The sequence below is a fragment of the Salinisphaera sp. Q1T1-3 genome (genome assembly GCF_003602005.1).
Lineage (GTDB): Bacteria > Pseudomonadota > Gammaproteobacteria > Nevskiales > Salinisphaeraceae > Salinisphaera.
Genome location: NZ_QZWD01000009.1, coordinates 114,149 through 156,440, shown reverse-complemented (window position 1 = coordinate 156,440; position 42,292 = coordinate 114,149). Strand labels below are relative to the sequence as shown.

Annotated in this window: 34 protein-coding genes (1 of these 34 only partly in view); 8 read left to right on the top strand and 26 right to left on the bottom strand. The window is 63.4% G+C overall.

The annotated features are described in order from the left end of the window. The 6 genes from D3260_RS10405 to D3260_RS10375 all read right to left on the bottom strand — a co-directional run. Window positions 1-89 (bottom strand): leucine zipper domain-containing protein (locus D3260_RS10405; RefSeq protein WP_147418170.1); only part of this gene is annotated, 89 nt, incomplete at its 3' end. 88 nt (window positions 90-177) lie between these two features. Beyond that, window positions 178-381, bottom strand: coding sequence for a DUF1656 domain-containing protein (locus D3260_RS17665; RefSeq protein WP_199671455.1), 204 nt, complete (start codon window positions 379-381; stop codon window positions 178-180). After that, window positions 371-2,596 carry an FUSC family protein gene (locus D3260_RS10395; protein ID WP_120098527.1) on the bottom strand — a complete coding sequence of 742 codons (2,226 nt, stop codon included), beginning with the start codon at window positions 2,594-2,596 and terminating at the stop codon, window positions 371-373. The genes D3260_RS17665 and D3260_RS10395 overlap by 11 nt, the downstream gene beginning before the upstream one ends. Before the next feature lie 706 nt (window positions 2,597-3,302). Further along, window positions 3,303-4,493, bottom strand: coding sequence for an acetyl-CoA C-acetyltransferase (locus D3260_RS10385; RefSeq protein WP_120098525.1), 1,191 nt, complete (start codon window positions 4,491-4,493; stop codon window positions 3,303-3,305). Window positions 4,494-4,761: 268 nt separating this feature from the next. Further along, on the bottom strand, window positions 4,762-6,720 hold the full coding sequence (gene acs, locus D3260_RS10380; protein ID WP_120098524.1) for an acetate--CoA ligase: 1,959 nt from the start codon (window positions 6,718-6,720) through the stop codon (window positions 4,762-4,764). Between the two features lie 98 nt (window positions 6,721-6,818). Next, entirely contained in the window at window positions 6,819-7,325 is a 507-nt protein-coding gene (locus D3260_RS10375; protein ID WP_120098523.1) for a hypothetical protein, read from the bottom strand. Between the two features lie 174 nt (window positions 7,326-7,499). Between D3260_RS10375 and D3260_RS10370 the strand changes: the two genes are divergently transcribed. Then, complete coding sequence (locus D3260_RS10370) at window positions 7,500-7,928, top strand: organic hydroperoxide resistance protein (RefSeq protein ID WP_120098522.1); 429 nt, start codon at window positions 7,500-7,502, stop codon at window positions 7,926-7,928. Between the two features lie 48 nt (window positions 7,929-7,976). On the opposite strand, the gene D3260_RS10365 is transcribed toward D3260_RS10370, so the two are convergent. The 3 genes from D3260_RS10365 to D3260_RS10355 form a co-directional block, all read right to left on the bottom strand. Beyond that, the gene (locus D3260_RS10365; RefSeq protein ID WP_147418169.1) at window positions 7,977-8,354 is read right to left on the bottom strand and encodes a hypothetical protein; all 378 of its coding nucleotides are present in this window, start codon (window positions 8,352-8,354) and stop codon (window positions 7,977-7,979) included. Between the two features lie 3 nt (window positions 8,355-8,357). Beyond that, window positions 8,358-9,002: a rhomboid family intramembrane serine protease gene (locus tag D3260_RS10360; RefSeq protein WP_120098520.1), complete on the bottom strand. Its 645-nt coding sequence runs from the start codon at window positions 9,000-9,002 to the stop codon at window positions 8,358-8,360. Window positions 9,003-9,162: 160 nt separating this feature from the next. Next, window positions 9,163-11,190 carry a choline BCCT transporter BetT gene (locus tag D3260_RS10355; RefSeq protein ID WP_120098519.1) on the bottom strand — a complete coding sequence of 676 codons (2,028 nt, stop codon included), beginning with the start codon at window positions 11,188-11,190 and terminating at the stop codon, window positions 9,163-9,165. Window positions 11,191-11,470: 280 nt separating this feature from the next. On the opposite strand from D3260_RS10355, the gene D3260_RS10350 reads away from it, so the two are divergent. Both D3260_RS10350 and D3260_RS10345 read left to right on the top strand, forming a co-directional pair. Further along, complete coding sequence (locus D3260_RS10350) at window positions 11,471-13,048, top strand: BCCT family transporter (protein WP_120098518.1); 1,578 nt, start codon at window positions 11,471-11,473, stop codon at window positions 13,046-13,048. 78 nt (window positions 13,049-13,126) lie between these two features. Further along, window positions 13,127-13,621 (top strand): Hsp20/alpha crystallin family protein, encoded by a 495-nt coding sequence (locus D3260_RS10345; RefSeq protein ID WP_120098517.1) that lies wholly within the window; start codon window positions 13,127-13,129, stop codon window positions 13,619-13,621. 680 nt (window positions 13,622-14,301) lie between these two features. On the opposite strand, the gene D3260_RS10340 is transcribed toward D3260_RS10345, so the two are convergent. Further along, window positions 14,302-14,898, bottom strand: coding sequence for a nitroreductase family protein (locus tag D3260_RS10340; protein ID WP_120098516.1), 597 nt, complete (start codon window positions 14,896-14,898; stop codon window positions 14,302-14,304). A 51-nt stretch (window positions 14,899-14,949) separates the two neighbouring features. Beyond that, a complete protein-coding gene (gene wrbA, locus D3260_RS10335) occupies window positions 14,950-15,552 on the bottom strand; it encodes an NAD(P)H:quinone oxidoreductase (protein WP_120098515.1) in 603 nt (200 codons plus the stop codon). A gap of 155 nt (window positions 15,553-15,707) precedes the next feature. On the opposite strand from wrbA, the gene D3260_RS10330 reads away from it, so the two are divergent. Then, complete coding sequence (locus D3260_RS10330; RefSeq protein ID WP_120098514.1) at window positions 15,708-16,607, top strand: LysR substrate-binding domain-containing protein; 900 nt, start codon at window positions 15,708-15,710, stop codon at window positions 16,605-16,607. Window positions 16,608-16,895: 288 nt separating this feature from the next. Here D3260_RS10330 and djlA read toward each other — a convergent pair whose 3' ends face one another. The 5 genes from djlA to D3260_RS10305 all read right to left on the bottom strand — a co-directional run bounded on the left by djlA (window position 16,896) and on the right by D3260_RS10305 (window position 23,329). Next, the gene (djlA, locus tag D3260_RS10325; RefSeq protein WP_120098513.1) at window positions 16,896-17,705 is read right to left on the bottom strand and encodes a co-chaperone DjlA; all 810 of its coding nucleotides are present in this window, start codon (window positions 17,703-17,705) and stop codon (window positions 16,896-16,898) included. Window positions 17,706-17,759: 54 nt separating this feature from the next. After that, complete coding sequence (pdeM, locus tag D3260_RS10320) at window positions 17,760-18,443, bottom strand: ligase-associated DNA damage response endonuclease PdeM (RefSeq protein WP_120098512.1); 684 nt, start codon at window positions 18,441-18,443, stop codon at window positions 17,760-17,762. Between the two features lie 345 nt (window positions 18,444-18,788). After that, window positions 18,789-21,284, bottom strand: a complete 2,496-nt coding sequence (locus D3260_RS10315) for a ligase-associated DNA damage response DEXH box helicase (RefSeq protein ID WP_120098511.1) — start codon at window positions 21,282-21,284, stop codon at window positions 18,789-18,791. Next, window positions 21,277-21,570 (bottom strand): hypothetical protein, encoded by a 294-nt coding sequence (locus tag D3260_RS10310; protein ID WP_120098510.1) that lies wholly within the window; start codon window positions 21,568-21,570, stop codon window positions 21,277-21,279. The genes D3260_RS10315 and D3260_RS10310 overlap by 8 nt, the downstream gene beginning before the upstream one ends. Before the next feature lie 127 nt (window positions 21,571-21,697). After that, on the bottom strand, window positions 21,698-23,329 hold the full coding sequence (locus D3260_RS10305; RefSeq protein ID WP_120098543.1) for an ATP-dependent DNA ligase: 1,632 nt from the start codon (window positions 23,327-23,329) through the stop codon (window positions 21,698-21,700). A gap of 249 nt (window positions 23,330-23,578) precedes the next feature. On the opposite strand from D3260_RS10305, the gene D3260_RS17835 reads away from it, so the two are divergent. Beyond that, entirely contained in the window at window positions 23,579-25,285 is a 1,707-nt protein-coding gene (locus tag D3260_RS17835) for a class I SAM-dependent methyltransferase (RefSeq protein ID WP_120098509.1), read from the top strand. Window positions 25,286-25,912: 627 nt separating this feature from the next. Here the strand turns inward: D3260_RS17835 and D3260_RS10295 are convergent. After that, window positions 25,913-26,659 carry an SDR family NAD(P)-dependent oxidoreductase gene (locus D3260_RS10295; protein WP_120098508.1) on the bottom strand — a complete coding sequence of 249 codons (747 nt, stop codon included), beginning with the start codon at window positions 26,657-26,659 and terminating at the stop codon, window positions 25,913-25,915. Window positions 26,660-26,730: 71 nt separating this feature from the next. Continuing rightward, on the bottom strand, window positions 26,731-27,198 hold the full coding sequence (locus D3260_RS10290) for a cupin domain-containing protein (protein WP_120098507.1): 468 nt from the start codon (window positions 27,196-27,198) through the stop codon (window positions 26,731-26,733). Between the two features lie 296 nt (window positions 27,199-27,494). Here D3260_RS10290 and D3260_RS10285 point away from each other — a divergent pair, with 296 nt between their 5' ends. Further along, complete coding sequence (locus D3260_RS10285; protein WP_120098506.1) at window positions 27,495-29,084, top strand: acyl-CoA carboxylase subunit beta; 1,590 nt, start codon at window positions 27,495-27,497, stop codon at window positions 29,082-29,084. 116 nt (window positions 29,085-29,200) lie between these two features. Further along, the gene (locus D3260_RS10280) at window positions 29,201-29,698 is read left to right on the top strand and encodes a MaoC/PaaZ C-terminal domain-containing protein (RefSeq protein ID WP_120098505.1); all 498 of its coding nucleotides are present in this window, start codon (window positions 29,201-29,203) and stop codon (window positions 29,696-29,698) included. 895 nt (window positions 29,699-30,593) lie between these two features. Here D3260_RS10280 and D3260_RS10275 read toward each other — a convergent pair. The 4 genes from D3260_RS10275 to D3260_RS10260 form a co-directional block, all read right to left on the bottom strand. Further along, complete coding sequence (locus D3260_RS10275; protein WP_120098504.1) at window positions 30,594-31,592, bottom strand: ABC transporter permease; 999 nt, start codon at window positions 31,590-31,592, stop codon at window positions 30,594-30,596. Then, the gene (locus tag D3260_RS10270) at window positions 31,589-34,066 is read right to left on the bottom strand and encodes an ATP-binding cassette domain-containing protein (protein WP_199671454.1); all 2,478 of its coding nucleotides are present in this window, start codon (window positions 34,064-34,066) and stop codon (window positions 31,589-31,591) included. The genes D3260_RS10275 and D3260_RS10270 overlap by 4 nt, the downstream gene beginning before the upstream one ends. A 352-nt stretch (window positions 34,067-34,418) precedes the next feature. Next, window positions 34,419-35,927, bottom strand: coding sequence for an aldehyde dehydrogenase (locus tag D3260_RS10265; protein ID WP_120098503.1), 1,509 nt, complete (start codon window positions 35,925-35,927; stop codon window positions 34,419-34,421). A gap of 33 nt (window positions 35,928-35,960) precedes the next feature. Next, window positions 35,961-37,058, bottom strand: coding sequence for a substrate-binding domain-containing protein (locus D3260_RS10260; protein ID WP_120098541.1), 1,098 nt, complete (start codon window positions 37,056-37,058; stop codon window positions 35,961-35,963). A gap of 1,434 nt (window positions 37,059-38,492) precedes the next feature. Here D3260_RS10260 and D3260_RS10255 point away from each other — a divergent pair. Then, window positions 38,493-39,089, top strand: a complete 597-nt coding sequence (locus D3260_RS10255) for a TetR/AcrR family transcriptional regulator (RefSeq protein WP_120098502.1) — start codon at window positions 38,493-38,495, stop codon at window positions 39,087-39,089. Between the two features lie 366 nt (window positions 39,090-39,455). On the opposite strand, the gene D3260_RS10250 is transcribed toward D3260_RS10255, so the two are convergent. The 4 genes from D3260_RS10250 to D3260_RS10235 form a co-directional block, all read right to left on the bottom strand. Beyond that, complete coding sequence (locus tag D3260_RS10250) at window positions 39,456-40,508, bottom strand: zinc-binding dehydrogenase (protein WP_120098501.1); 1,053 nt, start codon at window positions 40,506-40,508, stop codon at window positions 39,456-39,458. Between the two features lie 138 nt (window positions 40,509-40,646). Next, entirely contained in the window at window positions 40,647-41,096 is a 450-nt protein-coding gene (locus D3260_RS10245; RefSeq protein ID WP_120098500.1) for a MaoC family dehydratase, read from the bottom strand. Continuing rightward, window positions 41,093-41,989, bottom strand: coding sequence for a CoA ester lyase (locus D3260_RS10240; RefSeq protein ID WP_120098499.1), 897 nt, complete (start codon window positions 41,987-41,989; stop codon window positions 41,093-41,095). Before D3260_RS10240 ends, D3260_RS10245 begins: the two co-directional genes overlap by 4 nt. Next, on the bottom strand, window positions 41,986-42,292 hold the final stretch of the coding sequence (locus D3260_RS10235; protein WP_120098498.1) for an acetyl-CoA carboxylase biotin carboxylase subunit. The gene runs 1,448 nt beyond the window's last position; only the last 307 of its 1,755 coding nucleotides appear in the window; its start codon lies off the right edge, out of view — the gene reads right to left on this strand; its stop codon occupies window positions 41,986-41,988. The genes D3260_RS10240 and D3260_RS10235 overlap by 4 nt, the downstream gene beginning before the upstream one ends.

Here is a 42,292-nt window from a genome sequence, read left to right as displayed (position 1 = left end):
TCGACCGGTCTCAGGCCCTGTTCGATCACTCGACGCACCAGCACCTGTCGACTGTGAACGGTGAGTCGCGCATTCTTATGCGTGTTCATCCGGGTCGCTCCTTAGGTCTGACGGATTTCTGCACCCATCAGCTTCAAGGACTGCGGCTCGGATGAACAATCTACTGAGAGGTCACACCTAAGGACCGAATAACAGCAGCAGGCCCGATAACAGAATGGTGAACAGCGCCGCGCCGGCCAGCGCCGGATGCCAGAACGCCCGATAGGCATGCACCCGCAGCAGCACCCAGCGCAGCGCCAGATAAAGCAGACCGGTCGCTACGAGGAACCCCAGGAATATCGGTAGATAGATACCACCGATGGCAATCGTCTCAGGTAGCACAATCGGCCTCCCCCAGCGTGATTTTGTTCTCGTCGCTATTTTCGCGTGCCAGCGCGTAATCGGCCAGTGCGGCCGCGACGAGTTCGCCCGACACCGCGGCGCGGATCGCGTAACGACGTCGCTTGCTGGCCTTGAATGCCACGGCCTCGCCGAGCAGGTCGCCTGCCAACCGGTTGATTCGGCTCTGGGCGCGGAGCACGTCGGAGATCGCCGGATAACCATGCTCGAACAACGATTCGATGCCAAGCAGGTTCTCCCGGATCGCAGCGCGCCGATCGCGGCTGAAACCGGCCCGGTCAGCGAGCACGATCAGGGAGCGGGCCTCGACGCCCATGTTGACGGCCGCGAACGCCGCCTGGCGCGCCGACACGTGAAACTCGCCCTTGTCGGCAGCCACCGGCAGTTTGAGCAGGCGGCTGTAGATGCGGGTTTCGAAACGCTCTCGTGGCTCGGCAAACCCGCGCGACAACTCGCCGAAGATTGCGGCCAGGCGATCCTTGAGCAGCCGCCGGTTGTCCACCGGCAGTACCAGCGCAAATGCCAGCAGCGCCAAGATGACGGCCAGTTCGGCCCCGAGGAAACTCTGCAGGAAGGCGACGAAATCCTGGCGTGAACCGTTGGCCGGGTGCACGAATAACGCGAACTGGACGAGCCCCACCCGGCCCATGAGAGCAGTCGACGGATTGATCATGGCCAGTCCGGCCACGAACACGCACGGCGAAAGCACCAGCATCAGCATCGCGAAGCTGTCGGCGTGCGGCAGGAACACGAAATTGACGAAGAATGCCGCCACACCAGCCAGCAGACCGCCGATGCCGAAGCCGACCGCGCCCTGCGTGGGGTTGTCCATCAAGGCGAACAGCGTGGTCAGCACCGACAGCAACACCATCGTGCCCGATAGCGCCTGCTGATCGTGTGTCGCCCATAGAATCGCACCGGCGCTCATCGCGGCCGTGGCTCGTATGGTCACCTTGAACGATTCGCCCAGCGTTCGCGCGGTAGAGAATTCGCTGCGACGCGAAGGCCGCGGGCCACCGCCCTGCTCGGCGAGCAGCAGACCGTGCTTGGTCACCGCTGCGCGCAATCGGTTGGCCAGATCCAGAGCCCGGCTGATGACGACCCATTCGGTGATGGAGCGCTTGCGGTCGGCCTCTTCAGCGCCGGCGCCGATCTCGGCGAGCACGTCATCGTAGGCCGTATCGAACGCGGCCGTGATTTCCTCGGTGCGCGAGGGATCGCTTTCCAACAGTGCCGCGGCCTTGTCCAGACGCTTGAGCGGCGCGCGATCGGCCCGGGTTCCCAGGCGCGCCAGATAAACCTGCAACGAAGCCATTGCCGAGACGATCGAGAGCAGCTCGTAGTCCAGTCGCCGAGCCAGCCGATCATAGGCCCCGAATTCCGGCGCATCGAACCGCGCGTATTGACGCGTCTGCTCCAGCGACAACGTCTTCTCGACGAGCGCATGAAGCTGAGGATGCGGTGTATTCGGGTTGCCGTCTTCGTCCTTGAGCTCCTCGGCGGAGCGATCGAGTACCCGATACTGCCCGCCGATCGCCTTCAGCGCGGCGATACGGGCCTGCAGGTACTTCCTGGCCGTCACGCTCGGGGCCAGCAGGACCGAGACAAAGGCCGCGACCACGGCGGCGAGCCCGGTTTCCAGCGCCCGGGCCACGGCGACGGAGAACACCTCGCCGGGATCGCCCGACATCACGCGCACCCCGATGATCACGGTGACATAGCCGGCCAGTACGAACCCGTAGGACAGGTTGTTCTGGAACAGGCTGGCACAGAACACCATCGCCGCCACCCAGGCGATCATGGCGATCGAGAACAGCGTAAACGTCTGCGCGAATAGAGCGACCAGCAGAATCGCGACACAGGCCGCCACGAACGTACCGAGCAATCGAGCGAAACCGCGCACGACGAGAAAACCCGGCAACGGCTGGATGAGAATCGCGACGTTGATGAAGGCCCAATAGGCGTTGTCCAGCTCCAGCCAGAAAGCCAGCCAGAGCGACAGCCCCACCGATATGACACAACGAATCGCGAAAGAGATCGCCTCTCCGTTGGGTGCGAATAGCCAGGCCAGGCGCGACATGCCCGTATTATCGCCAAAGCGCCTGGCGTGAGCCAGCCAGGCACCGTGCCACACGCCGAGATAACCACCGATGTCGCGCATGGACAGGGGCAGCAACGCATCCGGGCCGAGCGGCATTCAATAACGGCGCGAACCGCGCGACGACGGGCATTGCGAGGGACAAGCACATCTCAAAAACATGCATCATGAAGACATGTCCGGCGCGGCGCGACTCGCCGCGTCCGGGGCCAACAAAAATCCGGCGATCCCGGCCGCACAGCGGCCTGGCGCGCAAATGCGCCGGCCGGCCCCGATCGATCCGCCGATCGCCACCCGCGATTCCCATGGATTTGCAACGCCCACACCGGCGCGGCCGCCCGGCCGATCTACTGGCGGCCGAGCCCTATCTGGGGCGTGTCGTCACGAGATAGGTCGCCGCATTGCCCCTGCCGGTCGCATCGAGCAAGGCGCGGGCCGCCGAGCGTGGCCGGCGCCGCAATCAAGGTGCGGCGTGGCACGGCCGGCAGGGGCAACAGCCGTCCGGGCCGGCTGCCGGCAACACACGGATTGACCGATTTCGAGGGCGGGGAATCACCCCCGACGCGCGGCCCTGTCGACAAAACGAGTCTGACGGCATCGGCCCAAAAAAATCCGGCCGGCAGGAACTGCCGGCCGGAAGCCGCGATTGCACGATGATCGGTGGGAAGAACTAGCGCTGGACGTATCGGAGGAGAACAATACCGCGCAAATCATCGTGCGCTATTTCATGAAGCAATAAGAGTGCCAAGACTGGCCGTCGCAGCCGGACTGGCCTCGCTCATGCCATGCGAAGCACTTGTAGGCCCTAGGCCGAAATTCGCTCGACGGCCAGCGCTAGCCCCTGGCCGCCGCCGACACACAGCGTCGCCAGTCCGCGCTCGGCCTCGCGACGGTGCATTTCATGGATCAGACTGACCAGAATGCGCGCACCCGACGCACCGATCGGGTGCCCGAGCGCAATCGCGCCGCCGTTGACGTTGACGCCGGTCTCGTCCCAGCCCATCTGGCGATTGACCGCCACCGCCTGTGCCGCAAAGGCCTCGTTGAGTTCCACGAGGTCGAGATCCCGGACCGACCAGTCCGCGTGTGCCAGACAACGCGCCGATGCCGCGACCGGACCGATCCCCATCAGTGACGGTTTGACGCCGACCGTGGCGTGGGCAGCCACCCGGACCAGCGGCAAGAGCCCCAGCGATTCGGCCTTGTCACGCGTGGTCACCACGGTCATCGCGGCGCCGTCGTTGAGGCCGGCGGCATTGCCGGCCGTCACGGTGCCATCCGGCTTGAACGCTGGGGCGAGCTCGGCCAACCGCTCCGGCGTCACGCCGGGGCGAGGATACTCGTCGCGCGCAAAAGCGATCGCATCACCGCTTTTCTGCGGCACCGACAGCGGCACAATCTCGGACTCGAACCGCCCGTGCTTGCCGGCTTCCTCGGCCCGTTGCTGCGAACCGGCCGCGAAACGGTCCTGTTCTTCGCGCGAGACCCGGAACTTGGTCGCGACATTCTCGGCGGTGATGCCCATGTGGTAATCGTTGAAGGCATCCCACAGTCCGTCGTGAATCATCGAATCGACCAGCGTCCAGTCGCCGCTACGTTGACCGACGCGCGAATGCGGCAGGACGTGCGGCGCGCGACTCATCGACTCCTGACCACCGGCAATCACCAGGGCGGACTCACCGAGTGCGACGGCCCGCACGGCCTGTATCACGGCGGCCATCCCGCTGCCGCAGACCTGATTGACCGTCAGCGCCGGCACGTGATCGGGCACGGCGGCCCGGATCGCGCTCTGACGTGCCGGGTTCTGCCCGGCCCCCGCCGTCAGCGCCTGGCCTAGGATCACATCGTCGATGGCCTCGGGCGCCAGCTGCAATCGCTCGCACATGCCGCGCATCAGCGCTGCCCCGAGCCCGGTTGCGGGAAATTGCGACAACGTCCCGGAAAGACGCCCTATCGCGGTGCGTGCCGCGCCGGCGATGACCACCTCGTTCGACATGTCGGCCCTCGTGAATCGCGCCGCGCCGGCGCTCTGACAAAACGAACCGGCAAGGCTAGCAAACCGGCTGCCTTCGGCGCGCCACGAAACACGACGTCACCGGCCACAATGAAACGTCGAATTCGACGACGCGCTGCCAGGGCCCGAGCCGCGCCGGGATCACGCCGCCGGGCAATCTCGAGCGCGGATCGCGCCCATAAAAAAGACCGGCACCGATGGGCGCATTGCGCCTCGACCGGGCCGGCCACCCCCTAACCTGGCTGTCCTATCAGGATCCGCGCGCCTGGAGCTGCTCCAGAATCTGCGGGTTCTCCAACGTCGAGACATCCTGTGTGATCTCGTCGCCCCGGGCGACCGTGCGCAACAGACGGCGCATGATCTTGCCCGATCGGGTCTTCGGCAGGCCATCGGCGAATCGCACCTCTTCCGGCTTGGCAATCGCACCGAGCTGCTCTGCCACCCAATCACGCAAGTCCGATGCCAACCTGTCGTCGCCCTCGCCGTCCTTGAGGATGACAAAGGCGATGATGGCCTCCCCCTTGACCTCGTGCGGCCGGCTGACGACCGCCGCCTCGGCCACGGCCTCGTGAGCCACGAGCGCGGATTCGACCTCCATCGTGCCCAGACGATGGCCGGAGATGTTCACGACATCGTCAATGCGGCCGAGGATACGGAAATCGCCGTCTTCGTCACGCTGGGCCGAATCGCCGGCGACATAAGTGTGGGCATCGTACATGCCGAAATACGTCCCCCGGTAACGATCGGGATCGCCCCAGATGGTGCGCAGCATGTAGGGCCAGGGCTTCTTGATGACCAGCACGCCACCGGCGCCGGCGTTCGTCACACGCTCGCCGGATTCGTCGAGGATATCGGCATCGATGCCCGGCAGTGCCTGCGTGACGCTGCCGGGCTTCGTCGGCGTGTACGAGGCGATCGGCGTGATCATGTGGCCGCCCGTTTCGGTCTGCCACCACGTATCGACGATCGGGCAACGGCTCTTGCCGATCAACTCGCGGTACCACATCCACGCCTCGGGATTGATCGGCTCGCCGACCGTACCGAGCACGCGCAGACTGTCGAGCGCATGACGCTGCGGGTATTCGTCCCCGTGCTTCATGAGTGCCCGGATCGCGGTCGGCGCCGTATAGAAGATCGTGACCTGGTGCGTATCCACCATCTTCCAGAAACGATCGGGCTCCGGATAAGTCGGCACCCCCTCGAACATGACCTGGGTCGCCCCGCAGGCAGTCGGCCCGTAGGCAATGTAGGTATGCCCGGTGATCCAGCCGACATCGGCCGTGCACCAGAACACGTCTTCATCACCGAGGTCGAAGACCCAGCGGCACGTGCAGATGGCGCCGAGCAGATAACCGGCCGAAGCATGCTGAATACCCTTGGGCTTGCCGGTGGAACCGGAGGTATAAAGGATGAACAGCGGATGTTCGGCCTCCACCCAGGTCGGCTCGCATTCACTCGGCTGATCCGCCACGAAGTCGTGCCACCACACGTCGCGCCCATCAGCCATGGCGATGTCGGCGCCGGCGCGTTTGAGCACCACGACGGTCTCGATCGTCGCCCCGCCCTCGGCCAGCGCCTTGTCGGCCGTCTCCTTGAGCGGGATCAGCTTGCCGCCGCGATAATTGCCGTCGGCAGTGATCAGCATCTTCGCTTCGGCGTCATCAATCCGATCGCGCAGAGAAGGCGCAGAGAAACCACCGAAGACCACGGAATGAATCGCTCCGATGCGGGCACAGGCCAGCATGGCGACGGCGGCTTCCGGCACGTTGGGCAGATAGATCACGGCCCGATCGCCCTTGGCCAACCCCGCCGCCTTCAAGGCATTGGCGAAACGACAGACGCGGGTGTACAGATCGCGATAGCTGATGTGTTCGACTTCGCCGTCATCGCCTTCGAAAATGATCGCGGTCTTGTCACCACGATCGGCCAGATGACGGTCCAGACAGTTATACGAGACGTTGATCTGACCGTCGGCAAACCATTCGAAGAACGGCGCCTTGCTCGCATCCAGCGTCTGCGTGAACGGCTTGTGCCAGTCGAGATACTGGCGGGCCTGATCCGCCCAGAAGGCTTCGTGATCGGCCTCGGCGGCGGCGTACAGCGCCTTGATGTCGGCCGGCTTGAGGACAGCATCTTCGACGAACTGACGCGGCGGCTCGAATACCCGGTCTTCCTTGAGAACGGATTCGATCTGGTTATCAGCGGCCATCAATCACAGCGGTTGGTAGGCTTTGAATCAAGGATACGCAACGCACTCAACGACCTGCATCCGACCATAGGCGCACGGCACGACCGCGTCAGACCGCCTCAACGTCGCTGATCGGCGGCGACAATCGGCGCGAGGTTGTGCTTGATCTGGCTGGCGTCGTAGACGTTGGGCCCGTCGTCCGGCACATCCGGGCCGATCTGGATCATCAACACCGTTTCATAGCGCGTCTCGCTGCGCCCACCCGTGCTGTAGCCGATCCCCGTGCCCCAGTAAGGTGCACCGAAGCCGTAGCCGTAGCCCACGTTGGCCGAGGGGCCGAAGTCATTGTAGGCCGTGATCGGTGACGTATCGCGCGACACCACACGGAAACGCTCCGCTCCCTGGGACAGGGCAACATCGGCCGCGCGGAACAGGGCGAAGTTCTCGACCGTCTCTCGCGCTGTGCCATCCGAACCGGAAAAGCTGACCCGGAATTGCTCGGAGGTGAGCATCGTGTCGCGATAACCATAATCACCCGGTTGCGGCGCCGGCCGATAAGCCGGACCACTGGCACAGGCCGACAACAGAAGACCGAGCAGAGAAACTGCGACGAGACGAATTTTCATGACGAGCCGTGGATCCTCGCGATATACCCTGTTCCAGGCTATCGCGCCGATATCGTGTGAGACGCTTTCAAGCAGGAGAGCATAAAAGCATGGACGTTCGCTTAACGTATCAAATTGCGCGCAACCGGAGTCCGTGACAATGTCCGGATTCCATTTCATGCAACAGGTGATCCGATGTCGCTAGACAAGGTTCTGTATACCGCCGAAGCCACGGCCACCGGTGGCCGCGACGGTCGCGCCACGACCGAGGACAATACGCTGGATCTGAAGCTGTCCACGCCGAAGGCCCTTGGCGGCGCCGGCGGCGACGGCACGAATCCGGAACAGCTGTTCGCGGCCGGTTACTCGGCGTGTTTCATCGGCGCCATGAAAGTCGTTGCCGCTCGCGAGAAGATCGACCTACCGGCCGATCATCAGGTGACCGGCCAGGTCGGCATCGGGCCGCAGGGCGAGGCTTTCGGTATTCAGGTCGCCCTCAACGTGCACCTGCCCGGGCTGGACAAGGCAGAAGCCGAATCGCTGGTGGAAAAGGCCCACCAGGTCTGCCCCTATTCCAACGCCACGCGCGGCAATATCGACGTCTCGCTCAACGTCAGCGTCTGATTTTGCCTGGACTGCGCCCGGCGCCGCACGGTCGCCGGGCGTTGCGGCTCAGTCGGCCGACGGCGCCGACCGGCCGAGTTCCCACATCACCGCGATCAGAAGTACCAGCGGCATGACGGCGGTCAGCACGATCACGCTCGCGCCCCAGTTCCCCGCCAGCAGCGCCCTGCCCACGCCAGCGGCGGCGGCCAGCATGCCCAGCCCTGCCATCCCGATCATGATGTAACGCGCGACCGATAGCCGCGCCGCCACGCCCAGACCGGCGAGCAGGGTCACGACACCACCGATCATCAGCGCCAGCAGCCCCCAGGCAGGCAATGCCTGGTCGGGCGGATCGAACCAGAACATGGCACCGGTAATGGCTACCACCAACCCCGTGGAGCCACCGATAAAACCAAACAGGCGATGGAGAAGGACGGGGCTCATCGATCAGTTCCGCAGTCGGCCCTGCTGACGCCAGATCATCAATACGATGAAACCGAACAACATACCGCCGAGATGGGCGAAATGCGCGATGCCGGCTTCCGTACCGGTCACGCCGAAGAAAAGCTCCAGAACCCCGTAACCGAGCACGAAATACTTCGCTTTCATCGGAATCGGCGGGATGATCAGCATCACTCGCGCATCGGGGAACATCAGACCGAAGGCGAGCAGAATCCCGAACACGCCGCCCGAAGCACCGATCGTCGGCACGACGGGGCCGCCGGTCACGAAGGACACGACGATGAATTGCGTCACGCCGGCGCCCACGATGCATATCGCGTAGTACAGCAGAAACCGCGCGTCGCCCCAGACCTGTTCCAGCACTCGGCCGAACATCCACAGCGCGAACATGTTGAAGAACAGATGAGCGATGTCGGCGTGCAGGAAGGCATAGGAAACCAGCTGCCAGGGCGCAAAGCCCACGCTGGCATCGGTGCCGGGCACGGAATAACTGCCCAGCGGCCAGAGCGCGAAGTTGAAGATCACCAGCGCCGGTGCATAGATTTTGGCCAGAAAACCGATGCCGTTGGCGATCAACAGCCATTTGATCATCGGCGGCACGGCGGACAGAGCCAGCGGATTGCGTTGCATCGGCCTCGGGCAACAGCGAACGTCAGTGGGCAGGATAACCGATCCCGCCTTCGCGCCGGGCGATGAAAACCACGCAGTAGCCAGCGTCGCGACCATCGGCAATAAAAAAAAGCCCGACACCGTCACCGGTGCCGGGCTCGTCCTGGCGATCCGAGCGCGATCAGCGCATCAGATGCAGGAAGTGCAGATGCTTCTCGTACTGGTCGAGAATATCGCCAATGAGCTGTGCCTTGGTGTAACCCACGACGTTGTACTGCTGTCCGCCTTCGCGCAGATAAACCTCGGCGCGATAGTGCGAACGATCCCGCTTCGTCTTGCCGCTTTCCTCGATGTTGCCACCGCGCGGTTTGCGCTCACGCAGCGCGCCCATGGCAAACGACGGCGCCGCGAAGCGACGCGCACGCACCCCGTAGACGAAGTCGATCTCGGCCCCGTGATTGACGTCGATATAGCATCGATCGTCCTGCAGCTCGACCGAGACTTCCAGGTTCGATTCCTCCTGGAACTTGGCCGCGACCTCGTCCATGGCCGGCTTGACGGTATCGCGCAGGAAGCGCTCGACCTGGCCGCGCCGCGGCGAGGACATGAGCGTTTCGAGTCGACGTTCCCAGTTGCCTCCGCCGCTGGCCGCGACGTTCGACGGCGTATTCATCATGTGGCGCATCGAGTCCTGCTTGATCGCCTCGACAGACAGCGATTTGTACAGGCCGGCCGCCATCAGAAGAATGATGATCGTGAAGGGCAGCGCCGAGGCCAGCGAGGCGGCCTGAAGCGCACCGATACCGCCGGCGAGCAACAGCACAATCGCGACCGCACCTTCCGAGACAGCCCAGAAGATACGCTGCCAGACCGGGGCTTCCTCGCCGTCCTTCGCGGTCAGAATATCGATGACCATGGAGCCCGAATCCGAGGAGGTCACGAAGAACGTCACCACCAGAATCGTGCCGAGGACCGATGTGACCCAGGTCAGCGGGAACTGTTCGAGGAACACGAACAGCGCCGTCGAAACGTTGGCATCGACAGCGTCGAGCATGTCGGTTGCCCCGTTGACCAGCACCATGTGCAGAGCGCTGTCGCCGAATGCCGTCATCCACAGGAAGGTGGCACCGACCGGCACCAGCAGCACGCCGCCGACGAATTCGCGAATCGTGCGACCGCGCGAGACACGCGCGACGAACATACCGACGAACGGCGACCAGGAAATCCACCAGGACCAGTAGAACAGTGTCCAGGAGCTCATGAAGCTCTGGGTGTCCTCGTTGCCGGTGTAGACGTAGGAATTGAACGTCATGCTGACGAGCGACGACACATAGTTGCCGATGTTCTGGGTCAGCGACTGGAAGATATAGAGCGTCGGCCCCAGCACGATCACGAAGGCCAGCAGAGCCGCGGCGAGCCAGAGGTTGAATTCGGAGACACGACGGATACCGCCGTCCAGGCCGAACACGACCGAGGTCGTGGCCATGCCGGTGATGATGCAGATCAGCACGATCTGGGTGCCGATGTTATCGGGCACGCTGAACAGGAAGTTCAGGCCCGATGCCACCTGCTGGGCCCCGAGACCGAGCGAGGTCGCCACACCGAACAGGGTGCCGAACACGGCCATCACATCGACGAGGTTGCCGATCGGGCCGGAAATGCGCTTGCCGATGAACGGATACAGCGCCGAGCTGATGCGCAGCGGCAGATCACGACGAAAATGGAAGTAGGCCAGCGCCAGGCCGACCACGGCGTAGATCGCCCAGGCGTGCACGCCCCAATGGAAGAACGTGATACGCATCGCGTCCTTGGCGGCCATCGGCGTGTTGGCGTCGCCGGTGGGCGGGTTCGCGTAATGCATGACGGGCTCGGCGACCCCGTAGAACATCAGCCCGATGCCCATGCCGGCCGAGAACAGCATCGCGAACCAGGAGATATAGGAAAAATCCGGTTCACTGTGGTCGGGACCCAGCTTGAACGAGCCGTAGCGCGATAGCGCCAGCACGATGCAGAAGATCAGATACACACCGACGGCGGCCAGATAGAGCCAGCCGAATGTATCGATAAGCCAGGATTGAACCGCGGAAAAGACCTTGTTGGCGAAATCCGGCATCGAGGCCGCGAAAATCACCAGCAATCCAACCACGATTACCGAAGGAAAGAACACAGGCGGATTGATGCCCGCCCGACTATTTTCAGTATCGCTCATACACCCGTCAGGAATAAAAGTCCGACCGCTTTTATATCACGCGTGTCTAACTTTGCCTGCTGTGACACAGGCATCCTTTTTGCGTACGGTAATCTGAAATAGACGACGAGGAAGGGGCGGACTCGACGGCGAAGGGAGCGCGGTCGGTGTCCATTCAATGTTACCGGGGGACTGCTCCGTCGCGCATGGTTGCTGCCTTGCGGCGGATATAAAACGGCATTTTCGTGCCGACCGATCGATCCGTTCCATGCCGGTAGCCACCACATAGGAAGGATCGCTCATGTCTACGATCAAGAATTATCTGAAGACACATACCAACCCACCGGTTTTTCTGGTATCCGGCGGCATGCTGATCGCAATGGTCGTGCTGGCCAGTGTGTTTCCCAAGGGCTTCTCGACAGTCGCCAGCGCCGTGCAGAGCTTCATCGGCACGTACTTCGGCTGGTTCTACATCATCAGCACCACCGTATTTCTGGTCTTCGTTCTGTTCATCGCGGTATCCAAATTCGGGAGTCTGCGACTGGGTAGCGACGACGCCAAGCCAGAGTTCGATGTCTGGTCCTGGATCTCGATGATGTTCACCGCCGGCATGGGCATCGGGCTCGTGTACTACGGGGTGTCCGAACCGTTGCTGCATTTCAAGAATCCACCGTTGGCCGATCCGCAGACCCAGGCGGCTGCCGAATCGGCGATGAACTACACGTTCTTTCACTGGGGTCTGCACCCTTGGGCGATCTATATCGTGCTCGGCCTGTCCCTGGGTTACTTCGCTTATCGGCGCAACCTGCCCTTGAAACCGGCCTCGGCCTTCTATCCTTTCATCGGTGATCGGATCTACGGCCCGATCGGTCATCTGATCGATATCCTGGCCGTGTTCGGTACCCTGTTCGGGCTTGCCACCTCGATCGGCCTCGGTGCCAGCCAGATCGCTGCCGGTCTCGGCCAACTGTTCGATTTCTCGGACGGGCTCACCACACAGCTGCTGGTCATTCTGGCGGTGGAGATCGTCGCGATCACGAGTGTGATGCTGGGCGTCGACGCCGGTATCCGGCGACTGTCGGTCATCAACATGTGGCTGGCCATCGGGCTCGCGATCTTTGTCTTCGTCGTCGGGCCGACGCTTTATATGCTGAGCTATCTGGCCACGGACACCGGCTACTATCTGCAGAACCTGGTCAAGACCAGTCTGACGATCTTCACCAGTGACGACGGCGAGAAGTTCCAGAAGGCGTGGACGCTTTTCTACTGGGGCTGGTGGATCTCATGGTCGCCGTTCGTGGGCATGTTCATCGCCCGCATTTCCTACGGCTACACCATCCGCCAGTTCATTCTGGGCACCCTGCTCGTGCCCACCGGCGCCTCGATCGTGTGGTTCGTGATCTTCGGGCGCACCGCCCTGGACTACGTGATGAACGGTATCGGTGCACAGCAGCTGCTCGATGCGAACTCGGCCAACGCCATCTTCGTGTTGCTGAATCAGCTGCCGGTCTTCAACTGGCTCACCATCATCGCCTCAGCGCTGGCGATCATCGTGGTCACGCTGTTCTTCGCCACCTCATCGGATTCGGGCTCGCTGGTGGTCGATATCCTGACCAACGGCGGCGATCCGAACCCCATCTGGCAGCAACGACTGTTCTGGGCAATCATGGAAGGCGCCGTCGCAGCGGTGCTGCTCGTGGCCGGCACGCTCGGCGGTGGCGATCCGCTCTCGGCGCTGCAAACCGCCGCCGTGACCTCCGGGCTGCCGTTCTGTCTGGTTCTGCTGCTGATGTGTGCCGCCCTGTATAAATCGCTCAATGAAGAATTCGTCGGCGAGGCCGAACGCAAACGTGTGCCCACGACAGGGCACGGTCGCTAGCAACACGCTGTAGGCGATTCGAATTGACACGCAGAGCCCGCCCACACGTCGGGCGGCCTGCCGACCGGAGACCTGATCATGGCCAAGAAGACCGGCAATATACCCAAAGCCAGCCAGAACCCGTTCCGTGGTTTTCTCGATGTGATGAGCGAGATGAACCGAGCCCAGGAAGCCTGGTTCAATCGATCGACGACAGGTGTCGGCGGCGAGAGCCGCTCGCATGCCGAAGCCTATGTGCCGCCCGCTGATATCTTTGCCATCGGCAACGATCTGTTCGTACGCTGTGAATTACCCGGCGTGCGCAGCGAGGATGTCTCGGTGACCGTGGTGAGCAACGTGCTCACCATCTCCGGGCGACGTCACAGCGAGCTCGACGATACTGAAGTCCTGTACTACACCCGCGAGCGCGTCTATGGCGAATTCCGTCGCGCGATGATCCTGCCGGACGGGGTGGACGATTCAGCCATTACGGCCGCGGTGCGTAACGGCTTGATGGAAATCCGGGTTCGCGGCGGTGCCGCGGCCCAGCCGCGCACCATTTCGGTTCAGGACGAAAACGACGACGCGGATTGATCCGCCCGGGATAGGGCGATGGAAAAGCCCGGCGCCGTCAATCGGAGCCGGGCTTTCGGTCATTGATGATCGGCCCCACCACCGCACGGGTCCAACATCACGCGACGTGCTCAGCGCTGCAAGCACCGTGTTGCATTCAACGATCGCGACAGAGCGCCACTCGGTGATCCAGCGGCCGCAAGACCCTCTCTATCGGCGACTCGCATCCTTCAGGCCGGGCTACGGACGGCAACGAATCGCTCGAACGCTCTCCTATGGCGTGTTGAGGTTTCGTTCGAGCGCCGCGTTGGCGCCACAAATCGTGTCCGGCAAGGCTCGCAACGCCGCAGGGCGCGATTTGTGGCCCAACCCTTCGGGACAAGTGCCCCCAAAATCAAAAACACGAGGGCAATCCAGCGTTCTAGCACGCTGGCGCAGAATGACACGCTATGCGTGCTATGCCTCGTCTTGCCGCCCATCGTCAATTTCAGGGCGCACTTGGCGCGGACTCGCACGAAACATCAACAGGCCCGAAGGCGCGTCGTCACGAGATAGATATCGCACCCGCGGCCGAGCGGCGGTAAGACAAGGCATCGTGAGCCTGGCGTGGCTCAGCCACGCGAGCGCGCGATAACGCCGGATGGTCGTCGCTTGGCCGCTGGCCTTGCCGGTTTGTCCTGTCTATCTCGTGACGACACACCCTAGAAACGGGCGCTGGTGCCGAAACGCGTGCCGAAGACGAACTCGGGCAGCGGCTTGCGGGTTCGTGTCGTGTTATCGCGCTCGGCGTATTTCGCCTCGCCCGCACCGCTCTTGTCAGCATGGCCGATCGCCATGGCGGTCAGCACGTGGGCACTATCGGGCACACCGAACTCGGTCTTTGCCGCATCGGCATCGACACCGATCATCTGATGCACGGACAGGCCGCGCACCGTGGCCTCGACCAGCAGATTACCGACGGCCAGCCCCAGATCGTGTTCGGCGGCCTTGTTGGGCGTACCGCTCGGAACGAACTGATCCACAACCACACCAAGCACGAGGACCGGCGCCCGCCCGGCCCAGACACGATTCGGCTCGGCCAGGCAATCCAGAATGCGCTGATGATCGTCGCCCTGACCGGCCACACCGACGATGAAACGCCACGGCTGTTCGTTGTAGCTCGACGGCGCCCATCGCGCAGCCTCGAACAGCGCCTGCAGATCGTTCACATCGACGGGCGTTTCGGCGAAGAGATACGGGCTCCAGCGGGTCGCCAGCGTGTTGTGAATCTTGTGATCGGTATCAGCCGTCTTGGTCATCGATTGCTCCTGAAATGGTCGATGCGCCCGGCCGATGCCGGGCGTCGATCTTCAGTCGGCCAGACGTGTGACCAGTCGCGCAACTTTTTCGCCCTGATACCGCGCAATCGACAGTTCCTTGTCGGTCGGCTCACGGGAGCCGTCGCCCCCGGCGATCGTCGAGGCTCCATAAGGCGAACCACCGCGCAGTTCCGAGATATCGAACAGCGCCTGGGCACCCGCGTAATCGACCGGCACGATCAGCATGCCGTGGTGGGCCAGCGTATTCCAGAACGATGTAATCGTCGTCTCGTTGCCACCGCCGGTGCCGGTCGATGTGAATACGCTGGCGAACTTGTTCACGAGCGCGCCATTGGCCCACAGGCCACCGGTCTGATCCAGGAAAGTACGCATCTGGCCGGCCATGTTGCCGAAACGCGTCGGCGTGCCGAAGATGACAGCGTCGTAGTCGGCAAGCTCGCCGGGCGTGGCCGCTTCGCCGGTCAGCGACTGCTTGGCGCCAGCGCTTTCGAGAGCTTCGGCACTCATCGTTTCCGGCACGTGCTTGAGCACGACCTCCACGCCGTCCACCGACTTCGCGCCGTCGACCACAGCTCGCGCCAGCGTCTCGATGTGGCCATACATCGAATAATAAAGCACCAGAATCCGTTTCATGTTCGTTCTCCGAAAGGGTCGATCGACAATGACAAATGCCACGAGCAAGCGGGCGTGTCGTCAAGGCATAGACAGTAACGGGCCGGCACGGCCCGCGATAGCGAAGCCTTCTGGCATAGTCGATCAAATAATTTGAACGAAACTGAAGACTGTCCGTGCCCACCGATCCCTCGATTCGCCTCGACGCGCTGGAAACACTGGATGCCATTGACCGCCATGGCAGCTTCGCGGCAGCGGCGGCAGCGCTTTATCGCGTCCCGTCAGCCGTGTCCTACACCATCAGTCAGCTTGAATCGGAGCTTGGGGTCGCGGTCTTCGATCGCAGCGGCCATCGGGCCGTACTCACACCGGCCGGGCGCCTGCTCCTCGACGAAGGCCGGCGGATTCTGACGGCGACTCAGGAACTCGGTTCAGCCGTGCGCCGGCTCGCCGATCGTTGGGAACCCCAGCTCCGTGTGGCCATCGATGCGACCATGCCGCCGTCGGCCTTCTGGCCGCTGGTCGCCTCCTTCACGGCACGCCATCCGCGTATCGATCTGGTGCTGCGCGAGGAAGTGCTGGCCGGCAGCTGGGAAGCCCTGATCGAGGACCGGGTGGAACTGGCCGTCGGCGTCACGGAGCCGCCCGCGCATGAAGGCATCCGGCGGGCGCCGCTCGGGACGTTGTCATTCGTGTTCTGCTGCGCGCCGGGCCATCCGCTGGCCGCTGCCCAGACACCGATCGATGACGAGACGATCCGAGCCCATCGCGCACTCGTGGTCGCCGACAGCGCACGCCACTTCAACGAGCGTAGCGGCAATCTGCTCGACGGCCAGCCCCGACTGACCGTCAGCGGGATGCGCACCAAGATCGAGGCTATCGAACGCGGTCTCGGCGTCGGGTACTGTCCTGCCGGATGGGTCGCCGAGGCCGTCGCCGCCGGACGCCTCGTCGAGCTCGAGACGGTGCGCACGCCCGAGCCGCGGCCAACCTGGGTGCTATGGCGCCGTGGCGATCGCGGCCGCGCCCTGATATGGCTCATCGACGCCCTCACCGAGAGCGCTAGAGCCAATTGAGGTTACGTGCGAGTCCGCGCCAGGTGCGCCCTGAAATTGACGATGGGCGGCCAGACGAGGCGTCGTGCGCGCCGTGCAGCTCTGCTGCACCAGCGGGCTACAACGCTGGATTGCCGTCGTATTCTTGATTTCGGGGCGCTTGTCCCTTCGGGTTGGGCCGCCCATGAAAAATCGACGATGGGCGCCCGGCGGCGTTGCCAGCCTTGATCGTGGCACGCCACGACACGGCGACTCGCGTCTTGCCGGACACACGGCGGCCTCTCGACGAAAAGGCGCTCGAACGAAACACTAGTTCATGTCGCGCGCTTCACGAATACGCTCGTAGGCCGCCCCGATCTCGCGGGTCTTCTGTTCGGCCATCTCGCGCATGCTGTCCGGCATACCCTTGGAGGCGAGCTTGTCCGGATGATTCTGGCTCATCTGGCGCCGATAAGCCTTCTTCACGTCGGCATCGGTGGCATCGGCCGACACGCCGAGGACTTCGTAGGCCTGCTTGAGCTGGTCCTCGCGCGAAACCCCGGCACGCGAGCCCATGCCATCGCCCGATGTCTGGCCGCCGCCCCCGGCGCCGCCGCGCATGCCCAGCATCGCCTCGAGCTGGCGGATTTCCATTTCCGAGAGCCCAAGTCCGCGGGCGACGCGCATGAGCGCTTCATGTTCGGGCGCGCTGACCTTGCCATCGGCCGCAATAGCCGCGATCTGCACCTGCAGGAACATCTGATGCAGCGCACGCTGCCCGCGGGCCGTCTGCCGAAAGCGTTCGACTTCGGCATCCAGATCGAAATCCGGCTGCTTGCCGCGATTGAACGCTTCGCGCGCCTGACTCTTCTGCGCATCCGACATGCGCAGCCGCGTGAACAATTCCTCGGCCACACGGATCTCGTCGTCCGTGATTCGGCCGTCGGCCTTGCACAAGGCGCCCATCACGGCAAACGTCGAATCCAGAAACTGGTTCTGTATCGTGCCCAGATTGCCGCGCCGCGTCCCCATGGCCAGCAGCTGGTAGATCCAGAAACCGGCCACGGCGCCGAGCACGCCGCCGGAAAAACCCATGAACGAGGCGCCAAGAAACGCCCCGGCTATGATTGCGATCAACATGCGCGCGATTCTACCGGTGCACTCCCCTGCAGGGCGAGCCATCCGGACGACACGTCATCCGAGCGGCACTGCGATCACCTCGCCGTCAACGGCGACAAAGACCTGATCGGCCGGCTTCGGAGAGACCCGCCCACCACCGGCGAAACTGCAGAAGGCCGGCAGCATCAACCCGTCGTCGTGTCGCCAGAACACCGGCAGGCGCGCCCGCTCGGTGCCCGCACCCAGCCGCACGACCGGATGCACGTGTCCGGCCAGCACCGGGCCACGCGCATCCGCGCCCGGCTCGTGCTGACAGACGAATGGCCCGATACAACGCGCGCCCGGCTGCCAGTCAATATCGCAGTCCACCGGCAGGCGGTGTATCCGGTCATGGTTGCCACGCGTGACAATGATCTCCACCGACGCATGACGTGCCCGCCAATCCGCAAAGCGTGCCAACCACGGCGCGTCGGCGGCCGGCGGCGCATGCACGAAATCGCCCAGCACCACGAGTCGGCGTGCCCCCGTTTCGGCCAGCGCAGCCTCCAGACGTGCCAGATCGGCCTCGGTCGTACCGGACGGCACGTTCACCCCCTGCTGGCGAAATACACCCGACTTGCCGAAATGCGTGTCCGCGACAAACAGCGTCTGCGCTTTCGACCAGTACACACTGTGATCAGCGCGCAGCACGAGACGTTCGCCGGCCAGGCACAACTCGGCATTCGCAGTCTCGACCATCGGTTCAGCAGGCGCGGGCATGGGATGACGATCCGGCGGGTCAGGCGACAGCTTACGACAGACGGCAAGTTCCGGATCCGGCCGGCGGACACCGCGCCACGAGATCGTATCTACGAGCGCCCCGCCGATGCCTGCGCTACTGACCTCTTTGGATGCGCCCTCGCCGCCACTGCGACAGACAGACGATACCGCACCGGCCACGTCAGACTCGCTGTCCGATCGCCGACTTGTTCGGATTCGTATAGCCAACCATCGAGTGAATATCAGGATGCCGGTGCAGCCTCGTGCTGCTGCGCTTGGCGGGTGTTTGAATCGGTGTCGGTTTGTTGGAGCCCCACCGGAACCGCTCGCAAAGAACCAGCCCCACTAACGAGAGGACTTGCGATCTGCTGCCTTTTCCAGCTGGACCGTCATCCGCGCGACCCGATCCTTCCAGGACTCGTTGCTGACCTGGCTGGCCACGCGCTCGACCCACAGCGGGAAACCGAGCGGCGTCAGGCGAGGCGGCTCGGCCAGGCGAATCGATTGCTCGCCGACACGTGCCAGGGCCGAGCGTAGACGGCCGATCTCGAGCTCACGTTCCAATACCTCGTCCCGGGCCTGCGTGAGCAGGCGATTGTCGGCGTCGTAGCGTGCCAGCACATCGTAGACAAGACCGCTCGAAGCCTGGACCTGCCGCGCGCTCTTGGTCTGGCCCGGATAGCCCGAGAACACCAGCCCGGCGATTCGCGCGATATCCCGGAACGCGTGCTTGGCCAGTTCGCTGGCGTTGAGACAGGTCAACAGGTCGTCGACGAGATGATCCGGGGAGAAGGCGGCACGCAGCTCGTCGACAGCGAAATCCACTTTGGATCGCGTGACCAGCTCGAAGCCGTAATCGTTGACCGAGAAACGGAACGTGGCCTGGTGCATGCGCGCCAATCGCCAGGCCACCAGAGCCGATAGTCCTTCGTGCGCGAGCCGGCCGGCAAAGGGGTAGAAGAACCAGTGCCGGCCCTCGCGCGAGGTGACGTGCTCGACCAGCAGTTCGTCGGCCGCCGGCAGCGCGGACCAGCCTTTCTGGAGCTCCAGCAGGTCGCGGATGGCGATCAGTTCCGGCTCGCCGTAGTGGCCATCGCGCGCGGCTTCGAGCAGCTCGCGGATGGCATCGGCCAGCGTGCCGGAAATCGCCATACGCCCGCCGGCCCAACGCGGCACCTGTCGATTCTTGCGTGTCGCGGTCTTCACGTAGGCCGTGAGCTCGCGTACGCGCACCAGTTCGAGCAGACGCCCGGAAAACAGGAAGACGTCGCCCGGCTTGAGCTGGGCGATGAAGCGCTCCTCGACAGTGCCGAGCCGGCCGCCCTTGGTCCACTGCACCCGCATCGCCGCATCCGAGGTGATCGTGCCCATGGTCATGCGATGCCGGCGGGCGATGCGTTTGTCGCCGACCGTCAGCCGGCCCTGGGCGTCGGTATCGACACGGCGGAACTCGGGATAGGCCGACAGGGCCGCCCCGCCGCGGGTCACGAAATCCAGCGTCCATTGCCAGGCCTCGTCGCTCAGATGGCGATAGGCATGTGTGGTGGCGATTTCGGCACGCAGGGCGGCCGGCGTCAGCCCCCCGCTCGCCGTGCTGCCGAGAGCGCGCGTCACCACATGCTGGGCCAGCACATCGAGGGCGCCGGTCAGAGGTCGCCGCGCCTCCAGCTCTCCGGCCAGTGCCTTCTTGCGCGCCGCGGCGATCTCGACCAGCTCGAAGGCATGGGTCGGCACGCACAAAATGCGACTGGGCACACCGGGCCGATGCCCGGAGCGCCCGGCGCGTTGCAGCAGACGCGCCACGCCCTTGGGGCTGCCGACCTGGATGACCTGGTCCACCGGTGAGAAATCCACGCCGAGATCGAGGCTGGAGGTGGCGACCACACAGGCCAGCCGCCCGTCGGCGATCATCGCTTCGACCGTATCGCGCAGTTCGCGATCGAGCGAGCCGTGATGCAAGGCGATCTGCGTCAGCCAGTCGGGGCGCGCGCGAATCAGGGCCTGATGCCAGAGTTCGGCCTGGCTGCGCGTATTGGTGAACAGCAGCGTGGTCCGGGCGGCCTCGATCGTCGCGATGACAGGCGCGACCATCTGGGTGCCCATATGTCCGGCCCAGGGAAACCGGTCCACGGTTTCCGGCAACAGGGCCGTGATCTCGGTCGTCGCCGGGACCACACCGCGGATGTAGGCGATATCGGCACCGCCGGTCAGCGCTGCCCCGGCCTGCTCGAGATTGGCCAGGGTTGCCGACAGGCCCCAGGTGGCCAACCGCGGATTGATCGCTCGCAGCCGAGCCAGTGCCAGCTCCAGCGCCACTCCGCGCTTGGTCGACAATAGTTCGTGCCATTCGTCGACGACCACGGTCTGCAGACCGGCGAACATGGCTTCGTGATCCGCGTAGGACAGCAGCAGATTGAGCGACTCGGGCGTCGTCACCAGTGCACTCGGCAGCTTCTTGCGCTGGCGGGCCTTGACGTGCGATTTGGTATCGCCCGTACGCCGTTCGATAGTCCACGACAGACCAAGCTCTTCGGCCGAGCGCACCAGATGCTGGGTGGTATCGGCGGCCAGGGCTCGCAGTGGCGTGATCCACAGCACGGTCAGACCGGGCGTTGTCGTCTCGTCGACTGCACTCATCCACCAGGCGTTGATCGCGCCGAACCAGGCGGCCAGCGTCTTGCCGGTACCGGTCGGCGCATGGATCAGGCCCGAGTGTCCACCGGCCCGGGCGGCCCAGGCCTCGCGCTGGAAGTCGAAGACATGCCAGTCGCGCGCTGCGAACCAGGCCGTGATACGGGAATCGATCGCAGTCTCGGCATGCGCATCCGCGGTCTCAGTCATCGGCCGGTCGGCCCTTGCGCCAACGCGCGGCAATACCACGGGCCTTCTCGGTCACCCAGGGGAAGCGCTGTTCCAGTCGCATCAGCTGTTTCTGGACCCAGAGCGAATACGGCGCCAGCAGGATGGCCGAGACGATCAAGAACAACACGCCCTGGAGAATCGGCAGAACGAGCCCGGCCAATCCGAGCACGAAAAAGAACAGGCCGGCGCCGATGCGCAGATAATCACGCCATGTCATGTCGGCCCAGCGGATCCGGCGGGGCCCGGTTTCCGGTTGTTGATTCATGAGGCAATTCCGATTGAAGAGGCCATCACACCGGCCAGAACCCGCGCGGCGTCGATACGGGCATCCATAGCACCGAACCGACGACCCCGCATATGCGATGGTCGGCGCCGAGATCGCGCACTGTTCATCACGACAGCGCGGCCTGCTCGTTGGGCGGCAGAAGCGCTTTCACATTGTCGAGCGTATCGGCTTGTGCGAACGGTTTGTCGGTCCGCCAGCGGGCGATCCGCGGGAACCGGACCGCGATGCCCGATTTATGGCGATTGGACGCCTGGATGCCCTCGAAATGCAGCTCGAAGACCTGATGCGGCGTCACCGATCGCACCGGCCCGAAGCGCTCCTTCGTGTTCTTGCGGATCCAGGAGTCGACCTGACGTATCTCCTGGTCGGTCAACCCGGAATAGGCCTTGGCGAACGGCACCAGCGCATCGCCGTCCCAGACCGCAAACGTGTAATCGGTCAACAGATTGGAGCGACGCCCCGAACCCGGCTGGGCATAGAGCAGCACGGCATCGATGGCAAAGGGATCGACCTTCCATTTCCACCAGTCGCCGCGGACCCGGCCGACCCGATACGGCGAGTCGGCTCGCTTGAGCACGAATCCCTCGGTCGCGTATTCGCGGGACTGCTGTCGCAGCGCGGCCAGGTCCGCCCAGGAATCGGCCGTTACCGGCTCGGAAAGTGCGATCCGTTCATCGACATCGGCCAGCAGGTGTATCAGGTGATCGCGGCGCTGGCTCAACGGCGCCGTACGTACGTCTGCACCGCCATATTCCATGCAGTCATAGGCGAAGAAACGCACCGGATGTTTTTTCTGCATCGCGGCCGAGGGCTTCAAACGGCCGATGCGGCGCTGAAGCCGTGCGAACGGCAGAGGCAACGGCGCGCCCGGCTCCCAGGCCAGGATCTCGCCGTCGATGACCGAGCCCTCGGGCAGATCGGCCGCGGCAGCCTCCAGCTCGGGGAAACGGCCGGCCATCAGGTCCTCACCACGCGACCAGATATGACATTCACCGGCCCGACGAATGATCTGGGCCCGAATACCGTCCCATTTCCATTCGGCGTGCCACTGGTCGCGCTCGCCCAGATCGGCGATCGTCTCGATGGGCGCATTCTCGATCGGCGAGGCCAGAAAGAACGGATATGGCTGGGCGGCATCCTCACCGCGGTCCGCCGGATCGATCAGGCGTTCGAAGAATGCCGGCGTGGGCTGCCAGCGGCCCATCAGTCGATGGGCGATGCGGGCCGCCTCGACGCCGGCGTATTCCGCCAGCGCCCGCGTGACCAGACGCCGCGACACGCCGACCCGGAACGCGCCGGTCAGCAGCTTGTTGAGCGTGAAACGCGCTTCGGTGGGCAGCTCGCGCCACCAGGCGACCAGACGCGCCTTCTGTTCGGCCTCGTCGCACTGCTTCAGTGGCAGGATGCGCGACTCGACCCAGGTATGCAGCGGCACATCAAGCCCACTTTCGCCGGCGGCGATCTCATCGAGCAGAAGCGTCATGGTCTCGGCGGAATCGCCCACCGCCGAATAGCTTTCTTCCAGCAGCCACATCGGCATATCGATCGTCTCGGCGACCCATTCGCGCAGCTTCGGACCGGGAATCAGACGCTTGAGACGACGCCCGCACAGAAACGACACCGCCCAGGCAGCATCAGCGGCCGGCGCGGACGCGAAATAGTCCCGCATGGCGGCCACTTTCGGGTTGGTCGCCGTCGTGGCATCGAGACGCATGTATAACGCAGTGAATCGTCGCATCGTGCGGACCTTTTGCGCGGATTGCCCCACAAAGGCGTAATCGGCCGCGACCGGCAATGGCCGAGTCGGACCACCGCCCAAACGTTGAGGATACTGCCTTAGAGCGCTATCGGATGCAGGCTTGCGAACCGCTGAATCGCGTCAGCGCGTTGCAGCTGGACCGCGGGCTGCCTACGGTTGGGCGGACCCATTTGAACAGTCCGCGGTCGGCAATCGAGCCCTGGGGAAGCCGCGGCACAAGGATTGCGTATGAGTAGTAGTGAGACCACCGTCGACCCGATGTTTCAACGCGAGCAGGATTTCGGCGATGCACCGACCGAGATCCGCAAAACCGACCATTATCAGCACGAATACGTACACGACTTTGTCGAACGATGGGATGACCTGATCGACTGGGACGGCCGTGCCGCCAGCGAAGGCAACTTCTTCATCGATGTCCTGAAAAAACATGGCTGCCACACCGTCATCGATGCAGCCTGCGGCACCGGCTTTCATTCCGTTCAGCTCCTGCGCGCCGGCTTCGAGGTCGCCAGCGTCGACGGCAGCCCGCAGATGCTCTCCAAGGCATTCGACAACGCCCGAACCCGGGGCTATATCCTCAAGACCGTGCACACCGACTGGCGCTGGATGAGCCGCGACATGGTCGGGCGCTACGACGCCGTCATCTGTCTCGGCAACTCCTTTACCCATATCTTCAACGAGCACGACCGGCGTCGCACGCTGGCCGAGTTCTATGCGCTGCTCAAGCACGACGGCATCCTCGTGCTCGACCAGCGCAACTACGATGCGCTGCTCGACGGCAAATCGTCGCCAAGCAAGAAATACTATTACTGCGGCGAGGGCGTGTCCGCGACGCCCGAACACGTCGACGACGGGCTGGCGCGATTCCAGTACGAGTTTTCCGACGACGGCTCCGTCTATCACCTGAACATGTTCCCGCTGCGCAAGGCCTATGTGCACGACCTCATGCATCAGGTCGGCTTTCAGAACGTGACCACCTACGGCGATTTCCAGTCGAGCTATCGCGAGGAGGATCCCGATTTCTTCGTCCATGTGGCCGAAAAGAAATACGTCGCCGATTCGCACGACACCCAGGCCGCCAAGCGCACGAACACGCGCGGGCGCAGCTACAGCGCCGCCGTCAAGACCGCGCAGCAGTATTACAACAGCAACGACGCCGACAATTTCTACTCCCAGCTCTGGGGCGGCGAAGACATCCACATCGGGCTCTATGACACCGATGCCGACGACGTCGTCACGGCCAGCCACCGCACGGTCGAGCGCATGTGCGCGCTGATCGAGGACAAGCTCGGCCCGGATACCCAGATGCTGGATATCGGCGGCGGCTACGGCGGCTCGGCGCGATATGTCGCCGACAAGTACGGCGCCTCGACCGTCTCGCTGAACCTGTCGGAGGTCCAGAACGAACGCGGCCGGCGACAGAATCGTATCCGCGGCTTGTCGGAACGCGTGACCATTGTCGACGGCGACTTCGAGGACATCCCCTACGAGGAAGACAGCTTCGACGTCGTATGGTCGCAGGATGCGATGCTCCACTCCGGCAATCGCAGTCGTGTGATCGAGGAAGCTGTCCGGGTACTCAAGCCCGGCGGCGTGCTGGTCTTTACCGACCCGATGATGGCCGACGACTGCCCGGACGGCGTACTGGCGCCGGTACTCGCACGCATCCAGCTCGAAACCATGGGCTCACCGGCGTTCTACGAGCGCGAGCTCACGCGTCGCGGTCTGACGCTGCGTGTGTTCGAAAACCATACCGATCAGGTCGCACGCCATTACGGCGGCATCCGGAAAACGCTCGAATCGCGCGAGCACGAACTCGCCGGCACCAGCATCTCGGATGACTACATCGCCCACATGAAGAAAGGGCTGCAGCACTGGGTCGATGCCGGTAACGCCGGGCATCTGGCCTGGGGCATCATGGTCTTCGATAACTAAGGCCCGCGCCGACGGCACGTGCTCGACCGTGTCGTCGGATATCAAAAGAGCGCCGCTCGGCTCTGCCGACGGCGCTCTTTTTCTAGCATCTGCCGAGGGGCGCTCCGCGCGCCCCGTTGGCGTGCGTCCGTCCGGCGAGGCCAGGCGCGCAACGGGGATCAGACGTTTTGACGCCCAATCCTGGCGCGCAGGCGTATCGATCCACGACACGTCCCATCAGACAACAACCGCCAGACAACCGTCATCGACGGCCACTGGCCTTGCCTTCGACGTCTTGTCGACCGGGCCGCTATCTATGGAACCTCTGATTTATTCATCCACGGTCGCGTTTGAGTCCCAAAAGGCCACGATACAAGGCGCATGGCGCCGCGTCATAGCCACTCTATGATCCAGCCATGCAACGCCGTAGCGCGGCCTTTTGGGACAAACCGCTTAGCGGCCGGGCTTTGCGCGCGCCTGAGCGGCGTTGCCGCTCGCTCATTTGCATTCAGCAAACGGCGCTCGCGGCGTCTTGTCAGACGCGCGCAAAAGACACCGGCGCGACCGTAGATGAATAGATCAGAGGTTCCCTATCAACCGCGCCGGCCCGACACCATGGGTGTGACCGGAATCGGCAGGGCCCGGGCTTCAGTCGAACAGCCGGAAAAGCTGGGTCGCCCCGCCATCGATGACCATCTCGGCGCCATTGATGCTTCGGGCATCGTGCGAGAGCAGGAAACACACCAGCGCGCCCACCTCGTCCGGCTCGATGATCGCCTGTGTCGGCACGCGTCGCGCCACCTGATCCCGAACCTTCTGGATGACCATGGGTGTATCGACCACGCCCGGACACACCGCATTCACCGTGATGCCCGTACCACGGAAATCCTCGAGCAGAGACCGCGTCAGATTCGCCAGACCGGCCTTGGACGCCGCATAGCTGGGATAGATATAGCCGGTGATGGCGGCGATCGAGGCGATATTCACGATACGTCCCCAGCCAGCTTCTTTCATGGCCGGCGAAAACGCGCGGATCATGTTGAACGGGCCGACCAGATTGACATCCAGCGCCCCGCGAAACGATTCGGCGGTACTGTCGTCCATGTACTTGCGGTCAAGCACACCGGCGGCATTGACCAGAGCGTGGATCGGGCCGACATCCCGCGTGACGTCGTCATGCAGTTTCTCGACGACGGCCTCGTCGGTGATGTCGGCCGCAAATGCCGTGGCCTGGCCACCCGAGCGGGTGATGGCATCGGCCGCGCGCTCGCTGCGCTCGGTATCGAGATCAACGCAGACGACAGTATGCCCGGCCGCGGCCAGACGCGCGTTGATGCCCTCGCACATGCCGCCGCCGGCGCCGGTGACCAGGACATTGAGTGACGATTTATCCATGGGTATGCATCACAGTCCGTTGTGAAATGAACCGGTGAAAGTGTCGCGACCCGGCAGGGGTGGCGATGTATTCACTCGGCCCGGCGATAGCCTTCAAGGCTCGCATCGTCCACCTCGTCCAGATTCACCACGATATTCTCGGGCGTGCGACAGGTCATCCAGACCAGATCTTCCGTGATCGACATATTGGCCTCGACGTGCGGCATGTACGGCGGCACGAAGACCCAGTCGCCTGCTTTCATATCCACGTACTCGGCGTAGTTCTCGCCGAAATAGATTCGACCATGGCCCTTGATGACCCGGCCCCCGGTCTCGGCTTCGCCGTGGTGATGCGGCGGCGAGCGAAAGCCCGGCTTGTTGGACACTTCGCCGAACCAGATTCGGGTGGCCGGCGTGTGCTGCATCGATACGCCCGAGACCCGGACGCAATCGCCCGATTGGGCGGTCCCGGTATTCTCCTCGCCGCTGCGGGTGACGACGGGCACAACGCGAGCGCTCTCGTCCGTCGGTTTGTCGTGCTTCATCTCGTCGGTCGACATGCGCCTCTCCTTCAGTTTCTTCGGATGAATCTGTCTGTCTGCCGATCACGGGCCGGCAATCGGTACGGCTGGCGGCAATCTGTGCGAAGCGAAACCATTTGATTTACCGCAGGTGTCCGCATGCCACGCGAATCCTGATACCGACTCATGATCCCTCGGCGGTCACTGCCCAAACCGACGCGTTTGTCTTGCGCGGGACTTGACAACGACCGACCAATACACTGTACATAAAAAAACGAACGTTTGTATAATCGAGCGGACGCACTCTTTTCACGCTGTCGTCCCGGAGGCCATCGATGAGCGACCGAACCGATTCCGAAGTCGAAAACCCGTCAGTCGACGAGGCCGCCGCAGACGCGGCGAACGTGCATGAGCGCCTGTCGCACAAGCTGGCCGATGCCCGCCTCGGCGGCTCGGAAAAACGCCGCGAGAAGATCCAGGCATCGGGCAAACTGCTCGTTCGTCAACGCCTTGAGCTGCTTTTCGACGACACCGACTACGTCGAGGACGGGCTGCTGGCACGCTATGAGGAAGGCCTGCCGGGCGATGCCGTCGTGGTGGCCTACGGCCGTATCGACGGGCGCAAGGCCTGTGTCATCGCCAACGATTACTCGGTCAAGGCCGGCACCTGGGGCAAGCGCACCTTCGAAAAGATCACTCAGGCCCAGAAGAACGCCGACGACGCGGGCATCCCGATCGTCTACCTGTTCGACTCGGCCGGCGCCCGGATCGACGAACAGTTCGACAGCTTCGCGGGCCGCCATGCCTGGGGCAACATCTTCTACAACCAGGTCCAGATCTCCGGACGGGTGCCCCAGGTCTGTGCCCTGTTCGGGCCGTCACCGGCCGGCTCGGCCTATGTGCCGGCGCTGTGCGACATGACGATCATGGTCCGCGAGCACGCTACCGCGTATCTGGGCTCACCGCGTCTGGCCGAGATGGTCACCGGCGAACAGGTGACGCTTGAGGAAATGGGCGGCGCCGACATGCACTGCACCGTCTCCGGCCTGGGCGATGTGCTCGTCGAGGACGATGCCGAAGGGCTGAACGCGATCCGTGTGTGGTTGTCCTTCCTGCCGGCCAACTGGGAAACGCCACCGCCGATGGCCGCGCCGCTGGCGCCCAGGTCGGGCCGGACGCTCGAAGATATCGTTCCGCTCAAGGAATCCGAAGTCTTCGACATGGAAGAGTTCATCGAATCGCTGGTCGATGAAGGCTCGTGGTTTCCGTACAAGGAGCTCTTCGCGCCGGAAATGCTCACCGGCTTCGCCCGCATCGAAGGTCGTGCCGTCGGGCTGGTGGGCAACCAGCCCCAGCACATGGGCGGCACCATCTTCCCGAATTCCTCGGACAAGGCCGCGCGCTTCATCTGGATCTGCAACGCCTACAACATTCCGATCGTCTTCCTGGCCGATATCGCCGGTTACATGATCGGCACGCAGGTCGAGCGCGAGGGCATCATTCGCCACGGCGCCAAGATGGTCTCGGCGGTTTCCGACTGTCGCGTCCCGCGTATCACGGTGCTGGTGCGCAAGGCCTATGGCGGTGGATATCTGGCCATGTCGGGCGCGCCGATGAACCCGGATGCGGTGATCTCGCTACCGACGGCCCGACCGGCGCTCATGGGCCCGGATGCCGCGGTCAACGGCATCTATTACAACCAGATCCAGGCAATCGAGGATCCCGACGAGCGCCAGGCGTTCATCACGAAGAAACGCGACGAATACGCCGAGGACATCGATGTCTTCAAGATTGCCAACGAAAACGCGGTCGAGGCCGTCGTGCCATCGAATGACCTGCGCGCCGAGCTGGTCCGGCGTCTGGATCTTTATTCCCGCCGCAAGATGACCCGCGTCGAGCGCCGCCAGGCCGTCACCCCCGTATAGACCGCGTTCACCGACACCGACAAGACGCCGCCCCGACCCCTCGTCTGCCCGATCGCCGCGATCGCCTGGTGTCGGGGCGCGGCACGTCGATCATTCAGCTGCCCGGAACACAACTTATGCCAACAGAAACCGCTGCCCGACCGGACACCCCGACGATCAAGGGCCGTCCCGACCGCTACTGGGAAGACCTCGTCGCGGGCGACATCATCCAGACGGCCGGCATGACGATCACCGATGCCCATCTCGTCAACTGGGCTGGCCTGACAGGGGATCTCGTCTCGCTGCATCTGGACGAAACCTATGCCGCGCAGACCCAGTTCGGCCAACGTATCGCCCACGGCCCGTTGACGCTGTCGCTCGGCCTCGGCCTCATGAGCCAGACCGGGTATTTCAGTAACGTGGTCGCCTGGCTCGGGCTCGACGCCGTGCGCGCCAGCGCGCCGGTGTTCATCGGCGACACCATCCATGCGGCCGGCCATCTGGTGGAAGCCCGCCGGTCGAGCAAGCCGGGCATGGGCATCTGGGCGATCGACTACGAGATCTTCAAGCAGGACGAAACGCGTGTGATGACCTTCCGCAGCAGTTTCATGATCCAGACCCGAGAGACAGACTGACCGCCCCGGGCTCGGCCAGCCGCGGGGCGCGACCGGTCATCGCCCCGGCGACACGCGGCCGCGGCGGGCGTCGAGCTCTCGCGGGCCGGCAACGATCATTGTCCATCGACCGCTGGCCGCGACAGGCAGTGATGAGTACGGGGTAACTGCCCCGTCCCTGTCTGTGTCCCGCCGCCCGCCCGCCTCGTGAAATCGATGACAAGCTGCGGCTAGCGCCTTGCTCCAGACGACAGGCATCGCGCCCCGGTTCACGCGCGGCCGGCGTCACCGACGCCGCAGTCGCAGTCGCAGATGACAGGCCAAACACGCCAGTGTCGGCGCCCACCGCATCCAATGACCGCCGAACAACACCGTGCTTGCTCACCCAGCCGATCCGGCGTGGTCTTTTTGGAAACGCCGAACGGTGATCGAAACAGCTGATGTTGTGCGCATGTCGGCGCCGGCTGTCTTCAGGCAGGTCATGCGGGCAATAGGCCAGCCGGCTGGCCCGGTCTTACGGCCTGTTAACACTTCCCGCGTGCGCCGCGCCGGGGCTCATTTTTATGCAAGACAAGGCATCGGACGCGTACGACCGTCATTCTGCTGTAGCGAACGACAACGCCGGATTGCGGAAAAATGACCGCCGTCCCGTTGGGTTGCGCTCAAAGACCGACCCCGCGGTCACGTGCGACGTGTTATTAATCCGGCACCCAAACAGCTGACGACGTCAGCTGTTTTCAACGCCATCGAAAGAAACGCCGGCCCTTGTCCGTCTTTTTATTTTCAATGGCTTCACGGCCGTTGGCCGTGGCGCGCGTGCTGTCGCACACGCGCGTTATCAACCCGAAAAATCATCTATTTTTAGGCCGGGTTAATAACAGACCCTAGAAGATCCATCGCAGGCAACCGCCGCACATCACCCGCGCATCGCGCGCCACATATCGGGGAGATAGCGCGCGGTCACGGCCACGACGATCGCAATGGCCTGAACCAGGAGCTGGACCGAGGTTTCGGCGCCCAGTGCCAGCACCATCTGGCCGAGCAACGACATGAACAAGGCCGCCACGCCGCTCGCGATCACGCTGCCGCGCCCACCGCTGAACGGCGTACCGCCGACGACGACAGCCGCGATGGCCGGTAACAGATAATCGTTACCCGCGGTCTGCGAGGCCGAGCCGATGAAACCGGTGAACAGCATGCCAGCCACGGCGAAGCACAGCGCGGCCACGGCATAGGTCCCGACCTGGTACCGCAGAATCGGGATGCCCGCGGCTGCCGCGGCCGCCGGGTTCTGTCCGACCGCGACAAACCGTCGCCCGGCGATCGATCGTTTCGTGACGATGCTGATGAAAACGATGAACAGAAGCGCCAGGAGCAGCGTCATCGGTATCCCGAGCACCGTGCTGTGAGAGAACGCTGCCAACGTCGATGGCGCCGACATCGGGCTGCCGCCCGAAACCGTGCGGACCGCACCCAGAAGAATCGCGTTGGTCGCCAGGGTGGTGACGATCGGCGCAATATTCACCCGGGCCACCAGCAGGCCGTTCACGGTGCCGATGAACAGCGCGATCATCAGCGTGAGCGGCACGGCCAGCAGCGTCGAACCGGTTAAAAAGCCGATCTTGGCGAAGAGCAGGCCGGCAAGCGTCATCGTGCCCGGCAGGGACATATCGAGCCCGCGCTGCTGGATCACGACCGTCATGCCGACCGCCGCGATCGCGAGAATCGCGGCGAACGGCAACAGAGAGCCGAGCGCGGCCGGACGCACGACACCCGGCGTGACGACGCTGCAGACCCCGAAAAGCACGATCAGCGCGGCCCAGATCCACGAGAACTCGTTGAACAGGCCTGCTGACAGACGGGACAGGCCGCCACCATGGGACGTGGGCGCGGTTTCGTGCACGGCTGTCGTCATACCGGTACCACCTTCTGACGGCTTTTGGAGTACAACGCGACGGACGCGATGATGAGCAAGCCCAGGAGATACTGCTTCCACTCCTGGCTCAGTCCGATGAATACGGTCACGGAATTCACCTGCACGATAAAGAGGGCGCCCAGCAGCGCGCCGATGAAAGACCCGCGCCCGCCGAACAGACTGGCGCCACCGATCACGACCGCCGCGATCGAACTCAGGGTGTAGGTCAGACCGGCGTTGGGATCACCGATGCCGACCTGGGCGATCATGGTGACCGCGGCCAGGCCAGCGAATACCGAGCACCCCACATACGCCAGAAGCCGCACATGCTTCGGCCGGATACCCGCGGTCCGCGCTGCCTCCTGGCGCGAGCCGAGCCCGCGCATGGACACGCCCAGCCCGGATCGATACAGGCCGAACTCCATGACCAGGGCCAGGATGACTGCGCCGATGAATGTCCAGGGCACGACACCGATCGTGGCGCCGAGCGCGATCATCACGTCGCCGTCGATCATCCCGTCGGCCACCGGCCGCAGAATGAGCGAAACCGCCTGGACCGCCATGTAGGTCGCCAGGGTCGCGACCATCGGATGCATGCGCAGGCCCTCGACCAGGCACCAGTTGACAACCCCGACCGCGATGGCGGCCAGCAGCAACAATATCCAGCCCAGAAAGTGAGCCCCGAGGCCGAGTTCCTGCAGGACGAAGAACGACGCCACGATCTGACACAGGCCCATCAACGGGCCGACAGCCAGATCGATGCCGCTGACCATCATCAAAAGCTGTTGCCCGTAACCGACCAGGGCAAGCGTGGCGGCCAGCGTCAGCATGCTGTTGAGATTGCCGCCCGACAGATAATACGGATTCGACAGCCCGGCGACCGCGCCGAGCAGCACGGTCGCCAGACCGACCATCGCCAGTGGCGCACTGTTGCCGGCGGCCCATTTCCAGAACCGGCCAACGGTCTTGTAATCCTTGTCGCGCTGTTCGGTCGACTTCAGCACCGATGCCGTGATGCGATCCTCGCTGACGCGTTCGCCGGACAGCGTCTCGACCACTCGGCCACGCGAGAAGATCGCGACCTGATCGCTCAGCCCCGCCACTTCCTGGGCATCCGAGGAGACCACAATGACGGCCACGCCGCTGTCGGCGGTTTCACGGATGATCCGGTAAATCTCGGCACGGGCGCCCACGTCGACGCCCTGGGTCGGCTCGTCGATCAGCAAGACCTGCGGCCGGGCGGCCAGGACACTCGAGAGCACGACCTTCTGTTGGTTGCCCCCGGACAACGACTGGATCGGCGTCTCTGCATGCGGCGTCTTGACCGCGAACTGGCGGATCGCCTGCGTCGCGCGGCGATGCTCGCAACGCCCGTTGACGAGGCCGGCCGTTGCGTCGCGGCCGAGACTGCGAATCGAAAAATTCTCGCGGACCGGCAGCTCGGCAAAGATACCCTCGCGATGGCGGTCGCCCGGCAGATAACTGATGCCATGCGAGCGGGCCTGGCGGGCCGAGCGAATACCGATCGGCTTGCCCTGCAGGCGTACATCGCCGGTGCCGCGATGAATGCCGGCCAGGGCGCGCATGAATTCACGCTGGCCGTTGGCATCGATCCCGGCCAACCCGAGGATCTCGCCGGCGCGCACGTCCAGATCGACATGCGAGAAACCCGGGCCCGAGAAGTCGCGCGTGGACAGCACGGTCGCGCGGTCGCCGTCGACGGCCTTGGCCGGAAAGGTCCGATCCAGTTCGCCGCCCACGATCAACGACACGATCCGATCCTCCGAGAGCCCGCGGGCCTCGAACGTGCCCTGCCCTTCGCCGTCACGCAGGACCGTCAAGCGATCGGATATTTTCTGAACCTCGCGGATGCGATGCGAAATATAGATCACCGCCGTACCGCGTGCCGTGACATCACGGACCCGCGCGAACAGCCGCTCGACGTCTTCGGCGGCCAGATGTTCGGTCGGCTCGTCGAGTACCAGCACTTTCGGCTCGCAGGCCAGCGCCTTGACGATCTCGACGATGAAACGCTGCTCCGGGTTCAACGTCACGACCTGATCCCGAGGCGTGATGGCGACGTCGTCACTCCAGTGTTTCAGCAGGTCCCGGGCCCAGTCGTTCAGGCCGGACAGGGACGGACGACGCGCGCGTGGCATGCCCAAGTACAGATTCTCGGCCACCGACAGATCAGGCATCAACGCCGGTTCCTGACGCACGATGGCCAGGCCCAGCTCTCGTGCCCGATCCGGCTGGCCCGACACCGGCTGGCCATCGATTTGCACCTGGCCGGCGGTGGCAACGAGCGCGCCGGAGGCCACGCCCATCAACGTCGATTTGCCGGCGCCGTTCTCGCCCACGAGCCCGTGCACCTCCCCCGCGCGGACATCGAAGGTGATGTCGTGGAGAGCCCGGACGCCCGGGAACTGTTTCGAAACGCCTTGCATTTCGAGAAGCCGGTGGTCTGTCGTCATGGATACCTCGTCATCCCGCCCGCCGGACCGGCCCGCCTTCGACGGATGCCCCGAGGCCGATGACATGGCGTGGTCGGGGCTTGTCATGCCGCAGCACGATGCTGGCGATCGCTGACGCGCGACGTCTGGGCATCGCCGACATTGCCGGACCGTGTCACGATGTTCTGCGTGTTGTCTTGCATGTGCCTCCCCCTTGCAAGGCCGCTGACGAGCGCGTGGCTCTGCCGTCGGTCTCGAAAGCAGCACCCGGTCATTCACCGGACGCCTGTTGTTCGCTGTCGATCAGTCCGGCCCACGCGGCGCGGGCCGGATGGCAAGGCGTCTCGTGCGAGACGCCTTGCCTTGCGAAAGCTCAATCGAGCTTCATTGCGACCGTTTTCGTCTCGGTGTAGACATCGAGCGCTGCCTCACCCATCTCGCGGCCCCAGCCGGACTGCTTGAAACCGCCCCAGGGCATCGCCGGATCGATCATGTTGTGGGCATTGATCCAGACCGTGCCGGCACGGATCCGGGCGGCCAGCCGATGGGCCACGGTCAGATCCTTGGTCCAGATACTCGCGGCCAGGCCGTACGGCGTGTTGTTGGCCTCGCGCGCCAGCTCGTCGAGATGCTCGGTGGTCATCTTCATGGCGCTGATCACCGGGCCGAAGATCTCTTCCTTGTAGACCCGCATATCCGGCGTCACGTCGGCCAGCAGGGTCGGGCGCACGAAATAGCCGTCCATGCCGGGATCGCCACCGGCCACGACCTGTGCCCCTTCGGCAATGCCCGACTGGAGCAGTTCGTTGACATGGTCGAACTGTTTCTGCGAGACGATCGGCCCCAGATTGGTCTCCGGATCCAGGCCGTGGCCCAGCTTGAGCCCCTTGGAATATTCGGCCACGCCTTCGATCACGCGGTCGTAGACATCCTCATGGATGTACAGCCGCGTACCCGCGCTACAGGCCTGGCCGCTGTTGAGATAAACCGCCTCGGCGACCTGCGGAATCGCGGCGTCGATATCGGCATCGGGGAAGACGAACACCGGGCTCTTGCCGCCGAGTTCCAGGGTCACCCGCTTCAGATTGTCGGCCGAGGCCCGCACGATGGCCTTGCCGGTCGCGGTCGAGCCGGTGAAACCGACCTTGTCCACGTCGCCATGCTCGACCAGGGCCGCCCCGGCCTTGCCGTCACCGGTCACGATATTGATCACGCCATCCGGCACGCCGGCCTCGCGCGCGATATCGGCGAACAGCAAGGCCGATAGCGGCGTATCCTCGGCCGGCTTGACGACAACCGTATTGCCCGCTGCCAGCGCCGGCGCGAGCTTCCATGCCATCATCAGAAACGGCACGTTCCACGGCAGAATCTGCCCCACGACGCCGACAGGCTCGCGGGTGGTATAGGTATGCCACTCACCGGGTAGGCCAACCGGCATCGTGTCGCCGCCGATCTTGCTGGCCCAGCCCGAGAAATAACGGAAATGCTCGGCCGCGGCCGCGATATAGCCGCCCTTGACCACGCCATAGGGCGATCCCTCGTCCAGCGTGTCGAGTTCGGCGAGCTGCACGGCGTGCTCGTCGATCAGCTCGGCGATACGCCACAGCAGCCGCGACCGGGCCGCCGCCTTGGTCTGAGGCCAGCTGCTCTCGTCGAACGTCTTGCGCGCCGCCGCCACGGCCGCCTCGATGTCGCGAGCGCTGCCATCGGCCACGTTGGCAATCACCTGACGGCTGCCCGGGTCGTACACATCGCGACGGCCACCGTCGATCGGATCGTGCCATGCGCCGCCGATGAGCAGCTGATGCGATTTCCCGAGAAACTGACGGGTCGCATCACTGACATGTTCGAGCGGCTTGTCGAAGTTGAAATGATTACGCATAGGTCTTCAGTCTGCTTTGGGGGATCGAATGAATTACTGCGAGAACAGCGCTTCGAGCTTGTTCTCGGGCAGTAGCGAAGAGAGATCGGCATCGGGCGGTGCGCTCTTCGAGCACGCCGGCATCGTATTCGTCGTGCTATCGGCGTAGACGTAGGGCACCACCCCGAGCGGTTCGTCGATGTCGACGTGGTTGTGGGCCGCCAGAGCCTGGCGAAGCGCGAACCGGATATCGGCAGTGGTCCCGTCGAGCGCGAGATACTTCCAGCCGTTGCCGTTCTTGACGGATTGCCGATACAGGCAGTTGAGCTCGTTGTTACTCGCCACTGTCGCCAGCGCGGGCATCCGCGTGCCCGATTGCTGGAATGCCTTGGCCGTGGCCAACGCCGTCACCCCGAAATCCGAGGCGATACCGTCGATCCGGTCGCCGTACTTCGCGATGAGGCCGGCGGCAGCTTTCTGCGCGTCGGCCGGGTTCCAGTTCGTCGCGATGAAGTTCTGGTCCAGCAACTTGAGGCCGGGATGTGCTGCCAGCCCTTTCTTGAATCCCTTGAGGAAAATCGATGACGAGGTTGCGCCGGCCGGGCCACCGAGCATGAGCACGTTGCCCTGGCCATCCAGCGCCTTGGCCATCCATTGCGCGTAGGTCTGACCAATCGCGTAGGAATCCTGATACGGGTTGACCGCGTAATCGAAGCCCGGACGACCGGACAACTGATTGAAGTACGGCACCATCGTCGTACCGTTGCCGTTGGCACGCCGATACGCCGGAATCGCGGCTTCTCCGAAGTCCGTGAAGGCCAGAATGATCTCGTAGCCCTGGGCGGCATAGCCGTTGATTGCCGCGTTATAGGCCTGGCGATTGCCACCGGCGTCGGTATAGCCCGCGATCGTGAGGTTGTCGCATGCCGACGCCTCGTCCTTGAGTTCGGCTACCGTTGTCTTGCGCCAGGTATCACCGCCGTATCCGTCCACGAGCGCCACTCGGATCGGCTGACTGCCACACAAGGGCTTGATATCGATCCCTTGATCGACCTTGGCCGGCTCTTGAGCCACGGCAGTCAGACTGGCCATGGTCAGGACACAGCTGGTGGCCAGCTGCAAGACAAGACAGCGCACGTTGAATCGGCTCATATTCTCCTCCTTGATCATTCTTGTATTGCGCGCCCCGCCTGGGCAGGCCGTCGCTTGTGTTTCCTTGCTGCAGACCACCGCATCGCATCTCCTCGGCGGTACTCGTTTTTTCTTCTGCCGGCGACGTCTATATCCGGCCGCGTGTGATCTCGAAAGAGAACCGCTCTTACAGCCGGCGCGGCATGTCGCACCGCCGGACACGCCAGAAGCCCGATGATTTCGGGACCCGCGATCCGATGTCCGGCTTCACGGATTCACGGATTCACGGATTCACGAATTCACGAATTACTGATTTTTTCTCGCACGGCGGAGACCACGAAACGCGATGTCGCAGGGCGAACAATCCAGAGTCCAGCAATGGGAATCGGCTTCTCAGTTTTACGAACTGACGTTCGTTTTGTTTTAGCGTGGCAGTTCGAAAACTGTCAAACAGACAAAGGTCGTATATTCGGTCACATCGGATGCCGATCGATGCGACGGCCGCATCGCCGCAGGCGCGGTGAAGTGCTCATAGAAACGCGCCGCTCGGCGAGCACATCATCTCGAATGCCGCCGTATTTTTATTTTTACGGCATTATCGATGCATTTACAGGGATTATTGACCCAATGTTAGAACAGATAAGATTTCAGGCTAATGACGCGAGGATACGAAGGCATGCATGTCGCGGCCAAGGACATCTGAAATTTAAATTTCGAGACCCCAGGCGTCGGTGTCCATTGTCGACGGCGCTGAAACAGCCGACGGCTTCGTCGGCTTTGGCTCGGTATTGATGGACATCAAATACTGCGTCCATTGCCCAATACATAACCACTCGAAAAGATGCCCGATCGGCAGCAAAGCCCCCTGGAATCAGACCGAAAAGATGACTTTCAGGGCTTTCTCTTTGAAAGCGTAAAAAATCGCCATTGCGCGCTTACCTGGCGATACCGAAACCACGGCGTTTTTAATTTCGCGAAACGGCGCGACGCAATCTGGACGACATTCAATCGATAAGCGCCAGGGTCTGTTGATGTTTCGTTCGAGCGCCTTTTCGTCGAGAGACCGCCGTGTGTCCGGCAAGGCGCGAGTCGCCGATCGTGGCGTGCCACGATCCAGACTCGCAACGCCGCAGGGCGGGATTTGTGGCCCAACCCTTAGGGACAAACGCTTTTTTGCGGCAATCCAGCGTTGTAGCCCGCTAGTGCAGAATGACAGCACGGCGCGCACTACGCCTCGTCTTGCCGCAAAACAGCACTTGGCGCGGACTCGCACGAAACATCAACAGGCCCTAGAATAATTCATGTTTCTTTCATCAGCGATTTCACTCATGACAGGCGCAACCGCACATTGCGTCCGATAAGACGCCTGGAAAACCGCGATCAAGGCCTTCTACCGGGATATGCATCGGCGATGCGCACGAAGCGGGCAAACCATACATCCGAGTCGGGACACACGTGATTTCAAATAAAAGACGGGAGAGCGCCAAGCGCATCCGGCAGGCTGCCAAAAAGCTTTTCTTCACCCAGGGCTACGATGCCACGACGCTGCGTCAGATTGCCTTCGAGGCGGGTTTCAAGGTGGGCAGCCTCTACAACCACATCGATAGCAAGGAAGATTTGCTGTTACAGATCATGGGCAGCGTCATTGATGATCTCAATGAGCGTGTTCGTGAAGCAGTCGCGGCAGCCGAGGGGGATACAATCGAAAGACTGCGTGCCGGCCTGGCGGCTCATCTGGCGTTCCACGCCGAGCGTGCACAGGAGGTCTTCATCGGCAATACCGAGCTCAAATCGTTATCCGAAGAAGCCCGTTCGTCGATCACGCAGAAACGGCTCGAATATGAATCCTATCTCGGCGATCTCATCGAAACCGCCGATGCGGCAGGCCTGGCCGATACGATCGACACCAAGCTGCACGTCTACAGTTTCATCGCCCAGGCCACGCATATCGCCAGCTGGTATCGCCCCGACGGGCGCCTGTCACTCGAGGAGATCGTCGAAATCTATACTCGATTCGCGTTGCGCGAAATCGGTGTGTTCTCCGACAACTGACCGTTTCTCCCCAACGGAGAGTGCGACCGGCTGGATCGAGCCGGTCGCGTTTGCCGACCCTGTCGCGGTCGGTCGACGATTGCGGTTCCAGCAAGCCAGACCGCTCAGGCCGCCAGACGCGAAAACACTCTCTTGCCTATCGTGACGGCATCGGCCCCGCCGTCGCCGAATGTCGTTTACGTACGAACTGTACGAGGTCGACAGCCTCATGGTGCCGCTCGCGGGGACACCCCGAACCGGCCCAGCGCCCGGACGGGGCCACCCCGTTATCGCGTGCTCACGTAGCCCGGCGGCGCCGCACTCGCGATGCGTTGGCTTGGCATCGCCTGGCCGCTAGCGCCGCTGCCTATCTTGTGACGACATCAACTAGTCCCAGCGGAAGATGATTTTGCCGCACTCGCCCTTGTCGGCTTTCTCGATCTTTTCGGGGAACTGGCTGATCGGCACGACTTCCTCGACACAGGACATGAGATCAATCTCGTGCTGGCGAACGAATTCCAGCATCGGCCACCAGTCCGCGATGTCATAGATCCACGAGCCGTGAATCGTGACCTGTCGCAGGATGATCGCGGGCACCGGACCAACCGATGTCTCGTGTCCCATGCCGACCAGCACGATGTGCCCGCCCAGTCGGGTGGCCTCGACCAGACGCTCGTGCACGGGACCCGCGCCCGTCGTATCGATCACCGTGTCGGCGCCCTCGCCCCCGGTCAGTGATAACAACTTTTCGACTGCGTCGGTCTGGCTGCCGTCGATGACCTCGTCGGCACCTGCCTCGCGGGCGAAGTCACATCGCGCGGATGATAGATCGATGCCGATGACCCGCATGCCGAGCTTCTTCGCGATCAGGACGATATTCAGTCCCACCGGGCCAAGCCCCCAGAGCGCAATCGTCCCGCCGGGGAAACAGCTGCCGGTCTTGATCGCCGACCACGCGGTGCCGAAATTGCAGGAGAGCACCGAGCCATCCTCGTAGCTGAAATCGTCCGGCAGGGGCAACAGTTGACCGCTTTTCGCGACGAAATGATCCGCGTTGGAACCGTCCCGGTTTTCCATCATCGCGACGCGTTCGGGGTCATCCGGCGGTGCGATGAAGTTATGCGGACATTTCTTGAATTCCCGCGTCTGACAATATCGGCACTCGCCACAACCCAGCGCGTGATAGCCGACGACCCGATCGCCCACCTTCGGCCATTGCACACCTTCGCCCACCGCGATGACCTCGCCGACCGGCTCGTGCCCGGTGTAGGTATGGGTACAACTCGAACGATACGCCTTGGGCGCGCGATAGACATGCAGATCCGACCCACAAAGCGCCGAGGTCTTTTCCTTGATCAGCGCCTCGCCCGGACCCGGTGTGGGCGTCGGTTTTTCAACGAAGTCGATTTCCTTGTCACCCAGAAAGACATAACCTTTCATTTTCTCTCCTCCTTTTCTTTTCTCTCGTATCGTTTCGAGAGTATTCGACTGACGTTCGGCCAACGTTTTCAACCAACACGACACCGCCCGTATCGGGGCGAGCCATCGATGTCATCGTCGAGGCGCGGCCCGCAAGCTTTACGGTCGGCGTTTCATGAGCGCGGTCCGGCGCACGACACAGACCAGATCGTCGTTCTGGTTGAAGCCGCGATGCTCGATACCGACGATGCCCCGGTCCGGTTTGGATTTGGATTCGCGCTTGTCCAGGGCCATGGTCTCCACGCGCAGCGTGTCACCGACGTACACCGGGTTCGGGAACTCGATATTCCGGAACTCGAGATTGCCCAGCGTCGTGCCCAGCGTGGTGTCCTGGACGGGAATCCCCGTCACCAGACCCAGCGTGAAAATGCTGTTGACGATACGCTTTCCGAAGGGGCTGTCCTTGGCGAATTCCTCGTCGAGATGCAACGGCTGGACATTCATCGTCAGCGTCGTCACGAGCAGATTGTCGGTTTCGGTCACCGTTCGGGTGACTTCGTGCTTGATGACGTCGTCGATGACAAAATCTTCGTAATACAAGCCGCTCATGGCGTACCTCGTTGTTCGGAATCGAGCGCGGCGGCGTCCTGGCCGAGAAGATCGCGCGCGTGGTTGGCATGGGCCAGATCGATGTGCTCGCCGCGATAGATCACCGCGCCGTGGCCGGCCGCGCGACCCTGCTCGAACGCCTCGACCAGCCCTTCGTAGTATTCGCGGGCACTGTCATCGAGCCCGTAGGCGTCGTTGGCGATCGGCGCGTGCGACGGGTGAATGAGCACCTGGCCGGTATAACCCAGCCCGCAGTTGTCCTCGGCGAAACGCCGCATGCCGTCGAGATCCTTCACGTCCTGCCAGAGCCCCAACAGGATGTTGGACAGACCGGCCGCCCGGGCCGCGAGCACGACTCGACTGCGCAGATACAAGGTTTCTGTGCCCTCGGCGGTCCAGCGAAAACCGACAGCGCGCGAGATATCCGCGTTCTTCGCGGCGGCGGCCATCACACCGGCGACCCGCGGCGCGGCCAGCAGGCTGTCGATATCGCGCAACGAGGCCGCAGTTTCCAGAGACGGTACGAGCGAGACACGGCCTCGCTCGATGTCCGCCTCGATCTCGGCAGCCGTGATCAACCCGTCGAAGCGCACGATGTCATCGGCGCCAAACAGTTTCGGCAAGAGAAACGCCGACAGATTGGCGTGTGTAACGGCTGCCACATCCCGGCCGAAGAACGGCGTATCGAGCGCGTTCGGGCGCACCAGAATACCCGTGCGACCCTCATATGCATCCAGCGCCTGGCGCGCGTTGATCCGGGCCGTGTCCTTGGCATCCTCGGGGACCGCGTCCTCGAGATCGATGATGATGGCATCGGCCTCGCCGGCCAGTGCCTTGTCGATCCAGTCGCGCTTGTGACCGGGGACGAACAGCAGAGAGCGATAAGGGGTCACGCGCTGCCCTCCTCGGTAATCGTCGTGAGCAGGGTGCCGGCAGCGATCGACTGGCCGACCTCGACATCGATCGCACCGACCACGCCGGCAACCGGCGCAGCCAGCGAGTTCTCCATCTTCATCGCCTCCAGGACGAACAGGATCTCGCCCTTGTCGACCTGCTGGCCGGCGGCCACGTTGATTTCGGTGATGCTGCCCTGCATCGGGGCCTTGACCGTGCCGTCACTGACCGCTTCTTTCTTCGAGCGCCCCCGACCGGTCCGCCCGGCCAGGCTCTGTGGCTCCTGGCTCGATCCGGCCGCG

Coding starts and splice junctions, on each gene's coding strand:
- D3260_RS10355 (WP_120098519.1), bottom strand. CDS start 11,190: ATGAGCGATACTGAAAATAGTCGGGCGGGCATCAATCCGCCTGTGTTC.
- D3260_RS10245 (WP_120098500.1), bottom strand. CDS start 41,096: ATGAGCGGCTTGTATTACGAAGATTTTGTCATCGACGACGTCATCAAG.
- D3260_RS10395 (WP_120098527.1), bottom strand. CDS start 2,596: ATGCCGCTCGGCCCGGATGCGTTGCTGCCCCTGTCCATGCGCGACATC.
- D3260_RS10280 (WP_120098505.1), top strand. CDS start 29,201: ATGCCAACAGAAACCGCTGCCCGACCGGACACCCCGACGATCAAGGGC.
- D3260_RS10340 (WP_120098516.1), bottom strand. CDS start 14,898: ATGACCAAGACGGCTGATACCGATCACAAGATTCACAACACGCTGGCG.
- D3260_RS10345 (WP_120098517.1), top strand. CDS start 13,127: ATGGCCAAGAAGACCGGCAATATACCCAAAGCCAGCCAGAACCCGTTC.
- D3260_RS10275 (WP_120098504.1), bottom strand. CDS start 31,592: ATGACGACAGCCGTGCACGAAACCGCGCCCACGTCCCATGGTGGCGGC.
- D3260_RS10370 (WP_120098522.1), top strand. CDS start 7,500: ATGTCGCTAGACAAGGTTCTGTATACCGCCGAAGCCACGGCCACCGGT.
- acs (WP_120098524.1), bottom strand. CDS start 6,720: ATGGCCGCTGATAACCAGATCGAATCCGTTCTCAAGGAAGACCGGGTA.
- D3260_RS10310 (WP_120098510.1), bottom strand. CDS start 21,570: ATGAATCAACAACCGGAAACCGGGCCCCGCCGGATCCGCTGGGCCGAC.
- D3260_RS10295 (WP_120098508.1), bottom strand. CDS start 26,659: ATGGATAAATCGTCACTCAATGTCCTGGTCACCGGCGCCGGCGGCGGC.
- D3260_RS10365 (WP_147418169.1), bottom strand. CDS start 8,354: ATGAGCCCCGTCCTTCTCCATCGCCTGTTTGGTTTTATCGGTGGCTCC.
- D3260_RS10360 (WP_120098520.1), bottom strand. CDS start 9,002: ATGCAACGCAATCCGCTGGCTCTGTCCGCCGTGCCGCCGATGATCAAA.
- wrbA (WP_120098515.1), bottom strand. CDS start 15,552: ATGAAACGGATTCTGGTGCTTTATTATTCGATGTATGGCCACATCGAG.
- pdeM (WP_120098512.1), bottom strand. CDS start 18,443: ATGCCCGCGCCTGCTGAACCGATGGTCGAGACTGCGAATGCCGAGTTG.
- D3260_RS10265 (WP_120098503.1), bottom strand. CDS start 35,927: ATGCGTAATCATTTCAACTTCGACAAGCCGCTCGAACATGTCAGTGAT.
- D3260_RS17835 (WP_120098509.1), top strand. CDS start 23,579: ATGAGTAGTAGTGAGACCACCGTCGACCCGATGTTTCAACGCGAGCAG.
- djlA (WP_120098513.1), bottom strand. CDS start 17,705: ATGTTGATCGCAATCATAGCCGGGGCGTTTCTTGGCGCCTCGTTCATG.
- D3260_RS10375 (WP_120098523.1), bottom strand. CDS start 7,325: ATGAAAATTCGTCTCGTCGCAGTTTCTCTGCTCGGTCTTCTGTTGTCG.
- D3260_RS10260 (WP_120098541.1), bottom strand. CDS start 37,058: ATGAGCCGATTCAACGTGCGCTGTCTTGTCTTGCAGCTGGCCACCAGC.
- D3260_RS10270 (WP_199671454.1), bottom strand. CDS start 34,066: ATGACGACAGACCACCGGCTTCTCGAAATGCAAGGCGTTTCGAAACAG.
- D3260_RS10315 (WP_120098511.1), bottom strand. CDS start 21,284: ATGACTGAGACCGCGGATGCGCATGCCGAGACTGCGATCGATTCCCGT.
- D3260_RS10250 (WP_120098501.1), bottom strand. CDS start 40,508: ATGAAAGGTTATGTCTTTCTGGGTGACAAGGAAATCGACTTCGTTGAA.
- D3260_RS10285 (WP_120098506.1), top strand. CDS start 27,495: ATGAGCGACCGAACCGATTCCGAAGTCGAAAACCCGTCAGTCGACGAG.
- D3260_RS10385 (WP_120098525.1), bottom strand. CDS start 4,493: ATGTCGAACGAGGTGGTCATCGCCGGCGCGGCACGCACCGCGATAGGG.
- D3260_RS10305 (WP_120098543.1), bottom strand. CDS start 23,329: ATGCGACGATTCACTGCGTTATACATGCGTCTCGATGCCACGACGGCG.
- D3260_RS10290 (WP_120098507.1), bottom strand. CDS start 27,198: ATGTCGACCGACGAGATGAAGCACGACAAACCGACGGACGAGAGCGCT.
- D3260_RS10350 (WP_120098518.1), top strand. CDS start 11,471: ATGTCTACGATCAAGAATTATCTGAAGACACATACCAACCCACCGGTT.